At 56.3% G+C, this 57671-nt stretch carries 49 protein-coding genes (2 of these 49 cut by a window edge); 29 read left to right on the top strand and 20 right to left on the bottom strand.

Annotated features, from left to right (window positions below; translation table 11 throughout):
• The 5 genes from LG300_RS13315 to LG300_RS13295 form a co-directional block, all read left to right on the top strand.
• On the top strand, positions 1 to 478 hold the final stretch of the coding sequence (locus LG300_RS13315; RefSeq protein WP_404375797.1) for an FIST signal transduction protein. Its footprint begins 674 nt before the window's first position; only the last 478 of its 1152 coding nucleotides appear in the window; its start codon lies beyond the left edge, outside the window; it ends in the stop codon at positions 476 to 478.
• Between the two features lie 4 nt (positions 479 to 482).
• The gene (locus tag LG300_RS13310) at positions 483 to 3056 is read left to right on the top strand and encodes a response regulator (protein WP_404375796.1); all 2574 of its coding nucleotides are present in this window, start codon (positions 483 to 485) and stop codon (positions 3054 to 3056) included.
• 327 nt (positions 3057 to 3383) lie between these two features.
• Positions 3384 to 3908, top strand: a complete 525-nt coding sequence (locus LG300_RS13305) for a molybdopterin-dependent oxidoreductase (protein ID WP_404375795.1) — start codon at positions 3384 to 3386, stop codon at positions 3906 to 3908.
• A gap of 29 nt (positions 3909 to 3937) precedes the next feature.
• Positions 3938 to 5740, top strand: coding sequence for a response regulator (locus LG300_RS13300; RefSeq protein WP_404375794.1), 1803 nt, complete (start codon positions 3938 to 3940; stop codon positions 5738 to 5740).
• A gap of 84 nt (positions 5741 to 5824) precedes the next feature.
• A complete protein-coding gene (locus LG300_RS13295; protein ID WP_404375793.1) occupies positions 5825 to 7051 on the top strand; it encodes an EAL and HDOD domain-containing protein in 1227 nt (408 codons plus the stop codon).
• A 201-nt stretch (positions 7052 to 7252) separates the two neighbouring features.
• Here LG300_RS13295 and LG300_RS13290 read toward each other — a convergent pair whose 3' ends face one another.
• Entirely contained in the window at positions 7253 to 8995 is a 1743-nt protein-coding gene (locus LG300_RS13290) for a methyl-accepting chemotaxis protein (RefSeq protein ID WP_404375792.1), read from the bottom strand.
• A 516-nt stretch (positions 8996 to 9511) separates the two neighbouring features.
• On the opposite strand from LG300_RS13290, the gene LG300_RS13285 reads away from it, so the two are divergent.
• The 5 genes from LG300_RS13285 to LG300_RS13265 all read left to right on the top strand — a co-directional run bounded on the left by LG300_RS13285 (position 9512) and on the right by LG300_RS13265 (position 13422).
• Entirely contained in the window at positions 9512 to 11119 is a 1608-nt protein-coding gene (locus LG300_RS13285; protein ID WP_404375791.1) for a methyl-accepting chemotaxis protein, read from the top strand.
• A 326-nt stretch (positions 11120 to 11445) separates the two neighbouring features.
• The gene (locus LG300_RS13280) at positions 11446 to 11667 is read left to right on the top strand and encodes a general stress protein (protein WP_404375790.1); all 222 of its coding nucleotides are present in this window, start codon (positions 11446 to 11448) and stop codon (positions 11665 to 11667) included.
• Between the two features lie 76 nt (positions 11668 to 11743).
• Complete coding sequence (locus LG300_RS13275; protein WP_404375789.1) at positions 11744 to 11947, top strand: hypothetical protein; 204 nt, start codon at positions 11744 to 11746, stop codon at positions 11945 to 11947.
• A 50-nt stretch (positions 11948 to 11997) separates the two neighbouring features.
• Positions 11998 to 12834 carry a manganese catalase family protein gene (locus LG300_RS13270; RefSeq protein WP_404375788.1) on the top strand — a complete coding sequence of 279 codons (837 nt, stop codon included), beginning with the start codon at positions 11998 to 12000 and terminating at the stop codon, positions 12832 to 12834.
• 84 nt (positions 12835 to 12918) lie between these two features.
• On the top strand, positions 12919 to 13422 hold the full coding sequence (locus LG300_RS13265; protein ID WP_404375787.1) for a ferritin-like domain-containing protein: 504 nt from the start codon (positions 12919 to 12921) through the stop codon (positions 13420 to 13422).
• 204 nt (positions 13423 to 13626) lie between these two features.
• On the opposite strand, the gene LG300_RS13260 is transcribed toward LG300_RS13265, so the two are convergent.
• Both LG300_RS13260 and LG300_RS13255 read right to left on the bottom strand, forming a co-directional pair.
• On the bottom strand, positions 13627 to 15651 hold the full coding sequence (locus LG300_RS13260; RefSeq protein ID WP_404375786.1) for a CocE/NonD family hydrolase: 2025 nt from the start codon (positions 15649 to 15651) through the stop codon (positions 13627 to 13629).
• A gap of 10 nt (positions 15652 to 15661) precedes the next feature.
• Positions 15662 to 16972, bottom strand: coding sequence for an acetyl-CoA carboxylase biotin carboxylase subunit family protein (locus LG300_RS13255; RefSeq protein WP_404375785.1), 1311 nt, complete (start codon positions 16970 to 16972; stop codon positions 15662 to 15664).
• A gap of 422 nt (positions 16973 to 17394) precedes the next feature.
• Here LG300_RS13255 and LG300_RS13250 point away from each other — a divergent pair, with 422 nt between their 5' ends.
• The 3 genes from LG300_RS13250 (at position 17395) to LG300_RS13240 (ending at position 20310) form a co-directional block, all read left to right on the top strand.
• Positions 17395 to 18198: a Crp/Fnr family transcriptional regulator gene (locus LG300_RS13250; RefSeq protein ID WP_404375784.1), complete on the top strand. Its 804-nt coding sequence runs from the start codon at positions 17395 to 17397 to the stop codon at positions 18196 to 18198.
• A 319-nt stretch (positions 18199 to 18517) separates the two neighbouring features.
• Positions 18518 to 19516 carry an ectoine hydroxylase gene (gene thpD / locus LG300_RS13245; RefSeq protein WP_404375783.1) on the top strand — a complete coding sequence of 333 codons (999 nt, stop codon included), beginning with the start codon at positions 18518 to 18520 and terminating at the stop codon, positions 19514 to 19516.
• A 128-nt stretch (positions 19517 to 19644) separates the two neighbouring features.
• Entirely contained in the window at positions 19645 to 20310 is a 666-nt protein-coding gene (locus LG300_RS13240) for a fumarylacetoacetate hydrolase family protein (RefSeq protein WP_399846456.1), read from the top strand.
• A gap of 88 nt (positions 20311 to 20398) precedes the next feature.
• On the opposite strand, the gene speA is transcribed toward LG300_RS13240, so the two are convergent.
• Both speA and LG300_RS13230 read right to left on the bottom strand, forming a co-directional pair.
• Complete coding sequence (gene speA, locus LG300_RS13235) at positions 20399 to 22321, bottom strand: biosynthetic arginine decarboxylase (RefSeq protein ID WP_404375782.1); 1923 nt, start codon at positions 22319 to 22321, stop codon at positions 20399 to 20401.
• Complete coding sequence (locus tag LG300_RS13230; protein ID WP_404375781.1) at positions 22321 to 23277, bottom strand: homoserine kinase; 957 nt, start codon at positions 23275 to 23277, stop codon at positions 22321 to 22323. Before LG300_RS13230 ends, speA begins: the two co-directional genes overlap by 1 nt.
• A gap of 172 nt (positions 23278 to 23449) precedes the next feature.
• Between LG300_RS13230 and polA the strand changes: the two genes are divergently transcribed.
• A complete protein-coding gene (gene polA, locus LG300_RS13225) occupies positions 23450 to 26212 on the top strand; it encodes a DNA polymerase I (RefSeq protein WP_404375780.1) in 2763 nt (920 codons plus the stop codon).
• Positions 26213 to 26323: 111 nt separating this feature from the next.
• On the opposite strand, the gene LG300_RS13220 is transcribed toward polA, so the two are convergent.
• Positions 26324 to 27349 (bottom strand): Fe(3+) ABC transporter substrate-binding protein, encoded by a 1026-nt coding sequence (locus LG300_RS13220; RefSeq protein WP_404375779.1) that lies wholly within the window; start codon positions 27347 to 27349, stop codon positions 26324 to 26326.
• Between the two features lie 221 nt (positions 27350 to 27570).
• On the opposite strand from LG300_RS13220, the gene LG300_RS13215 reads away from it, so the two are divergent.
• Positions 27571 to 28668, top strand: a complete 1098-nt coding sequence (locus LG300_RS13215; protein WP_404375778.1) for an ABC transporter ATP-binding protein — start codon at positions 27571 to 27573, stop codon at positions 28666 to 28668.
• Positions 28669 to 28700: 32 nt separating this feature from the next.
• On the opposite strand, the gene LG300_RS13210 is transcribed toward LG300_RS13215, so the two are convergent.
• The 4 genes from LG300_RS13210 to dctP all read right to left on the bottom strand — a co-directional run bounded on the left by LG300_RS13210 (position 28701) and on the right by dctP (position 33574).
• Entirely contained in the window at positions 28701 to 30401 is a 1701-nt protein-coding gene (locus LG300_RS13210; protein ID WP_404375777.1) for an ABC transporter permease, read from the bottom strand.
• 163 nt (positions 30402 to 30564) lie between these two features.
• The gene (locus LG300_RS13205) at positions 30565 to 31893 is read right to left on the bottom strand and encodes a TRAP transporter large permease subunit (protein WP_404375776.1); all 1329 of its coding nucleotides are present in this window, start codon (positions 31891 to 31893) and stop codon (positions 30565 to 30567) included.
• Positions 31890 to 32393, bottom strand: a complete 504-nt coding sequence (locus LG300_RS13200; RefSeq protein ID WP_404375775.1) for a TRAP transporter small permease subunit — start codon at positions 32391 to 32393, stop codon at positions 31890 to 31892. Before LG300_RS13200 ends, LG300_RS13205 begins: the two co-directional genes overlap by 4 nt.
• A gap of 77 nt (positions 32394 to 32470) precedes the next feature.
• Positions 32471 to 33574: a TRAP transporter substrate-binding protein DctP gene (gene dctP / locus LG300_RS13195; protein WP_404375774.1), complete on the bottom strand. Its 1104-nt coding sequence runs from the start codon at positions 33572 to 33574 to the stop codon at positions 32471 to 32473.
• Between the two features lie 332 nt (positions 33575 to 33906).
• On the opposite strand from dctP, the gene LG300_RS13190 reads away from it, so the two are divergent.
• On the top strand, positions 33907 to 36108 hold the full coding sequence (locus LG300_RS13190) for a tRNA(Met) cytidine acetyltransferase TmcA (protein ID WP_404375773.1): 2202 nt from the start codon (positions 33907 to 33909) through the stop codon (positions 36106 to 36108).
• 32 nt (positions 36109 to 36140) lie between these two features.
• Positions 36141 to 37598: an aminoacyl-histidine dipeptidase gene (locus tag LG300_RS13185; RefSeq protein WP_404375772.1), complete on the top strand. Its 1458-nt coding sequence runs from the start codon at positions 36141 to 36143 to the stop codon at positions 37596 to 37598.
• A gap of 102 nt (positions 37599 to 37700) precedes the next feature.
• Here LG300_RS13185 and LG300_RS13180 read toward each other — a convergent pair whose 3' ends face one another.
• Positions 37701 to 38177, bottom strand: a complete 477-nt coding sequence (locus LG300_RS13180; RefSeq protein ID WP_404375771.1) for a Dps family protein — start codon at positions 38175 to 38177, stop codon at positions 37701 to 37703.
• A gap of 220 nt (positions 38178 to 38397) precedes the next feature.
• On the bottom strand, positions 38398 to 39531 hold the full coding sequence (locus tag LG300_RS13175) for a glycerate kinase (protein WP_404375770.1): 1134 nt from the start codon (positions 39529 to 39531) through the stop codon (positions 38398 to 38400).
• 115 nt (positions 39532 to 39646) lie between these two features.
• Here LG300_RS13175 and LG300_RS13170 point away from each other — a divergent pair, with 115 nt between their 5' ends.
• Genes LG300_RS13170 through LG300_RS13155 form a run of 4 tightly spaced genes read left to right on the top strand, consistent with a single transcriptional unit; the run spans position 39647 to position 42364 of the window.
• Positions 39647 to 40207, top strand: a complete 561-nt coding sequence (locus LG300_RS13170) for a hypothetical protein (RefSeq protein WP_404375769.1) — start codon at positions 39647 to 39649, stop codon at positions 40205 to 40207.
• Complete coding sequence (locus LG300_RS13165; protein WP_404375768.1) at positions 40204 to 40578, top strand: hypothetical protein; 375 nt, start codon at positions 40204 to 40206, stop codon at positions 40576 to 40578. Before LG300_RS13170 ends, LG300_RS13165 begins: the two co-directional genes overlap by 4 nt.
• Before the next feature lie 20 nt (positions 40579 to 40598).
• Positions 40599 to 41252, top strand: a complete 654-nt coding sequence (locus LG300_RS13160; RefSeq protein WP_404375767.1) for a DUF1007 family protein — start codon at positions 40599 to 40601, stop codon at positions 41250 to 41252.
• A 59-nt stretch (positions 41253 to 41311) separates the two neighbouring features.
• The gene (locus tag LG300_RS13155) at positions 41312 to 42364 is read left to right on the top strand and encodes a nickel/cobalt transporter (protein WP_404375766.1); all 1053 of its coding nucleotides are present in this window, start codon (positions 41312 to 41314) and stop codon (positions 42362 to 42364) included.
• A gap of 2 nt (positions 42365 to 42366) precedes the next feature.
• On the opposite strand, the gene LG300_RS13150 is transcribed toward LG300_RS13155, so the two are convergent.
• A complete protein-coding gene (locus tag LG300_RS13150; protein ID WP_404378041.1) occupies positions 42367 to 42822 on the bottom strand; it encodes an HIT domain-containing protein in 456 nt (151 codons plus the stop codon).
• Positions 42823 to 42952: 130 nt separating this feature from the next.
• Here LG300_RS13150 and LG300_RS13145 point away from each other — a divergent pair, with 130 nt between their 5' ends.
• Together LG300_RS13145 and LG300_RS13140 are read left to right on the top strand one after the other, a co-directional pair.
• Positions 42953 to 43084 carry an entericidin A/B family lipoprotein gene (locus LG300_RS13145; protein ID WP_404375765.1) on the top strand — a complete coding sequence of 44 codons (132 nt, stop codon included), beginning with the start codon at positions 42953 to 42955 and terminating at the stop codon, positions 43082 to 43084.
• Positions 43085 to 43180: 96 nt separating this feature from the next.
• A complete protein-coding gene (locus tag LG300_RS13140) occupies positions 43181 to 43540 on the top strand; it encodes an I78 family peptidase inhibitor (RefSeq protein ID WP_404375764.1) in 360 nt (119 codons plus the stop codon).
• Between the two features lie 26 nt (positions 43541 to 43566).
• Here the strand turns inward: LG300_RS13140 and LG300_RS13135 are convergent, their stop codons facing one another.
• The 7 genes from LG300_RS13135 to LG300_RS13105 form a co-directional block, all read right to left on the bottom strand.
• Positions 43567 to 44571, bottom strand: a complete 1005-nt coding sequence (locus LG300_RS13135; protein ID WP_404375763.1) for an ion transporter — start codon at positions 44569 to 44571, stop codon at positions 43567 to 43569.
• A 33-nt stretch (positions 44572 to 44604) separates the two neighbouring features.
• Positions 44605 to 45147, bottom strand: coding sequence for an acyl-CoA thioesterase (locus LG300_RS13130; protein ID WP_404375762.1), 543 nt, complete (start codon positions 45145 to 45147; stop codon positions 44605 to 44607).
• Between the two features lie 79 nt (positions 45148 to 45226).
• Positions 45227 to 46537, bottom strand: a complete 1311-nt coding sequence (locus tag LG300_RS13125) for a short-chain fatty acid transporter (protein WP_404375761.1) — start codon at positions 46535 to 46537, stop codon at positions 45227 to 45229.
• Between the two features lie 163 nt (positions 46538 to 46700).
• Entirely contained in the window at positions 46701 to 48008 is a 1308-nt protein-coding gene (locus tag LG300_RS13120; RefSeq protein WP_404375760.1) for an MATE family efflux transporter, read from the bottom strand.
• 3 nt (positions 48009 to 48011) lie between these two features.
• A complete protein-coding gene (locus LG300_RS13115) occupies positions 48012 to 48260 on the bottom strand; it encodes a YfhL family 4Fe-4S dicluster ferredoxin (protein WP_263066196.1) in 249 nt (82 codons plus the stop codon).
• 71 nt (positions 48261 to 48331) lie between these two features.
• Positions 48332 to 48826 carry a pantetheine-phosphate adenylyltransferase gene (gene coaD, locus LG300_RS13110; protein WP_404375759.1) on the bottom strand — a complete coding sequence of 165 codons (495 nt, stop codon included), beginning with the start codon at positions 48824 to 48826 and terminating at the stop codon, positions 48332 to 48334.
• A complete protein-coding gene (locus LG300_RS13105; protein ID WP_404378040.1) occupies positions 48823 to 50706 on the bottom strand; it encodes a beta-ketoacyl synthase in 1884 nt (627 codons plus the stop codon). Before LG300_RS13105 ends, coaD begins: the two co-directional genes overlap by 4 nt.
• A 220-nt stretch (positions 50707 to 50926) precedes the next feature.
• On the opposite strand from LG300_RS13105, the gene LG300_RS13100 reads away from it, so the two are divergent.
• From LG300_RS13100 to LG300_RS13075, 6 genes are all read left to right on the top strand, one after another.
• A complete protein-coding gene (locus LG300_RS13100) occupies positions 50927 to 51592 on the top strand; it encodes a tRNA (guanine(46)-N(7))-methyltransferase TrmB (RefSeq protein ID WP_404375758.1) in 666 nt (221 codons plus the stop codon).
• Positions 51589 to 51918: a DMT family transporter gene (locus LG300_RS13095; RefSeq protein WP_404375757.1), complete on the top strand. Its 330-nt coding sequence runs from the start codon at positions 51589 to 51591 to the stop codon at positions 51916 to 51918. The genes LG300_RS13100 and LG300_RS13095 overlap by 4 nt, the downstream gene beginning before the upstream one ends.
• 12 nt (positions 51919 to 51930) lie before the next feature.
• Positions 51931 to 53406 (top strand): D-alanyl-D-alanine carboxypeptidase/D-alanyl-D-alanine-endopeptidase, encoded by a 1476-nt coding sequence (gene dacB / locus LG300_RS13090; protein WP_404375756.1) that lies wholly within the window; start codon positions 51931 to 51933, stop codon positions 53404 to 53406.
• Between the two features lie 26 nt (positions 53407 to 53432).
• Entirely contained in the window at positions 53433 to 53804 is a 372-nt protein-coding gene (locus LG300_RS13085) for a diacylglycerol kinase (protein ID WP_404375755.1), read from the top strand.
• Between the two features lie 84 nt (positions 53805 to 53888).
• A complete protein-coding gene (gene glnE, locus LG300_RS13080; protein ID WP_404375753.1) occupies positions 53889 to 56873 on the top strand; it encodes a bifunctional [glutamate--ammonia ligase]-adenylyl-L-tyrosine phosphorylase/[glutamate--ammonia-ligase] adenylyltransferase in 2985 nt (994 codons plus the stop codon).
• Positions 56874 to 57030: 157 nt separating this feature from the next.
• Positions 57031 to 57671, top strand: partial view of an AEC family transporter gene (locus LG300_RS13075; protein WP_404375752.1) — the 5' portion only. Its footprint extends 253 nt past the window's final position; only the first 641 of its 894 coding nucleotides appear in the window; it begins with the start codon at positions 57031 to 57033; the stop codon falls past the right edge of the window.

Below are 57671 nucleotides of genomic sequence, written 5' to 3'. Positions count from 1 at the left end.
CGCTCATAGCGGCGAAAACATCACACATGCTAATTTCTTCTCTATTGCCAAGTCTTACCCTTTGGGGATTGCTAAGTTTGGAGCGGAAATGGTGGTGCGTGATCCGCTAAAAATGACCCAAGATGGAGCAGTTGTGTGCGTAGGGGAGGTGCCGGAAGGGTGTACGGTTAAGCTGTTACATGGAAACCCAGAGTCTCTGATTGCAGCGGCAGGGCAAGCACGAGAGGCCGCGTTTGCGGCTGCGCCAAAAGGCCAGGTATTTCCCGACTGCTTGCTGATTGACTGTATTTCCCGCGTGCTTTTTCTGGAGGACGATATGGCGCGTGAGCTTGAGGCAGTGAGCCAGCAAGGGCAGGTATTTGGAGCCTTCACGCTCGGGGAAATTGCTAATAATGGCAGTGATTACCTGGAGTTTTACAATAAAACAACGGTGCTGGGTCTCCTCGACACCTCACTTAGTGACCTAAAGAAGCGATAAGCACGTGGACACACGGCCCGAAACCGACATCCTTTACGAAATCTCGCTGGCCATTGGGCAGAGCCTTAACCTCAAGCCCATGCTAACGCAGAGTATCGGCACGGCGGTGCGAACACTAAATTGTGTAAGCGCCTGTGTGCTGCAACAGAGCGTGAATGAGCAAGGTACCCAGGTTCATTGGGAGCGAGTTCTTTGTATTCCCCGTGGGCTGTTTAATCAGCCCGAACATGTGGCGTTTGTTGAATCACTGCGCCTGCCCAGTGATGTGCAGGCGCTCGCAGCGCTGCATGAGCAGATGCCAATGCGTGTGCCTTATCCCGAGGGGGAGCGCTACGTGTTCTCGCTCCCGCACTTTGGGCTGCTGCTGTTGCGTCGTAAAGGAGATGGATTTTCCCATCGCTTGTTTATGTCGTTGGCAAAACTGATGGAAAAGTTGGCCAATGCAGCGCGCGCTTGTCTTTATGAGGAGGAGTTGCAGGAGAAAATTCAGCAGGCGCAAGCGGCGAACCTAGCCAAAAGCCGCTTTTTGGCCAATATGAGCCATGAAATCCGTACCCCTATGAATGGGGTCATGGGGATGCTGGACTTAGTGCTGGGTACTTCGCTGACTAAAGAGCAAGAAGAGTACCTCAATTTAGCCCGTATCAGTGCGGATCACTTGTTAGAGATCATCAATCTTTTGCTTGATATCTCTAAAATCGAGGCCAACAAGCTTGACCTACGCCCTGAAAATGCAGACTTCTATCAATTTCTAGGTCAAGTGCTAAAAGCGCAGACCCCAAGAGCGCTGGCTAAGGAAGTGCGCCTTAACTACCGTGTAGACGAGCGCTTACCGCGCTACATTGCCGTAGATACCTTGAGGCTTCAGCAGGTGCTCACGAACCTGTTAGGGAATGCGCTAAAATTTACTGAGATTGGCTCGGTGACACTCGATGTATCGCTGCTAGAACCACCGCCTAGCGAAGCACCAGGTGAACTTGCATGGATTGCATTTAAGGTTAGCGATACGGGTATTGGTATCCCAGAAGATCAAGTTGAGCGCATTTTCGAAGCATTTGAACAGGTTGATACCAAGACAAATCGACGCTTTGAAGGAACGGGGTTAGGACTCGCCATCACCCGACAGCTGGTGGAGCTTATGGGGGGGCGCATTTGGGCTAGTAGTCGCTTACACCATGGTACGTGTATGACGTTCCACCTTCCGGTGCCATTAGCCGCTCCTGTGGAAGATACTGAAGCTGAGCGCTTTGACCCAAGCAAACACCGAGTGCTGTTCGTTGAAGATGAGCAGATCGACCGAGATGTCTTTAGTGCCATGATGAAGGTGCTAAAGGTACCTTTTGAGCTCTGTACCAGCGGACCAGAGGCGCTTTTTCGCTTGCGCCATCCGCCGAATGCGCAGAGCGATTTTGACCTCGTGCTGATTGATGTGCGAATGCCGGGAATGAGTGGCTACACCCTAGCAGAGATGCTCATTGAAGAGCGTTTGGTACAGCCAAGCCAAATTCGCATTGTCACTTCCTCGGCACTCGCGGGCGATACGCAGCGTTGTCAGGCACTAGGTATTCCAGGTTACATCACTAAACCGTTAACGTTAGACGATCTGCAGCAGCTTCTACGTGAACAGCAAACGCCGTCATTGCAGCGTGGTGCCGATAGTGAGCCACAGGTTAGCGCTGAGAAAGCGCACGCGCTCTCAATCTTGTTGGCGGAAGATAACAAGATTAATCAGAAGCTGACGTTGAAACTATTGGATAAGTTTGGCGCTGTTTACGAGGTGGCTGCTAATGGTGAAGAGGCAGTGGCCAAATTCAAAGAGCAGGCGTTTGATGTTGTCTTAATGGATATGATGATGCCGGTAATGGATGGCATTCAGGCAACTTACGCTATCCGCGATTATGAGGCGCAAGCTGCGCTACCTGAAACCCCCATCATTGCCCTAACAGCTAATGCTATGAAAGGGGATCGCGAACGTTATCTGAGTGAAGGTATGCAAGGGTATGTGGCCAAGCCGGTTAATGCTAAGCGGCTTGAAAGTGAAATCATACGGGTCCATGAAGCAGCCGCCACACAGCGAAAGCGTAGTGAAGAGCCTAAGTTATCTACTAACAAGATGCTGCTGGATGATTTCTTAGCCATGGCAGAAGTAGTGACGCCAGAGGTGGATACATCAGAAGAAGATTCGGGTACTGCTAACTCGTGTAGTAATGCTCCGGCAGCCTTTTCCTCTGATAGCCTTTTTGATTGGCAGGCGAGTGTTGAACAGCTTGGTGGAAATGAAAGCGTTGTCGCATCGCTGGTAGGGCTTTTGCTGAATTCACTACCTAAGCATCAGGAGCGTATCCAGCATGCCCTTGCCGTTGCCCCAAGCGCAGATGAAATTGCCCGCTATGCACATGCATTGCAAGAGGATTTACGTCCTTTTAGCGTACCGACTGTTGAGTGGTACGCTGCTAATTTACAACAGGCTGCAGAAAAAGAGAGCTCGCCCCTTATGCTGCAACGCCTACTGCGTGAACTCTCTTATATGCTTGTAGCGCTAGAAAAAGAGCTGCACGCTCTGTATGGGCTGAAATAATGGGCAACAACCAGGCCGCTTACACTGCAAAGGCTACGCGAGGATATACGGTTCACGGCTATCCGCCGGCAGCGCAAGGCGTAAAGCTGTCGGCATGCCCGAACGAGCCGCCGCCAGGTTTTGCAATTGTTTTCAATCTAACCAGCCAAGGTGCGTTATTTTGTTGGCATCAATGTTGCAGCAGATATTAAACAACACTGTGCTTGAAACATTGAGCGTGAAACATTGTGCTTGAAATATCGTGCTCGAAACATTGCACTTAAAAACTGTGCTTATAAGCATATATTTCGGTGTCTACTGCGAATAAAAGGTTATTTAACGATGGCAATGACAAAAACATTATCAAAAGCGTGGATAACAGCAGGCAAAACAGCACTGCTGGCGGTTGGCCTATTCAGCGCGTCAGTAAGTTTTGGTCTTGATACCCCTGAGGGGCGCGTGATCCTGACTGTTAGTGGAAACATTAGCGAAACCAACGCGGATGATACCGCGGTGTTTGACTATGCCATGCTGGAAGCGTTGGAAAGCCATACGACTGTGACCAGTACACCTTGGCATGATCAGCAAATGACATTTAAGGGGCCTTTAGCACGCGTGCTGCTGGATACCTTAGGGGCGGAAGGAGACACCGTGCGTGCTATTGCGCTCAATGATTACGAAGTGAGCATACCGGTTGAGGACCTCCTTGAGTACGACGTTATCCTGGCCACCCATGCCAATGGCAACCCGATGAGCGTTCGCGAGCATGGCCCAATCTTTGTGATCTACCCCTATGATGAGCATCCTGAGTTAAACCGGGAAACCATTTATGCGCGCTCAGCGTGGCAAGTAAATCGTTTAATTATTGACTGAGCTGCTGCTGGGGTCACAAAGGTACTGAAATGCCCAATGCGTTCTATCGCGAGCTACCCGGTTTTATTCGCAGAAACCTGCTATCGGTTGTTGGCATTAGCGTCTTTTTTATTGCCTCGTTAACGCTTGGCAGCCTCGCGCTATATAAGCACCAGGCACCGAATAAGCGGCTTTTTGAGGATGCTGTTTGGGCCTCTTACCAGCTAGACCGTGAAGTGCGCGATGTTCGTATCACGCTACTAGAAGCAACACCTGACATGCTTGATGAGGTGAGACTGGCCTACGATATTCTTTACAGTCGACTAAAAGTCATCGAGCGTGGCCAGGTGGCAGAGCTGATTCGTCGCGTACAGCTGCGTGAGTATGAGGTTGATCAGGTCGTCGCTGATATAAAAGCACTGGATAGCACTTTTATGTCGCTTAGCCCTACTACCTTGGCGCAGCAGCGGGAGGTATTAAACCAAGCTTTAAACGACGTGCAGCATGCCACTGGGCAGATTGCGACCGAGGTGAATCACTACTTTTCACGGCAGCGACAAGCTGACAGGAGAAGCCTGGATACGCTAATTCGTGCCACCTTGATTTTAGTCTCTCTCACGATGCTGGCTGGTCTATTGCTACTGATTCAGCTCAGACACCAGCGCAAAGCCTTGGAGTTGCGTCAGCAAAAATTAAAAATTGCGAATGAACAGCTTGAGAGCGCTCGGCATAAAGCGGAAGAAGCAAGCCAAGCTAAGTCAGATTTTATGGCGGTTATGAGCCATGAAATTCGCACGCCTCTTAACGGCATCGTGGGTATAACAGATCTACTCGAAGACGAAGTGGTGACCAGTGCGACGGGACGTGAGTATCTCAGTACGCTGCGTGATAGCACCCATGCGTTATCGACAGTGATTAACGACATTCTCGATTACTCGCGGATTGCGGCGGGAAAGCTATCGCTTTCTCCCCGCCCGTTTCTGCTAGATACGTTTCTCACGACGTTATGCCGGAGTTACCAACTGCGCGCACGGGGTTCTCAAGTAGCGTTTCACTGCAAGCACTTAGATTCGCTTGGAGTGGTGTTAGCAGATCCTGACCGATTGCGTCAAGTGTTAATGAACTTGCTGAACAACGCGTTTAAGTTTACTGATCAAGGCAGCGTTGTATTAGAGGTGTCACCAGAGCGCCAGGATGAAGGAACATTACTACTCACCTTCCTCGTATCTGACACTGGCTGTGGGATGAGTGCAGAGCAGCAAGAAAAGCTGTTCCAGCCCTTTTCACAGGTGGATACGTCGCTTTCGCGTCAGCGTGAAGGGACAGGGTTGGGGCTAGTGATATGCCAGCAATTAGTCAAAGCCATGGGCGGCGATATTCAGCTGACGAGTACGCCTAATGAAGGTAGCTGCTTCTATTTCACGCTTTCCTTACCACGTGCTGAACTGCCGAGCGCTGAGCCTTTGTCCAGTGATACTGCCGCTAAGCAGGCGAATATTTTGGTGGTAGAAGATAATGCAATTAACCAGATGCTAATTCGTAAGCAGTTGTCGAAGCTTGGCCATCGGGTAGAAATTGCCGAGGATGGTCAGCAAGGCGTTGATAAAGCGGCTGAAAAACACTTCGATATTATTTTGATGGATATGCAAATGCCCGTTATGGATGGGCTAGAAGCGACACAAACCCTGCGAGCGCGTGGCAATACCACGCCGATCCTAGCCATGACCGCTAATGCAATGCCGGAAGATCGCAAGCGCTGCTTAGATGCGGGTATGCAAGAGGTAATCACCAAACCAGTACATGCTACTACGTTGCAACGGCGCCTGAATGCTTATCTCAATGCGGAGAGCTGAAATGCGTAGTAGGGTTTAGGCGCGGTTGGAGTGTCCAATGGCGAGCCTGCGTAATTCAAAACTGAAGTTAAAAAAGAGGTTGTGGTGACCGAAAAAACGGCGTTATCCAATTATGGGGTCGCACTCCAGCCGATTTGTAATGCGCGCTTTGTCCATGTCGCTGATGAGTTACTGTATAGAGCGAAGCCGGGTGCTGACTTTGCGCAAATTGACGATCCTTTGCTTGCTACCGCGCGTGCTTGTACGACTGCTTTTTACGAAGTGGGGTTACAAGCATTAGTTGGTGAGCGGCGCCTGTTTTTTAACGCTACAGCTGAGTGGGTAAATAACCCAGATATTATGCCGCTGCCGAATAGCCAGCTGGTAGCGGAAGTTCCTACGTCGTTGCTGACTGAGCCAGATGTCTTAGAGCAGCTGACACAGCTGCGCCAACAGGGTTATTTAATTTGTGTCGACGATACTACGCTAGAGATTCATCAAGATGCTGTACTCGATAGTGCCGATTTTTTAAAAGTCGATGTGCGGCGAAAAGATGCCTGGGAATGGCCGTCACGCTATCAGCGGGAGTCGCTAACGCTGATAGCCACCTTTGTAGAGAACCGTGAGCAGCTGGAAAAGGCAAAGCAGGCGGGGTTTCAGCTATTCCAAGGATTTGTTTTTGCCCCTCCTAATCATATTCAAACACCAAACAAAAAGCGTTCTAGTAACCCAGCGGTAGAGATGCAGCTGCTTGCTGAGTTAGCGCTGAATGACTTGGATCTGGAACCCTTGGAGAAGCTGCTGGTGCAGCACCCGCATTTGTGCCAATTGATTTTTAAACAGCTAAACTCAGCGGCACATGCCAACCTAGTGCGCACCGTGAGTAGCCTGCGTGAAGCAGTCCAGCTGTTAGGCGCTCGACGTCTAAGGGCGTTAGCTGCGGCGCTTTCGCTTTCACGCAACGACCCCGTTCAGGCGGTGCAGCTTCGAGAAGTGGTGATACGGGCAGCGCTTTGTCGAAATATAGCCAGCCATCTGCAAGATGTAGAGGAGGGCACCGCCTTTACTTTAGGGCTGCTTTCGTTAATCGGGCAGATTGAGGGTGAACCAATGGAGTCATTACTGGCTTCAGTTCCGCTGGACGATACGGTTAAAAAAGCGTTACTTAACCGAGAAGGAGGGCTTGGGCGGCTACTTAACTTGGTAGAGCGCTTCGAGCAAGGGTCACTGAATCAAGTCAGCGGAAATGTGTTGAGCCTTCTGAACGATGATTATTTGAAGGCGGTTGCCTGGGCGGATTCATTAATTAACCACTCGTTAAATGAGGCGTAAGGCTCAGAGGGCAGCGACATACGCCACGTTGTTTTGAATCTACGCTGCTGCCACCCATGGCTGAGACCGAGGAGTTGGTCGTGAGCAGGGCAAGAGTAAATCTGATTCAAATGTAGGTCAGGCTAGTTTGAGTATTGATATTAATATACAGAAAAGCGCTGGCACCATTGCCAGCGCTTTTCTGCTTATATATGAAGCTCTTTACATCTGCTCTAGTTTCTCATCTTCAAGTGCTGTTTGACCTAAGCGGTAAGAGGTGGGCTGGAAGCTCTGAGTGGGTTCGCCTTTATACACTAGCTCAGGTGGTTGTAAGTGCGGTGCTTGCTTTTTAGAACCAGATATTGCTTGAAGGGCAGCGCGCTGCTCGCTCTCACTAAGGAATGCCATGGTACTGTGAGATAAAGAGCGCATCTGTTCGACAAGGTGTATGGTTGCCTCTTTATATGCAGCCATGCTGGAAGAGCTGGACTGCGTGCTGTGATCAATATCGTTAATGGCGCGACTAATTTGGCTGACACCTTTGCTTTGCTCACGCGTTGCCGCTGTAATCTCCTCCATAAGGTCGTTCACTTGGTGGCTAGCCTCGCGAATGTCTTTTATTGCATTCGTAGCTTCATGTGTTTGCGCCTGACCACTATGAATGCTTTGACGTGCTTGTTCGATGAGACTTTGCACTTGCTTGGCTGCTTCGGCAGATTGATGTGCAAGTTTGCGGACTTCTTCTGCGACAACTGCAAACCCGCGCCCGTGTTCGCCTGCGCGAGCAGCCTCCACTGACGCGTTTAACGCTAGAATGTTAGTTTGAAAAGCAATGGTATCAATAGTGTGAACAATGCTGGACATATTCTCTGCGTGCTGGGTAATCTCTTCCATAGCTTCTGCGAGTTGCCCCATAATATTACTGGTATGGTCTACCGCATTCACATTACCTACCGAAGCATGGCTAGCTTGTTGCGCGTTATGAGCGCTTTGTTGCACTGTGGAAGAAATTTCTTCAGTACTAGCTGCAGTTTGTTGAACTGCTGAAGCCTGCTGTTCAAGCCGTGCTGCCATCGTTTCATTACTCCCTGAAATACTTTCTACCGCAGGGCGTACAACGGCAACACGCTCGTTAATATCGCCTATTAACCTTTCGAGTGAACGGCGCATAAAATCCATGGTGCGCAGCGTATTGTCCATCTCACTTTTGCCAACCTGTGGAATAGCCGCTGCTAAATTGCCAGCGGCAAGTTGTAAAGCGAAATCGTTAGTTTTATACATAAAACGGCGGCTGCGTAAGCCATTAAACCATTGCCAAAGACCCATGCCTAAGCCGCCTATAATGCCAGCTGCAAGGAAAATGAGGTTCATATTGCTTTCTGGTGCTGTGTGTGACAGGGCAATAGAAGCACTGATGCCTAAACCACTAAATAATGACAATCCTACAAGACTAGATAGAGCCGTTTTAACACGCATGCTTTGAAAGTTAATAGGCAAAAGGCGATGACGTAGAGTGCATCGGTAAGCGGTGCCGTGCCTGACCCTATAACGCCCTCGCTGCTCGCGGATATCTTTATAAACCTTTTCAGCATGTGTGACTTCTGAACGGCTGGGTTTGACGCGAACAGAACAGAAGCCTGTTACCTGATTGCCTTCACGGATGGGAACTACGTTAGCTCGCACCCAGTAGTACTCGCCATTCTTGCGGCGATTTTTAACCAACCCTGACCAGTATTTACCCGCTGTCAAATCGTCCCACATATCTTTGAAAACCACTTCTGGCATATCCGGGTGGCGAACAATATTGTGCGGTGAACTGATTAGCTCTTCGTAGCTATAGCCGCTTACATCGATAAAGGCTTGATTAGCATACAATATACGGCTTTGTTTATCTGTTTTTGAGATCAGTACGTCACCGTCTTCAAGGGTGTACTCACTCTGAATTACTGGGCCATTATCACGCATCTTGGTTCATCCTTAAGTTATTCATGAACCGTCAGGGTGTTATTTTTTTATTTTCATATAGTTAAATTACAATTTGTTATTTGTCGTTTTTATAGGTGTGGCGAGTGTTTGTAGCGAAAGCCGCGCAGGAAAAATTTTGTGTAAGTGTACAATATAAAATATGGGTACTAACTATATTGTCCAATTGATCGCCTTCCTTACGATAGAGGTGAGTCTGTTATGTTGACAACTTCTAAGGCATTGATGCTAACAAAATGAATTAAAAAATACATTGTTTTGTGACAATCTTTTACTTTCTGAAACCTCTCTGTCCGTTTTGCAGCCCAATGGCCACCTCACACCTCACACCTCACACCTCACACCTCACACCTCACAGGCTGATGTGTGGCCATTACTCTGAACCAAGCACCACATGGCTGTCCAGGCGTTGTATAGGCAAGTGCTGTAAAATCTATGTACAAATTGTGTATAATAAATTAGGATTAATCAAAAATTGGATAAGACAGGAACGCCCATATGCTGAATTTTGCACGTTTCAAAGTTCGTCACCGCCTGATGACAGGGTTTAGTGCGCTTTTGGTGATTTTAAGTGTGCTCACTGTGGTAGGGATCGACCGCGTTAACACAATTGATGAGCGGCTTCACTCAATCAATGACATCAATGGTCGGCTGATGCGCCATGCCATTAACTTTCGTGGCAGCGTGCATGACCGGGCCATTGCACTGCGTGATATCACGTTGGTGAGCGAAGCATCTGACGTCAATGAACTAGTCGACCTTTATGAGCGTCTAGCAAACAACTATCGGGAAGCTGAGGAGAGCCTGCAGGCGATGTTTGCCAACTACCCAGAAATTATTTCAGAGCGTGAGAAAGCGTTGTTTGCTGATATCGACCGTGTTGCTCAGCGCGGCCGTGACTATGCGCAAGCGATCATAAGCGAGCGCCGTGAAGGAGACTTTATTACCGCCCGCGAAATTGCCGTTGGGGAAGGGGGAGACACCTTTGCCGAGTGGCTTGACGCTATCAATGTTTTTATAGATTACCAAGAAGCGCAAAGTGCTGATGACACAGTGGTTGCTCGCAGCGTGGCTGAAGGTTTTGGTCAGCTGATGGTTACCTTAACTGCGCTTGCTATATTGCTGGGTATCGGTATTGCCGTATTTATTTCTCGTCAGCTGATAAAAGAGCTTGGTGCAGAACCACATGAGGTACGGGCCTTTGCACAGGCGGTTGGTCAAGGTGACCTTACCGTCAAGCCGCATCTCGCCCCGGGTGATGACCACAGCATTATGTCAGCTCTCGCGAATATGGTTGACCAGCTACGTGATCTTGTTGCTCAAGTCCAGCGCTCAGCTGAGACCGTGGCGAGTAATAGCCAACAAATCGCTGAAAGCAACAATGATTTAGCTTCTAGTATGGAGCAGCAGGCGAGCGCGCTAGCCCAAACGTCGACCGCGATGGATGAGCTGCACGGTACTGTGGAGCAGAATGCAGATAACTCCCAGCAGGCAAGCGAGGAAGCAAACGGTGCCGCCAATACGGCTAAGCGCGGGGGGGAATCTGTTTTCCAGGTGACAGAAACTATGAAAGCTCTAAGTGAGAGCTCCCAAGAAATTGCAGGGATCATTTCGACAATCGACTCGATTGCATTTCAAACCAATATCCTCGCACTCAACGCATCCGTTGAAGCTGCTCGTGCGGGGGAGCATGGGCGTGGTTTTGCTGTGGTTGCTCAAGAGGTACGCAAGCTTGCCCAACGTAGTGCCGAAGCTGCAAGTGAAATTACTGCTCGGATTACCGGCAACTTAGAGCGCGTGAAGCATGGGGACAGCCAGGCAGAAGAAGCGAGCAAAGCAACTGAAGAGATTGTCGCTGCTATTGAGCGTGTAACCAGTATCATGCACAAGATCAGCCATGCTAGCTTAGAGCAAAGCAAAGGTGTCGGAGAAGTGAATGCTGCTGTTACCGATATGGATCGCGTCACGCAGCGTAATGCACTCAATATTCAAGAGGGTGCTCAGTCTGCTACGCAATTACAAGAGCATGCGAATGAGCTGCTGAGTGCTGTAGAGGTATTTAAGTTACCCGAGTACAACCAGGCGCTTGCACTGTCTGATCGATAACCCTTTTGGTTAGCTATTACTGTTAACATAGGTTGTGAAACGCCCCTTGCCTGATATATGGCAAGGGGCGTTTTTTATTCGACTTTAGCCCTCGGTGGGGGTGTTAAACACGCTAAAACTAGCTACTTGTTTGAATTTGTTAGTGCTTTAGCGGTAATTGATTTAATGAATATAGGCAGTGTTTTCTATAAAGGTTAAACGTTGTCTTGTGGCCGTGTGCCTGCTTGATAAGAGTGTGAGGTTAGCTACTCTCAAATAACTCGAACGACACATCGAGTACCAGTAGATGAGTTGGTTTTGCCGAATTCATGAAAAGGAGATTTATCATGGCGAATAACCGCAACGATAAGGGAATGAGCCGCGAAGAGGCAGGACAGAAGGGTGGTGAAAAGACCGCTAAAATCCACGATAAAGAGTTTTACGAAGATATCGGCCAAAAAGGCGGCGAAAAAAGCGGTGGTAACTTTGCCAACGACCCTGAGCGCGCCTCGGAAGCCGGTAAAAAAGGTGGCGAAAATAGCCACAGCGGTGGTGGTAACAACCGTTAATTAGCACGCTTTTAACTGTTTTTACACGTTCAAGGGTGCCTTTAGCCGTTCAGGCTAAAGGCACAAGGAGCCAAGGATGAATAGTCCTGTGAACGATAAGAACTTTGATATGGTGAGCACACTATATCATGCCTCTCAAGGTGTTCAGCTAAGCTCGCAATTTTCTCAAGATGCTAAAAAGAAGTCCGATCAAGAAGCCCAAGCGTTTTTTGATCGTGTGGCAAAGCATTACGAAGAAATCGCTGACGAAGCACGGAAGCTGCTAAAGCAGAAGCTTTAAGTTTGTTGCCAGGGGCGTGCCCCTGGCAATTACGTTAGGAGAATAGCGCCATGTTCCACCACTCTGGAAAGTTACAGTATCCCGTTAAGGTTGATAAGCCCAACCCGGAGTTTGCCATGCTGCTGCAGCAGGCCATTGGCGGCATTGAAGGTGAAATCCGGGTTGCGATGCAGTACTTCTTTCAGGCCATGGGCGCACGGGGCGATGACCGTATCCGCGATATGCTGATGTCTACCGCCACGGAAGAGCTTTCCCATATCGAAATGCTGGGCCACGCGGTTGCCCTTAACCTGGAGGGGGCGCCGGTCTCCTATCAAGAGGCCACCGCCAAAGACCCAGTCATGAATGCCATTCTGGGCGGAGCCAACCCGCGTCATCTGCTCTCATCCGGCCTTTCGGCCATGCCGGTGAACTCTAACGGCGTGCCCTTTGATATGAGCCATGTGTACGCCACGGGCAATATCGCCGCGGATATGCTGGCTAACGCCACGGCGGAAGCCGGTGGCCGAGTCTTGGCATCGCGCCTGTATAACTGGACCGATGACCACGGTATGAAAGATTTCCTCTCTTTCTTAATTGCCCGCGACACTTACCACCAGCAGCAGTGGTTAGCGGTGATTGAGGAGTTGGGTGGCTTTGAGAAACAGCTGCCAATTCCCAACGCCACGCCGGAAGATAACGAGGCGATGCAGCACTCTTACTACTACCTCAACACACTGTTGGATAAAGAAGCACCGAAAGGCCGCTGGTCGGAAGGCCCTTCGCTGGATGGCCGCAGCCATTACAGCGTGCGTAACCAGCCCGCGCCCGAAGGCCAGGAGCCGAGCCTGGGCAGTGCAAAAGAGAAGTCGGGTGCCCAGAAAGAGCAGATCGACCCCAACAAGTAAGCGTTGTTGGAAATGTTTTTGTTAACTATTTTTTGTTAACTGTTGCTTGTTAACCATGCCGCTAATGAACAAGGAGAGCGCACGATGGAAGCCAAATATTTGGAAAATTGGTTACGCGATGCCCATGCTATGGAGAAGCAAGCGGAAGAGATGTTGAAAGCGCAGGCGAAGCGGATCGAACACTATCCGGCCCTGCGCGCACGGATTGATCAGCACCTGCATGAAACCGAACACCAAGCTGAAAAGCTGGAGCGGGTGATGACCGAATTGGGGATTGATACCTCCGCCATGAAAGATATGGGCGGTAAGCTGTCTGCCTTTGGACAGGCGTTAGGCGGCATGATGGCTGGCGATGAAGTAGTGAAAGGCGGTATCGCCAGCTATGCCTTTGAATGTTTTGAAATTGCCAACTATAAGGCCCTGATTGCCGCTGCCGAGCAGGCCAACCAGCCTGAGGTTGTGAGGGTTTGTCAGGAGATTTTAAAGGAAGAGCAAGCCATGGCCGATTGGCTGGACCAACACCTGGATGAAACGACACGAACCTTCCTTACCCGCGCCAATGACAACGATGTACAGGCTAAGAAGTAGCGTAGCGCGGGATAGCTAGCCACGCCCTTTCCCCGGTAGTCCAGGCCGGGGTTTTTTGTGTCGTCTATTTCTATTTGTATTTCTATTTGTGCCACTAAAAAACTTCTCCAGGCGGTTGCACAGGATAGGAACAGGATAGGAAAAACCGCCCCGTGCGGTTGCATTGGTACGGGGCAGCGATGGGGCAACGCGTGTACGTTGTTGTTATAGATGATCCCGAGGGATCTTGGAGGCCCAGTTCTTGGAAAACACCCGATAGGCTTTTTCGTAGGCGTCTAACTGGGCGTGCACGATAAAGTGGCTGTTGGTGCAGGTCAGCACCGTGCGGGTATACACCTCGGTATCCCAGTCATCGCGTTTAAAGTGGCTCTCGGTGATGGTCTCACCACGGGCAGAAGTGAAGTCATCCGTTACAGTGCTGTAGTACTCCCGCGCGCTGCGGTGAATTTCCGTGCCCGTTTCGTTGATACGAAAGCACCCTTGGTCGTTAATCACTTCCAAGGTGGATTTCTTGGTAGCCAGGTCGCGGTGCAGCAGCCAGTTATGCTGGCTAGGGACTAGCGTGGTTACCGCTAACGGCGGGGCCGCTTCGGGTGGCTCAAAGGCAAAGGTACTATCATCATCGGCTGCCGTGCGCACGGGTAGGTGCAGCTTGCAGTTATCCAGGGTGATGTTCACTTGGGCAGGGGCTGGCGACAGCCACGCCAGCGGCCAATAAGACGTAGAAAGAGAGATACGCAGCTGATGCCCTTTCGGAAAACGTTGGGCAATGCCGTTCATGGGGATTTGCACACAGTACTGCTTACCTGGTTCCAGCAGGCTTGGCTCTGCATCGCTTTCCCGATGGGTGAGATTCAGCAGCCCATACGTTACGCGGGTGGCTTTGCCATCGGGGGCTACATCGGAGAGGCGAACCGCCAGCATGGCCTGGGGCTGGTCGCTGGAGAGGGTCAGCGTCAAGATGGGCATGCCGAAAATATCCAGCGGTACGTCTAAGGGTAGGCTACTAAACACCAGCGAGCCGCCATCCTCCTCCCGCTGGTCGCCGGGGAGGTCGGGTGTCGCGGCGTAGGAGCACCACTTACCCGCCGACATTCCCACGCTGATGGGCGACTGTAGGCCCAGCGTAGGCGGTGTGTGTGTCTCCGGCAGCGGCTCAACCGTTAAGCGATTAGGCTGTAGGTAGTAGCACTGCTCGCTAATTTGCGGCGAGGGCCACTGGGGTTCGCTCAGCCAGCGCCCTGGCCGGTCGGCGTAACTATTATCCGGCGGTACGCTATCCTGCTGCCAGGCCCGCAGCATCGGCTCATCCATGATGCCGTTATCTTTATCTTTCAACCAATAGTCCCACCAGCGCAACGCCTCCTGTAAAAAACCAATGGCAGGGCCTGGGATGCCCTGGTGGGGGTATTTATGCCCCCACGGGCCAATCAGCCCCTTGCGCGGCACCTCTAAATGCTCCATTAGCCTCAGGACGGTGTTGGTAAACCCATCGGCCCAGCCGCCAATTGCATAAACGGGGCACTGAATTGCGGCGTAGTTTTCCCCCACCGAACTGGTTGACCAGTAAGCATCCCGACGCTGGTGACGCAGCCACTGGTCAATCCATAGCCCGCTGTGCTCCATACGCTCAAACCACATCTCCCGCCAGCGCTCGCCCACCATCGCGGGATCGGGGGGCAGGGCGTTAAACGCAAACATCACCGTCGCTTCCGAGAGGTTATCCCCCAGCAGGCAGCCGCCCATGTAGTGCATATTGTCGGCGTAAAGGTCGTCGCTGGAGCACAGGCTGATAATCGCTTTCAGGGCAGGCGGCTGCTTAGCCGCCACCTGCAGGCTATTAAAGCCACCCCAGGAAATACCCATCATACCGACGTTGCCGTTGCACCAGGGCTGTTCGGCTAGCCAGGCGATGGCATCCACGGCGTCTTGCTGCTCCTGCTGGGTGTATTCATCGGTAAGCACACCGTCGGAGTCGCCGCTGCCGCGCATATCGACCCGCACACAGGCGTAGCCGTGGCCCGCCAGATAAGGATGATTGCCGGCATCACGGCCCCGTGTTACATCACGCTTACGGTAGGGAATGTACTCCATAATGGCGGGAAACGGCGTGGCATCAGGCGTGTCAGGCAGCCATACCCGAGCGGCTAACCGCTTGCCATCGCGCATAGGGATAAACAGGTTTTCGATCTCGCGGATAGGGTAGGGGAAGTCGTGAACGATCTCCATGCAGGCCTCCTTAAGAATCGATAGGCTCAATAGCATCGATAGGCGCAATGTCGAAATTCAGGTACTCCAGGCAGTACTGGTAGTTCTGCTCTATCTCCTCGTGGGTGTTGCCGGTCACGTAGAGCGTGCCCAAGCGGTAGCAAAAGCTATCCTGGTGTACTAGGTGGCTAAGCTGCTGGCCTGGCTCTACATCAATCACCACATTGGTATGGGGCAGCCGCTGCTTTAGTGCCTCAATCTCCTCCGGGCTGGGAATGCGCTTCACGACACCATCCTGGTGGGCAAAGGGAATAAAGCACTTAGCGGCAATAGGCGCGACGCCTTGGCGGTTAAGCAGCGACGGGCGCTGGCCGAGGGCGATATCAATGGCGATCTCATGGTTCGACATGCCATCCACCATGACGAAAATTTCGCTATGGGATTGGGAAATACGCGTATTGACCTCGATCAGCCAGAGCTTTTCCCGCGCCTCGTCCCACATGAATTCAGCGTTAAAACAGCCGTTGTTAAAGCCAATATGGGTAAGAAAGGCTTTGGCGGTTTCCACCATTTTATGGTGGACGTGTTCAGGCAGGTTGCTGGGGTACTCCAGGCGGTCAAACAGCGAGATAGAGTTCTCTGCTTTGGGTTGGGAAATAATGCCGTGAACATTAAACTCACCATTAAATACCGAGCCTTCTGGCGCGCCTTGTACACCACTAATAATTTCTTCGGCAATGCAGGCGTTACCGTCTAAGTGAGCAATCTCATCGGGCACCTTTATATAGGCAAGCGCTTCATTAAAGGCATCACCTAGTTGGCGAATACCTGCCCGTATCTCCTCAATGGCTTGCTCAAATTGTGCAGGGGTTTCGACTTTAAAACCTAAGTGTGAGGAGAAAGCTTTCACCGGTTTCAACCAAAACGGATAGTCAAGCGTTACTTGCGAGAGTGGGTCGTCGGCAAAGGGGTCAATGCCGCAAAAATTGGGTACTACGTCAGGCACCACCTTTCGCTGTTCAAGACGGCTCCAATATTTATGCTCGCACTTTAAAATACTCGTAATAGAGGGGGACGGAATTTGGTACTGCTGACAAAGAATAGGGACGATCACACTGGTAGGAAAGTCCCATTGGGCAATAATGGCATCAACCGTGCCCGGATAATGGCTGAGCTGCTCCTTGGCTAATGAAAGCAGCTGATTAAATGACACTTTATCGGCTTCCACTGCCGTGGCGACGTCTAACAAACCATGAATCTCTAAGTCTTTTTGCTCTCTTAGTGTCTGCATGGCTAGTTTCTGCTTATCTTCCAGTGCGATAACAAAAACATTCCGTTTCATGCGCTACTCCATTAGTAAGTGATTAGGCTATTTTTCCCTATAACCCCATCACAGCGTATGAAAAGCGTGTTTATCTTGCCAGTGCTAATGGTATACAAGAGGAAAGAATTAATTTTTGTCGCTTTATTAGCAGGTTAGATGCGAATGTGAATGTTTCAGTAGGTTTTTTTGTTTTGGTTTTTGTTGTGGGTGCTATGTTTAAATGATTGTGCGTGTATGAGCTATTTTCTTTCTGGCTGGTGATTTTAATAAATGTTAATAATCTAGTTTTTTTGATTTTTGATAGCGCTGGTTATGAAAGAATCTTGTTTAGTTATTTATATTTGTCTATATTTTTGGGCGCGTTACTTTTATTTATATATTGGTGTTATAAATAGTTCTTGGCGAGTATAGTATTTGTCTAACTGCAAAGGAGTGTAGAGATGAATAGGGTCACTGTAGAAGAGTGTGATAAAGTGAAAAATAAGGATCGCGAAAGTGTACCCAGCAAACTAAGCGACGATAGCTCTTGTATAACTATTGATGAGGTACTGAATCTCTATGGAAGGCTGGGAGCTGATTCTCGTGAAGCGCTGGCTAGCATTCGTAAGAAGCCGGTAGAGCTAAAGAGAAATCAAAAAGTATTTTCGCTATGTGACGGGCGTGCCGATATATTTGTAGTTAAAGAAGGGTGGGCGAGCCTTTCCCATGCTACTAGTACAAGAGGTCAGGATATATGTAACCTATTTATGACAGGTGATATTATTGGTATGCGGGAAAGCTTCTTTGAGAGCCATGATGTTGTTATCCTTTCGTTAACTAACTGCAAGCTGGAAAAAGTCTCCGTTGATGACCTGCATGAACTGTTTAAAACGAATGAAGAAATAAGAAAAGCCATTACCTCTTATGTGATGGTGAATGATAATATCACGATTGAGCGTTTACGAAGCTGTACCCATCATCGTTCTGAAGAGCGTGTTGCCCACTTCTTGTTAGAAGTTTATGCGCGTTTTAATTTTAAAGGGCTGCTAGCAAGCAATGTTTTCTCTTTTCCTGTGACACAGGATGTTGTTGGTGAGCTATTAGGCATGACAAGCGTTCACGTGAGCCGTTGTATGACAGCGCTTGAGCAGAAAAAGTTGATACGCAAAACTCGCAGTAGTATTAAATTGTTACAGCCGGATGTGATGGCGCGTAATACAGGATTTGATAGCAATTTTATTTATGGCCACCTCTGTCTTGGTTAGCGCTAGGATTAGCTAAAATAACCAGGATGGCGCTTAAAAAAGGCTGTTCTGGTTTTTTAGTTTGGCGGAGTTACTTATAAAGCGTTATGTAAATGCATCAAACGTTAAAGTTATAAGTAATAACGATAATTTATAAGTGATTTTTGCCAAGGCTGATTTGGCGTTGTAATATGGCGGTTGAATAAATATCATAACCCACGTTATGAAAGGAGACATCCTAGCTTGCAAGCGCAAGGGTATTGTCTACCCTATCTACTGCGCTGTGCCTCTAAGTGAGGTACGACTTAACTGAAATTTAATCATACAAGGAGTGGATTAGATGACAGTCAGCAATACACCTCTTAATAATGTAACGGCTCATAAGCAGTATAGCGAGATGGCTGATCTGCCCTCGACGGGTAGCGCGGAGAAGGTAGCGAAGAAGGTAGCGGATGCCTACCCGACACGCCTTGCCCAAGCGCCCAAGTCGCTTACCCAGCCCCGCCTTGATGGGGTAGTCAAAGGGCGTGAACTGCCGGGGCCGCTTACCCAAGCGCAATTGGATGAATTCGAGCGCAACGGGTATCTATTTATCCCCAACCTGATCAGTGGCGAAGAGCTGGAAATGCTACGCCAAGAGATGAGCGCGTTAATGAACAACGACGCCTATCGCCATCAGGAATTTAGCGTCACTGAGCCAGAAAGCCACGAAATCCGCTCGCTGTTCGCAGTGCATAAGCTCTCTGAACGCTTGGGAGCACTCGCCAGCGACGAGCGTGTGGCTGGCGCCGCACGACAAATCATTGGTGACGACCCTTATGTGCATCAGTCGCGCATCAATTACAAGCCTGGCTTCGCTGGTAAAGGCTTTAACTGGCACTCGGATTTTGAGACCTGGCACGCCGAAGATGGTATGCCTAACATGCATGCGGTGAGTGCATCGCTGATTTTGACCGATAACCACGAGTTTAATGGCCCGCTAATGTTGATCCCCGGCTCGCACATGGAATTTGTGCCCTGCCTGGGGGAAACGCCAGAAGACAACCATAAAAGCTCGTTGAAAGCCCAGGAGATTGGCGTACCAAGCCCAGAGGCGCTGACCTATTTGGTAAATAAGTACGGCATTGAGGCACCGAAAGGCAAAGCGGGCGGCCTGCTGCTATTTGATTGCAACACGCTGCACGCTTCCAACGCTAACCTTTCGCCGGACCCGCGCAGTAACGTATTTTTTGTGTTTAACCGGCCCGATAACCGCTGTGTGGAGCCATTTGCGGCACCTAAGCAGCGTCCTGCATTCTTGGCCCACGGCCCTGATGACCGTTGGAATCCTAGCGTTTAAGGCAGCGCTTTATCACGAGTGGGGTAGAAAAGCGGCGGTGAGACTGTGGAACATACCCATGGCTGGGGTAGACTGTTGCGTCTGTCGTTGCAAATGCGGCACGCATAATGAGAAGGAGAATACCCGCCATGCGCTTTGTTCCACAGTTTACCGATGGCCAGGAGTTTCCCCACGCGCTGGGCAAAGTTGTGTGCGTCGGCCGCAACTACGCCGACCACGCCAAGGAGCTGGATAATCCGGTTCCCAGTGAGCCGCTGCTGTTTATCAAACCTGCCACTAGCGTGGTGGATCTGACCAAGCCTCTCGACCCGCCGTTTTCACGGGGCGATGTCCACTACGAGGTTGAGTTGGCGCTACTGGTGGGGGAGACCCTCACCCACGCCACGCAAGATGAAGCCGAGCGTGCCATTGCAGGCATTGGCCTTGCGATGGATTTAACCCTGCGCGATGTGCAAACCAAGTTAAAAGAGAAAGGCCACCCTTGGGAAATCGCCAAGGCCTTTGATGGCGCCTGCCCGCTGTCGCCTTTCTTGCCGCTGAGCCGCGTGCCTAACTGGAACGCGCTGACCTTCACCCTAGAAATCGACGGTGAAGAGCGCCAGCACGGCGAAGGCGCGGATATGATTTTTGCTATTCCCACGCTGGTGGCAGAAATGAGCCGTCACTTCACCCTGGAGCCAGGCGATGTGATTTTGACCGGCACGCCTGCCGGAGTCGGCGAGCTACCCCGCGGCGCGGCGCTACGCTTAACGCTGACTGGCGGCCTGGAGATTTCGACCAGCGTCGTTGAGTAACGACCCGCTCACGGGTTCAGCACGCAAAACAAAGGCCACCGATGCGCTCGGTGGCCTTTTTTGTGAAACGCGTTAAGCCGGTGAAGGGTTACTCCAGGTAGGTGTAGCCCTCTAGGCCTTCGGTTAGGCTGGCGGCAAAGTGGGCTTGCTCCTCGGCAGAGAAGCCACTGGTCACCAGCTGCTCGGTGAGTTTTTGCTTCAAAACTCGAGCGTCGAAGTTCACGTAGGCCAATACATTGGCCACCGAATCCCCCGCCTGCGGGTTAGAGAGCACCCACTCGCCATCTTCACCTAGCGCTGCATCCACCGAGTCGGTATCGCCGAACAGGTTGTGCAGGTCGCCAAGAATCTCCTGATACGCCCCCACTAGGAAGAAGCCCAGCCAGCGCTCGTCGTCGTTGGCCCATTCGGGCAGCGGCAGGGTGGTTTCTACCCCTTGGCCATCCACATAGCTATCAATACGGCCATCGGAGTCGCAGGTGATATCTTGAATCACCGCGCGGCGAGTGGGCGCTTTATCCAGCCCGGTGAGCGGCAGCACGGGGAAAATCTGCTCAATGCCCCACACGTCTGGCACTGACTGGAACAGCGAGAAGTTAACGAACAGCTTGTCGGCCAATTTTTCGGCCAGCTCGTCCATGATTTCCCGGTGAGCGCGGTTGCGGGTATCCAGCTGACCGCGTAGGCGCGTGCAGGCGGCCATGTAGAGCCGTTCGCCCTCGGCGCGGGCATTGATGCTACTTAGCCCCAGTACAAAGCGGTCGTGTAGCTCGCTCACCGCTTGCAGCAGGTCGTGCCATGCTTCCACCAGCACCCGTGGCTCTTGGGTGTTGGCAAGCTGGTCAAACACCCGCCACAGCTCTTCCACCTGGGGGTCTTGCTCCAGGGTGGTGCGCTCCGGCGGCGTGTCGTTGACGCGCTCTTCACCAATGACATTAGTGATTAGCACCGCATGGTGGGCGGTGAGCGAACGGCCGGATTCACTGATTAGGTGCGGCTGGGGCAGGTCGGCTTCCTGGCAGAGCTGGGAGAACGCGCTCACCACGTTGCGAGCATACTCCTGCATGGAGTAGTTGGCCGAGCAGTAGCTGCGCGAGCGGGTGCCTTCGTAGTCGATCCCCAGGCCGCCACCCACATCGACGGTGTCGATGGGGGCGCCCAGGTTCATCAGGTTTTGGTAGAAGCGCGCACACTCCCGCAGGCCGCGCTGAATATCGCGGATGTTGGCGATTTGCGAACCCAGGTGGAAGTGCACCAGCTGCAGGCTGGTCAGGGCATCCTGGGCGCGCAGGGTATCTACCACCTCAAGAATCTGGCTGGCGGTAAGGCCAAACTTCGACTTCTCGCCGCCGGTGTTCTGCCACTTGCCTTTACCCACCGAGGCCAGCCGTGCCCGCAGGCCAATGCGCGGGGTTACGTCCAGCTCGCGGGCCTCTTCTAAAATCAGCGCCAGCTCGGAGAGCTTCTCCACCACCAGATACACTTTGTGGCCGAGCTTCTCGCCCAGAAGCGCAAGGCGCACGTATTCACGGTCTTTGTAGCCATTGCACACGATCAGCGAGGAGCCGCCATCCGACAGCGCCAGCACCGCCAGCAGTTCGGGTTTGCTGCCCGCTTCCAGTCCTACGCGGCCATTGCCCCGCTCAGAGGTCGCCAGAATCTCCTCCACCACGCGGCGCTGCTGGTTCACCTTGATTGGGTAAACCGCGGTATAGCCGCCCTGGTAATCCACGTCCTGCATGGCGGCATCAAAGGCGCCGCAGAGCTGCTCGACGCGATCGTGAAGAATATCGCTAAAGCGCACCAGCACCGGCAGGCGTAACCCTGCCGCCTGCAGCTGGCGGACTAATGCGCTGATAGGCAGCGCTGGGCCTTCCGCATCGCTGCCTAGCGGGCGTACCAAGGCTTGGCCATGGTCATCCACGTCAAAGTAGCCGCTACCCCACTGGTCCATGTTCCAAGTACGGCGGGCACGCACGGCGGGACTGCTGGTCGTTGCCATCTCACTCATCAAGAAGCCTCTGGAATCGGAAGTGCGCCAAACGCAATGCGTGCTTTAAGAATCACGCGGAAGCGTTCGGGGTCATGGGGGGTTAAGTCGTGGGCCGGCGGGTCGACATATACCACCAGCAAACGCGACAGCCAGTAGCGCAGTGCGGTCATGCGTAGCATGGTTGGCCACAGAGTGCGCTCGGTGTTGGTCAGCGGGCGGCGCGCTTGGTAGGCGCTTAAAATGGCGTTGTAGCGCTCAGCGTTGAGGGTGCCATCCTCGTTGGAGGCCCAGTCGTTAATCACAATGGCGAGATCGAACAGCAGGTCGCCGGTGCAGCCGTTGTAGAAATCGATAATGCCGCCCAGGGTGTCGCCTTCAAACAGCGTGTTATCGCGGAACAGATCGCCATGCACTGCCCCTTGGGGGAGTTCACCGTGCTGACCAAACTCGCCTTCAAAATCATCCACTTCGTTTTTCATCAGCGTTTGATCTTCAGGGCTGATGTAGGTCAGTACTTTATGGTGAACTGCCCTTAACCAGTGGAGGTCGCGAGGGTTAGGACGGTGGCCTGGAAAATGTTGCGATACCACATGCATCCGCCCCAGCGTGCTGCCCAGCGCTTGGCACTGGGCAAGGTTGGGGGCGCTGGGGTGCTTGCCCGGTAGGCGCGGGAACAGCAGCGCAGGCTTGCCCGCCAGACTGTGTAGCGCCACGCCTTCGCGGTCATGAACGGTACCGGGCACCGGTAGGCGGTGCTCGTCCAGGTAGTCGAGTAGCTCAACGAAGAACGGTAGCTCTTCATGTTCGCCCTGCTCAAACAGGGTCAGCACCAGCTCGCGGCGGTCGGTCGTCACGAAAAACGTTGAGTTTTCCGTACCGCCTGCCACACCCTGAAGCGCGACAAAGCTACCTACATCAAATTTTTCTAAAAACGCGGCGACCTGTGCGTCGCTAAGCGGGGTGAATACAGCCATGAGAATCTCGCCCAGGTTGCTAAGCCGATTATTGTAGCGGCTTGCTGCGCTAGTTGGCAGCGTTGTGTGGTGAAGAGACGCTTGTTTAGGGCACTTTTCTGCAGGCCAGGCGTTGAACGCGTATCATAGAGGGCAGATGTTCTTACCGTTTTGCTGACTATGGAATTTGGTTATGGCCCGTGCCCCAATCGTGCTTGTCGATGGCTCTTCGTACCTCTACCGCGCGTTTCATGCGCTGCCGCCACTCACGACCTCTAACGGTCAGCCGACCGGGGCCGTGAAGGGCGTCCTGAACATGCTCAAACGGCTCATCAAAGACTACCCCGATAGCCCCATGGCGGTAGTGTTCGATGCGCCGGGCAAAACCTTTCGCGATGAGATGTATAGCGAGTACAAGTCTCACCGCCCTCCCATGCCGGATGACCTACGCAGCCAGATCGAGCCGCTGCACGCCTGTGTTAAAGCGCTGGGCTTGCCGCTGCTGTGCGTTGAAGGCGTTGAGGCAGACGACGTGATTGGCACCCTGGCCCACCACGCCACCCAAGCAGGCCGCGATGCGGTGATCTCCACCGGCGATAAGGATATGGCTCAGCTGGTAAATGGTCACATCACGCTGGTAAATACCATGAAAGACGAGACCCTCGATGAAGCGGGAGTCGAGGAGAAATTCGGCCTGCCGCCGGCGCTGATTATCGATTACCTTGCCCTAATGGGCGACAAGGTGGATAACATCCCCGGCGTGCCCGGTGTGGGCGAAAAAACCGCCATTGGCCTACTGCAGGGTATGGGCGGCGGTTTAGACACGATTTATGGCGATTTAGAGCGCGTCACCACTCTTGGCTTTCGCGGTGCTAAAACACTGCCCAAAAAGCTGGAGGAGCACCGCGAACAGGCGTTTCTCTCTTATCAGTTAGCCACCATCAAAACCGACTGCGACCTGCCGGTAGGGCTGGACGATTTAGACATTGCCCACCCGAACCGCGAAGCGCTGATGGAACTCTATAAAAAGTTGGAATTTAAACAGTGGCTGGCGGAGCTACTGGAAGGCAACGACGAAGGCGTGGACGATGTGAAAGGCGGCGAGCCGGCCCCTGCCAGCGCTGGAGACGCGCCCGCTGCGCCTACTCAGCGCCGTGACCATGTGATTTTGGAGCAGGCTGAGTTGGATGACTGGCTGGAGCGATTGTATAACGCTGAGCGCTTCTGCTTTGACCTGGAAACCACCAGCCTGAATTATATGGATGCCGATATCGTTGGCGTGGGGATTGCTCTAAAGGCGGGAGATGCCGCCTATATCCCCCTTGCCCATGACTATCTGGATGCCCCAGCACAGCTAGACCGCTACGCGGTACTGCAGGCTCTAAAACCGCTGTTGGAAGACCCAGCCAAAACTAAGATAGGTCAAAACCTCAAATACGATATTTCCGTACTGGCTAACTACGACATTTTTGTCGTCGGCCCGTTTGCCGACACCATGCTGGCGTCGTATGTGCTCAACTCCACCGCCACGCGCCACGATATGGATTCGCTGGCGCTGAAGTACCTGGGCGAGAAAACCATTTCGTTTGAAGAGATCGCGGGCAAAGGCGCCAAGCAGCTCACCTTTAATCAGATTGCCCTAGAGCAAGCGGCTCCCTACGCCTGCGAGGATGTAAATATCACCCTGCGCCTACAGGACACGCTGCGCCCCCAAGTGGAGCGGGAAGGGCGCCTGGCCGAGGTGCTCGATCACCTTGAGCTGCCGCTCATCAGCGTGCTGTCGCGCATAGAGCGCAACGGCGTGGCCGTGGATGCCGAGCGCCTGCACGAGCAGAGCCAGCAGCTCGAACAGCGCATCCGCGAGTTAGAGAGTGAAGCTTTCGAGCTGGCGGGCCGTGAGTTCAATTTGGGCTCACCCAAGCAGTTGGGGCAGATTCTGTTTGAAGAGCAGAAAATCCCGGTAATCAAGAAAACCCCCAAAGGCGCGCCCTCCACGGCAGAGGCGGTGCTGGAGGAGCTAGCGCTGGACTACCCGCTGCCCAAGGTGATTATGCAGCACCGTGGGCTGGCCAAGCTGAAATCCACCTACACCGATAAGCTGCCGCGCCTGCTCAATAAAACCACCGGGCGGGTTCACACCAGCTATCATCAGGCGGTCACGGCGACCGGGCGACTCTCGTCGTCGGACCCCAACCTGCAGAATATTCCTATCCGTACCGAGGAGGGGCGCAAAATCCGCCAGGCGTTCGTGGCGCGCCCTGGCTACCGTATTGTGGCGGCGGACTACTCGCAGATCGAGCTGCGTATTATGGCGCACCTGTCGGAAGATAAAGGGCTGCTGGAGGCGTTTGCCGAAGGGCGCGATATCCATACCGCCACGGCGGCGGAGGTATTCGGAACCTCACTGGAAAAAGTCACTGCCGACCAGCGGCGTAGCGCCAAGGCGATCAACTTTGGCTTGATTTACGGCATGAGCGCCTGGGGGCTGTCCCGCCAGCTGCGTATTGATCGCAATCAAGCGCAAATCTACATCGACCGTTACTTTGACCGCTATCCAGGCGTAGCCCGCTATATGGATCGCATTCGTACCCAGGCGGCGGAAGATGGTTTTGTCGAAACCGTGATGGGGCGGCGGCTCTACCTGCCGGAGATTCACTCGCAAAACCGTAACCGCCGCCAAGGCGCAGAGCGCACGGCGATTAACGCGCCGATGCAGGGTACAGCAGCAGATATTATCAAGCAGGCGATGATTGATGTGGATGCGTGGCTAGCGGAAGGAGAGTTCGACGCGCTGATGGTTATGCAGGTGCATGATGAACTGGTGTTTGAAGTGGTTGATCAGCAGGTGGATAGCTTCATTGAACAGGTGCAGGTGCGAATGCAGGCGGCGGCATCGCTCAACGTGCCGCTGATTGTGGAAGCACAAAGCGGTGCCAACTGGGATGAAGCCCACTAACGTTTCAGTACCCACCAACAGACATCCCCCGCAGCGCTGGCTGCGGGGGATGTTCTTGGCGGGTAACGTGAACCGCTTAGCTGTTATAAGCCTTACGTGTTCTCGCTGTGCTTAACGCCAGCCAGCGCGGTCGAAGATACGCACCGCTTCCGGGTTGTTCTCACCTAGGATGCTGATGTTGATATCATCCTTGGCAAAATTACCCCAGGATTCCAGCACCGGGTTTTTCTTCACGCCTTCTACCACCGGGAACTCGTAGTTACGCTCGGCTAGCACTTCCTGCGCTTGGTCAGAAGCCAGGAACTCCAGGAAGCGAATGCCGTTTTCCGGGTTCTGCGCGTTGGCCACTAAGCCAGCACCGCCAACGTTCACATGGGTACCGCGGCCATCCTGGTTCGGGAAGATAACGCCGACTTTACGAGCTGCTTCACGATCAGCCACGTCGTCGGAGTGCAGCAGACGCACGTAGTAGTAGTGGTTACCAACCGCTAGGTTGCACTCGCCGCTGGCGACGCCAAGAATCTGGTCGGTGTCACCGCCTTCTGGGTCACGAGCCATGTTATTCACAACGCCTTGAGCCCACTCTTGGGCACCCTCTGCGCCGTGGTGCTCAATCAGAGACGCCAGCAGCGACTGGTTGTAAATGTTGTTGGAAGAGCGAATGCATACTTGGCCTTCAAACTGCGGGTCGGCAAGATCTTCGTAAGTAGAGATCTGGCTCGGGTCGAAGTTTTCGCGGTTGTAGTAGATCACACGGGCACGCTGGCTAAAGCCAAACCACATGCCTTCTGGATGACGCATGGATTCAGGCAGACGCTCGTTAAGTACATCAGAGTCTACGCTTTGAAAAATGCCGTCTTGCTCAGCGCGCCACAGATTGCCTGCATCGACGGTCAGCATGACGTCAGCGGGACTAGCCACGCCCTCACGCTGCATACGCTCCATTAGTTGGTTAGCGTCGCCTTCCAGTACATTCACTTCAATGCCAGTCTCATCGGTGAACGCTTGGTAGAGCATTTCGTCAGAGTCATAGTGGCGAGCGGAGTAGATGTTGACTTCATTAGCGAGTGCGCTGCTGGCAAACGCAGAGCCAGCCATAATGGCTGCTACGGAAGCCGTGAGACGTGCTTGTTTCATAACAAATACCCTGAATGTTTATGATAATAAGTTGCATTAACAGCGTGTGCTATTGAAACGCCTTGTTCGGCTGGCGTCAAGCGAAATGGTAATGACACGCATCACACTTTTCATGCATAGGCGTGCATCTCACGCCAATAGAAAATAGAATGCAAATAACTTTCAACCGTGTTCGCAATGGTGGAGCCATTCCAACCAGCGAACAAACCATGGGTGAACGAATGACGGCAACTGTGTCCCTTTCTGATGTGGCAGCGCCTGTGTCGGCGCTGTCGCTGCGCGGTGTTCAGCATACGTTTGCGGCTAATAAGGTGGTCAAAGGTATCGATCTCGATATCGCCCAGGGCGAAGTGGTTTGCCTGCTTGGTCCCTCCGGCTGTGGTAAAACCACGCTGTTGCGCATTGCGGCAGGGCTGGAAGTCGTGCAAGAAGGCACCGTCAGTCTGGAAGGGCAGAGCATCGCCGCGCCCGGCAAGCGCCATGTGCCACCGGAAAAGCGCAACGTCGGTTTGGCGTTTCAAGACTCGGCGCTATTCCCCCACCTGAGCGTGCTGGAAAATGTCACCTTTGGCTTAAAGCATCTTCCTTCCAGCCAGCGTCGCGAGCGGGCGCTTGAGCTGCTAACGCAGCTGGGGATGGCCGACTACGCCGAGACTTACCCGCATATGCTCTCTGGTGGCCAGCAGCAGCGCGTGGCGCTGGCGCGCGCGCTAGCGCCGACACCTAAGCTGATGCTGCTGGACGAACCTTTCTCTAGCCTGGATGCCCGCCTGCGCGACCGTATTCGCGACGATACGCTGCACGTATTGAAAAAGCTGGGGTCGGCCACGCTGCTGGTCACCCACGACCCGGAAGAGGCGATGTTTATGGCCGACCGCATTGCGCTGATGCGGGACGGAAAAATCGTCCAGACGGGCACACCGAGGGAGCTGTACTGCGCTCCTGTCGACCCGTTTGTGGTGACCTTCTTTGGGGAAGTGAACGAGCTTGAGGGTGTGGTGAAAGGCGGCGTGGTACAAACATCAGTAGGCGAAATAAATGCCAGCTGGCTGCCAGAAGGGAGTCAGGTTCAAGTGATGATCCGCCCTGAGGCGCTGCGTATCAAAGAGCGCGAGGTGCCTGCAGAAGCTCACAGCCATAGCCATGTGATCATGGCGAAACTACTGGGCCGTACCAGCTTGATCCACCTCTGCGCCCACGGTGTCGACGGCCAAGAAGCGCACCTGCACGCCCGGGTGCCGGGGGTGTTTCTACCCCAGGAGGGGCAGCCGATTGATATCGATTTAGACCACTCCCAGGTATTTATCTTTCCGCGTTAAGAGCCTGACTGTTCAAGACGCCTAACGCCTACTTACTCAGCTTGGCTGCCTGGGCGCGCCCGGCGCATTGCCAGGCTGAGGAGTATCACCGGCAAGATCCCCACCACCACAATGGTCAACGAGGCGGTCGAGGCTTCCGCTAAACGCTCGTCGGAGGCCAAGCTGTGGGCACGCACCGCCAACGTATCAAAGTTAAACGGCCGCAAAATAATCGTGGCGGGCAGCTCCTTCATCACATCCACAAACACCAAAATGCCCGCCGCTAACAGGCTGCTACGCATCATCGGCGTGTGAATGCGGCGCAGCGTGCCTCCGGCGGTTTGCCCCAGAGTCCGCGAGGCGGCATCCATGCTCGGGGTGACCTTGCCCAGGCTTGCCTCTACTGCGTTGAATGAAACCGCTAGAAAGCGCACCACGTAGGCGTAAATCAGTATGAACGCCGTTCCGCTAAACACTAACCCGATGATCTTATCGTAATGGGTGTGTAGCCAAGTGTTCAGCGCGTTATCCAGCCAGGCAAACGGAATTAAAATACCCACAGCCACTACCGAGCCAGGAATGGCATAGCCCATCGCCGCAATGCGGGTAAATAGGCGTGCGCTGGGGGAGTTGTGTAGGCGCACACCGTAGCTAAGCAGCACTGCCAAGCCAACCGCAATTAGCGCCGCCACGCTGGCTAGGCTGAGGCTGTTCATGGCGAAACCGATAAAGCGAGTGCCAAATAGGCTATCGCCAGTGGTAATGGCCATGTTAAGCAGAATACCGCTGGGCAGCAGAAAGCCAATGGCGACGGGGAGCAGGCAAGCTAGGGTAGCTCCCGCCGCGTGCCAGCCGTGCAGGCGATACTCGGGCAGCTGCTGATAGCGGTTGGTAGTATGGAAGTAGCGGCGCTTACCCCGCGACCAGCGCTCCAACAGCACAAAAGCAATCACAAACGTGAGCAGGCAGGCAGCGAGCTGAGCAGCGGCAATCGGCTCGCCCAAACCAAACCAGGTGCGGTAAATGCCCGTGGTAAAGGTATCCACGCCAAAGAACTGCACCGCGCCAAACTCATTGAGCGTTTCCATCAGTACCAGCGAAACGCCACCCACTAGCGCCGGACGTGCCAGCGGCAGCGCCACGCTAGCAAACAACTGCCAGGGGCCGCGCCCTAGTGTACGACCAACATCCAGCACGCATACCGATTGCTCTAAAAAAGAGGCGCGGGCCAGCAGGTACACATAGGGGTAAAGCACGAAGGTAATTAGCGTCGCCGCGCCCTCTAAAGAGCGCACGTTGGGAAAGTAGTAGTCGCCTACCTGCCAGTGAAACCACTCCCGCAACATGCTTTGTAGCGGCCCCGCCACCTGAAGAAAATCGGTATAGGCATAGGCAATGACATAAGTAGGCACTGCGAGTGGCAGCAGCAGCGCCCACTCAAACAGGCGCTTGCCGGGGAATCGGCACATCACCACCAACCAGGCGGTTCCGGTACCAATCACCAGTGTGCCTAACCCTACCCATAGCACCAGCCAGAAGGTGTTGGATAAGTAGCGGGGCAGCACCGTGCTGGCCAGGTGCTGCCAAACGCCTTCGGTGGGCATCACGATATGGCCAAGCACGACTAAAATAGGCAGTGCCACAATCAGGGCAATCAAAAACAGCGCTATTGACCAAGGGTTTAGCGACAGCGTGAAGCGTGAAGCAAAACCTGAAAGCAGAGCCGATGGTGACCGGCGAGCAGGCGTAGGCACGTCGTTGTCTCCTTGGACGAGGGGTAGCGTGGCTCGTCAATGCGAAAAAATAGCGGCTGCAAATAGTATCATCTGTGCTAGAAGGGTGCAGCCAACAATGAGACGTGCAAAAAAATCCCCCCGCAAAGCGGAGGGATTCAGTGTTGGCGGTAGGGCTTGCGCCTTAGTAGCCTACCATCATGCTAGGTAGTCCAGTAATCAGGCCAGGGAAAATTGCCATCAAGATACAGGCTACGATGATAATGGCTACAAATGGCACCACCGCTTTGTAGAGATCAACGATCTCAACCCCAGGCGGCGCCACCCCTTTGAGGTAGAACAGCGCATAGCCAAACGGTGGCGTGAGGAAGGAGGTCTGCAGCACCACAGCGACCATCACTACGAACCACAGCACGTCTACGCCCATTTGGGAGATAATCGGCAGCATGATCGGGAAGCTCAGCAGCACGATACCGGTCCAATCCAGGAACATGCCCAGAATAAAGACCAGGAACAGCATTAGCAGCAGTGCGCCAAAGGTGCCGCCCGGCATGGCCAGTACGAAGTCGCTGATGACCGTCATACCGCCGCCAATAGAAAATACGCCGGTAAAGGCCGTCGCGCCCACCAGTACCAGCATTACCATGGTAGTGGTTTTGCCCGCTTCAATTAGCGTGTTGTAGCAGGTGGAGAGCTTGCGGTCACCAAAGATCAAGAACAGCAGGAAGGCGATAAATACGCCAATCGCCGATGCTTCCGTGGCGGTGGCGACCCCTGTGAAGAGTGCGCCCAGTACGCCTAAGATCAGCGACATCGGCGGCACAACGTACTTGCCTAGCATAATGAGCAGTTCTTTGGTGCTGACTTCGGCGCGCTCCTCTTTAGGCACTTTGGGGCCGTAGCTGGGTTTCAGCCAGCAGATCAGCACCACGTAAAGTGCATACATCACACCCAACATTAAGCCTGGAACCAGCGCACCAGCAAATAGCGCACCCACTGAGACGGGGGAGTAGCTGGCCATCAGAATCAGCATAATGCTGGGTGGAATCAGAATGCCCAGGCAGCCGCTAGCCATGATGACACCCGCGCTTAGCTCTTTGTTGTAGCCATACTTGAGCATCGGCACCAGGGCGATCATGCCCATCACCGCAATGGACGCTCCTACAATGCCGGTGGTGGCTGCCAGCAACACCGACACCACCACCACCGTCAAAGCGAGACCGCCACGCACGTTCGCGAGCAGCAGGCGCATAGCGTCAAACATCTTCTCTGTCACGCCGGAGTCGTTCAGAAAGCGCGCCATCAAAATGAATAGCGGAATGGCGACCAGCACATAGTTATCCATGGCGTTGCCATAGACGTTGTTAATAATAATACCCAGGGTATTAATGCCGGGGCCTAAATACGCGCCGATCACCGCCATACCGCCTAGAACAAAGGCCAGTGGATGACCCATAAATAGCCCAACCAGCAGCCCGCCAAACATCACCAGCGTCAGTAGTTCTGCATTCATGCGGACTTCTCCTCACGCAGCTGCATAATGGCGCGCAGCACAATGGCAACCGCTTGTAGCAAAATGAGTGCGGCGGCCACCACGATCACCCCTTTCACCGGATAAACAGGGATCGAGACCATGCCATAGGTGGTTTCGCCACGGCTAAAGGAGCGCTCAAAGAAGCGCCAGCCGTAGGTCAGCAGCAGCCAAATAAACGGGACGAAGAAAACTAAGTAGCCAATTAGCTCTAATACAGCCTGCTTTTTACGCGTTAGTAGGCGTTTCACCACGTCAACTTCAACGTGAGCGTGATGGCGCAACCCGTACGCTGCCATCAGCATAAAATGGGCGCCGAACAGCATCTTTGTTACATCGAACGCCCAGTCGCTTGGGCGGCCAAAAAAGAAGCGCGACACAATGTCGTAAAGCACTATCAGGGTAATGATGGCAATCAACGGTGCGATAATGCGGCCAAACACCTCGTTGATCGCATCGATCGCCTTAGCAATCGCATTCATGGAGGATCTCCGCAACTGAGCTAAAGCCGCCCCGGCAGGTGCTGGGGCGGCCGTGTTACGCTTTCATAGTAAGTGCCTTACAGGCAGGCTTCGATCTCTTCCAGTGAGGGCAGGTTATCCATGGTGCGGCTCATGTTGAACGGCGCGGTGACGTCACGCCACGCGGCGTACTCCTGCAGGTAGGTGATCATGGAGTGGTAAACTTTGGCGTGATCCGAGTTTTCACAGGCGCCACGTACAATCACTTCGTTAGTGACTTCCTGGATACGCGCCAGGTCTTCTTCGGAGAACTGGTTGATGGTTACGCCCGCGTCGATAAACTTCTGGGTCGCTTCAGTAGATTCATGCTCAGACCAAGAGAGTGACCAAGCCATAGTCGCTTCGGCAGCGATACGCAGTTTGGCTTGCGTCTCTTCTGAGAGCGCATCCCACGCCTCTTTATTGATCATAACGCCGAAAACGCTTGCTGACTGGTGCCAGCCTGGGGTCGCCCAGTAGTCCGCCACTTCAGCAAAGCCGGCATTGAAGTCAACACCTGGGGTGGAGAACTCACCGGCGTCGATCACGCCACGCTCAATGGCTTGGTACACTTCGCCGCCTGCTAGGGTGACCTGTGAACCGCCTAGCTCTTCAAGCACGCGGCCCTGGTCGCGGCCAGAAAGGCGCAGACGCTTGCCTTCCAGGTCAGCGATGCTCTCAATCGGCGTGCGGCCCATAAAGCCGGATTCGTTGTTGGTGATGCCGTAGGGCAGGTAGACCATGTTGTACTGGCCATAGATCTCTTGGTAGAGCTCAAAACCGCCCCACTGCTGAATCCAGTTCAGATAGTCCACGCCGTTAAACAGGCTGGTGGTCGTGGCCAGCGGCGAGAATGCCGGGTTGAGGCCTGCCCAGTAGCCGGGCCAGTCGCCAGCGGCTTGAATCGCGCCGGTTTCAGTGGCATCGAAGACTTCCGTGCCGGGCATCAGCGTGCCGCCTGCGCGGAAGTTAATTTGGAGTTCGTCGCCGGCCAGCTGGTTAACTAGTTCTGCCCAGTGCTGGTCAATCTTGATGAGATCCAGGTTCTCCGGCCAAGTGGTGGTCATGGTCCACTGCTCTTGTGCTTGGGCAGTCGAGGTGAGAGCGGCAAAGGCAACACCGGCGGCAAGGCTGGTGAGGGCAAATTTTGTGGTCTTCTTCATTGTATGTTTCCTGGTACTTTGGCGGTTGACGTTATTAGTGTTAATTACCTGACAGCAGGAAAGTACTGCGGTTAGGCATGACGTTTACGTAAAGTAAAACATCCTGCGCTGCATCGCTAAGCTAGCACACTCCCCCAGCTGCAGTGCAATATCAGTAATACAAGAAACTTAACGTAGTTTCTGAGCTTATTTTCTTATATAAGACTTTGTAAAACAATTGTTTATGCATTTTATGCAGTCTTATGTGGCACCGTGATGACAGCAGAAAGCGTTGAAAATCATGCGATAGTTAAACCAAAGTTGTAAGAGAACTGCCGTTTTAAGGAGCTGCTGTGGGCAGACAAAATTATGTCAAGCGCTGGCCCGTGGATAGCAACGGAGTAAGTAAGCAGGTGACGGCTTTAGCCAGCCATGCCCGCCGTTTAAAGCAGCGCGGCTGGCGCGGGCTGGTATGGATTGATGGCACGCCGGAGCAGGCACGCCAGCAGGCGCTGGCGCTCTGGCAGGCGCATAGCTGGCATGCCCCGCTGTGGGTAGGCGCTGCCCAGCAAGCGCCGGTAGCGCCAAGCTTACCCAGCCGCAAAGCGCGCACTCGGCTGGGGGCAGAGCATCAGCTAGTCATCTTGGACGCCAGCGGCCAGCAGGGGCTGGACCCGGACGCCCTAGGCGCACTGGCAGGCACAATCAGCGCTGGCGGTCTGTTGGTACTGATCACGCCAGCGGCCTGGGGGAGCCAGCCCGACCCCGACTACGCCCGTTTTGCCGATCACCCTTGGTCCTGGGAGGCACTCAGCGCCCGCTACCTAGCGCGGCTGGCCCGCCAGTTGGTCGAGTCGGAATCAGTGATCCGCTGGCCGGCGGGGGGGACGTTACGGCTACCCATGCTTAGCAAACGGCAGGCAACGCTCGCACATTGGGACGACGCCGACTGCCTCACCGCAGACCAGGCCCGCGCTGTGAGAGCGCTGGTCAAGCTGAAACGCCGCCGCCCGTTGGTGCTCACTGCCGACCGTGGCCGAGGCAAAAGTGCCGCCCTGGGCATTGCTTGTGCGCGGCTGCTGCAGCAAAACGAGGCGCGGCTTGTAGTGACCGCCCCTCGGCTTAGCGCGGTAGAGAGCGTCTTTACCCGAGTGGCGGCGCTGTGCCCGGAAGCTCAGCGCCAAAGCCCCGCCGAGATAGTACTTCCCAACGGCAGCTGGCTCCGTTTCTTACCGCCGGATGTACTGACGGAGCAGGTAGAGCAAGGCATGTTAGGGGGCAGCGGTAGCACACTGCTGGTGGATGAGGCCGCTGCCATCCCGGCGTCGCTACTGGCCCGCTGGCTGGCCGCTTTTCCGCGCATTGCCTTTGCTACCACGGTGCATGGCTACGAAGGTTCGGGGCGTGGCTTTGCCCTGCGCTTTCGTGACGTGCTGGATCGGCAAGCGCCCCAGTGGCGTGAGCTAACGCTGCAAACGCCGATACGCTGGTCAGCCGGTGATCCGCTGGAAGCCCTCACCCAGCGTTTGCTGCTGCTAGACGCGCCGTTGCCTAGCGCAGCGCTAAACAAGGGCGAACGGCCGCCCAGTGTGGTGCTTAGCCAAGCGCAGCTAGCGGAGCAGGAGCCACTGCTCAAGAAGCTGTTTGGCCTGTTGGTACAGTCCCACTACCGCACCACGCCGAGCGATTTACGCCAGCTGCTGGATGGCCCCGGCACGGCTCTGCGAATGGTGGTAGGCAGCGATGGGGCTGACCCCCAGGCTGTACTGGTCACTCGGGAGGAGGGCGGTTTTTCAGCCGAGCTTGCCGAGCAGGTGGCGCGGGGGGAGCGCAGGCCCCAGGGGCACTTATTGGCCCAGTCGTTGGCGGCCCACTGCGGCTGCCGTGAGGCGCTGACCGCCCGCTGGCGGCGGGTCGCGCGCATTGCCACTCACCCCCTGCGTAGAAGGGAGGGGCTGGGGCGACAGCTGTTGGAAGAGGATATCGCTAGTGCTACCCAGCAGGATACTGCGCTGTATGGGGCCACCTTTGGGGCAGAAGCGTCGCTGCTGCGCTTTTGGTTAGCGCTGGGATTCGTGCCGGTGCGCTTAGGGGTAACCCGCGAAGCCGCCACCGGTGAATACGCCGTCATGGTTGCCAAAGCGCTCAACCAAGAGGGCCAGATAGTGCTGGATGGGTTAAGCACAGGCTTTGCCGCTTCGCTGCCCGGCCTGTTGGCGTTTGAGCTGGCGGCACTGCCCGCCCCTGTGGTGGCGCTGCTACTCGCCGCGCTCCCCAGCCAGCCGCTTAGCGCGGCAGAGCGCCAAGCCATTGGCGATGTGGCTTATGCACGGCGCGACCCCGCTCTGGCCCGACCGGCGCTGCAGGCGCTGGCGCGGCAGGCCAGCCGCCAGCCGCTAGACGAGGCGCAGCAGGCGCATCAACTGCTGGCCGCCTGGGCCTACCAAAACCAACCGCTGGCCAGCGCTCATAGGGAGGCCGTGGAGCGCTTGCGTCAGGTGGTGCGGCAGGTGATCGCCGCGTGCGCGCTTTTCCCCAGTGAGCCAGAGCGGTAAAGTAAGTGGGTTATCGATAATGAAGAGTTTCCATGAACGCACATTTAGCAGCGCTCGAGCCACGCCTTGTATGGCAGCACTTTCGTACCCTGTGTAACACGCCGCGTCCTTCCGGCCATGAAGCCGCCTTGGTGGCGACGTTAGAAGCCTGGGCCGACGACCAAGGGCTCGCCCATGACCGGGATGACTTCGGCAACCTGCGTATCCGCAAGCCCGCCACGCCCGGCTGTGAAGGCGCACCGGGGATCGTGCTGCAGGGCCACCTGGATATGGTGGCCCAGGCCAACGCAGGGCATGAGCACGACTTTACCCGCGACCCCATTCGCACCGTCGTCAAAGAGGGCTGGCTGCACGCCGAGGGAACCACCCTGGGCGCGGATAATGGCATGGGCGTAGCGGCTATTCTCGCCGTGCTGGAAGACCCCGAACTCACCCATGGCCCGCTGGAAGCGTTGTTCACCCTGGAGGAAGAGACCTCCATGGGTGGTGCGCTGAACCTTGCCGAGAACTGGCTGGAAGGCTCGCTGTTGCTGAACTTGGATAGCGAAGACCGTGGCGAGGTGTATATCGGCTGCGCGGGCGGCGCGGATGTGGTGGTCGATGCCCAGCTACCCAGCGCCGCGCTGCAGGAGGATGAGTGGCTGCTCTCCCTCTCGCTCACCGGGTTGAAAGGCGGCCATTCGGGTATGGATATCCATCAGCCCCTGGGCAACGCTAACCGCCTGCTGGTGCGCGTTCTATGGGCATTGGAGGCCTTCGATGCTCGCCTGGTGAGCTACCAGGGCGGCACGCTGCGTAACGCCATCCCCCGCGAAGCTTTTGCCCAGGTAGCGCTGCCCGCCGACGATATGAACGCCGCTCTGGCAACCGTCGAGAAGCTGGCCGCCACCCTCAAAACCGAGCTGGGCAGTGGCGACAGCGGCCTGGTATTGACCGCGGCGCGTGCCGAGCAGGCCGACGGAGAACCGCTGACGCTGGACGCCAGCGCTATGCTGCTAGCTGCACTGCATGCGGCCCCGTGCGGTGTTGAACGCATGAGCGCGGACGTGCCCGGCGTGGTTGAGACTTCCAATAACCTGGGCGTGCTGAGCGTCGAGAAAGGGCGCTTTCACCTCTGTGCCTTGGTACGTTCGCTGCACGATAGCGCTGCTGAAGCAATGACTGGCCGCTTCCAGGCGCTGTTTGGGCTAATGGGCGCACGGGTGAAAGTCGAGAACAGCTATCCTGGCTGGGCACCTAATCCAGAAAGCCCGCTGCTGGCCACCTTCAAAGCGCGCCACGCAGCGCTGATGGGCCATGAACCCGAGGTAAAAGTGATTCACGCAGGGCTTGAGTGCGGCATTTTGGGCAGCAAGTACCCCCACCTGGATATGATCTCCTTCGGCCCGCTGATTCGCGGCGCCCACTCTCCGGATGAGCGGGTGGAAATCGCCTCCGTGGCGGAGTTCTGGGCCATGCTGCGCGATCTGGTGGAAACACTGGCGAAGTAGCGCCGCGCTCAATCAGCAAAAAAGCAATCAAAACGGCACCTTCGCGGTGCCGTTTTTATAGGTATCTGCAGCCCCAGGCTTAACCGAGGCTGTTTAGCTCGCTTATTTGCCCAGATAGGCGTTGAGCATCCAGACGGTTTTTTCCTGCTCGCGGATGTAGTCGCCCGCCTGTGCTGCGGTGCCTTCATCGTCGGCATCGGAGGCCAGTGCCAGCAGCTCGCGCTGCAGCTCGATCAGCGTTTGATAACCGGTGAGCACGCCTTTCACGCAGGTCTTGCCATCGTGAACGTCTTTATCTTCCTGGATGCGCGACAGCTCGATGTAGTCGCTATAAGCGTGTACCGGCTTATGCCCCAAGGTGAGAATACGCTCGGCCACTTCGTCCACTTTGGTCAGCAGGTCGGTGTAGAACTCTTCAAACTTGGCGTGCAGTTCAAAGAAGTCGTTGCCCTTCACGTTCCAGTGGTAGCCACGCACGTTCATGTAAAAAATCTGATAGTTGGCCAGCAGTTGGTTCAGCTTTTCGGCCAGTTGGCTGGCGCTGCCTTCGTGTAGGCCAATGCTGTTCATATTATCCATTTGTGCTCCTCCGTGGTTGGAGCCGCGCTGAAAAGTACGGCCATCAAATCGTTTGATCTAGCTTAAGGCGCTCTGTTTGGGATGCAAAACAGGTTTTTTGCATCGCAGCCATAGCGCCCTACCATAAGAGCGGTGAGCTGGCGACGGCTGACTCATCGCTGATGATTTAAGAGATGCAGGCGCAGGCGCGTTATTTCAAGGGGCTTACGCTGCGGCAGGCTCAGCGGCTGGCCAGCCAAAGCCGTGCGATGCTCTCACAGCGGTCGGCCAGCAGCTCTGCGGTACGCGGCAGCGCCTGTTCTAACGCCATTAGCCCATCGGCTAGGGCAAAGGCGGCGGTAACGCCTTCCTCTGTGCAAGCCTGCCAGCCATCGCCCAGGCTGCCTGCGAGCACGATCACCGGCTTGTTCTGTTGTTTAGCAGCGCGGGCGACGCCAATCGGCGTTTTGCCCGCCAGGCTCTGGCCGTCCAAGCGGCCCTCACCGGTTATCACCAAATCCGCATCGTTCAGCAGGCGGGCAACGTTCGCCTGCTGCATAATCATCTCGATGCCTGGCGTCAGCGTCGCGTTCAAAAAGCAGTGGGCGGCAAACCCCATGCCGCCTGCCGCTCCCGCTCCTGGCAGCTCTCGGTCGTCTCGGCCCAGCGCCTTGGCGGTGAGGTCGGCAAAGTGGCCAAGGGCGCGGTCGAGCGTGGCAACGTCGGCTTCCGTGGCGCCTTTTTGCGGGCCAAACACCGCACTGGCGCCACGCTCGCCCAGCAGTGGGTTATCCACATCCACCGCGGCCTCTACGCGTAATTCGGCAAGGCGAGGGTCGAGGGTGGAAAGGTCAAGGGTTGCGAGCTGCTCAAGCGCTGCGCCGCCAGGGGGCAGCGGCTGGCCCTGGGCGTCCAGTAGCGTGGCCCCCAGCGCTTGGAGCATTCCGGCACCGGCATCATTGGTGGCACTACCGCCCAACAGCAACAGGGCATGGGTGGCGCCGGCCTCCAGCGCGGCGAGAAATAGCTCGCCCACGCCGTAGGTGGTGGTATGCAGGGCGTTGCGCTCCTGGCGTGTGAGATGCTGCAAGCCACTGGCTTCTGCTAGCTCGATAAACGCGGTACGCTGCTCGCTAAGCCAACCCCAGGCGGCTTGGCGTGGCCGCCCAAGGGCATCTTGTACGGTGAGCGTGCGGCGCTCGGCCTGGGTGGCGGCAATTAAAGCGTCCAGGCTCCCCTCGCCGCCATCGGCCAGAGGGCAAAGCTGTGTGATGGCACTGGGCATTGCCCGTTTAACCCCTTCGGCCATGGCTTTGGCGGCCTGTTCAGCACTCAGGGCATCCTTAAAACTGTCCGGGCAAAGCAGTACATTCATCGCACAACCTCCTTAAAACGTTGTCTTAGCGTATTGTCGCTTTTGTATGTCTGCTGGCGAGCTTAGCGCGCTGCTGGGCGACACACCAGCCACGAAGGTAGCAAGAGGATCTATCATGAAGGCCATACCCATTAGCATCACCTGCCTCTTGGCGCTGGCGGGCTGCCAGACGGTTCCCGACCGGCTGCCCCAAGCGGAGCCTGCGCCATCGGCAGCCTGCTACTTTCCCATCGGCCAGACCGCACCAGGCGATACGCTCGGCGTATTGACCGACAGCATCGATGTGCTGGAAGCCTGGGGCTTTTCGCTGGAGACGACCGACACGGCGCTTGGGCTCGTAAGCGCCTCCCGCGAGCGCGAGCTGATTGGTTATTATGATCATTATGATTACGACGACTATGGCAGCGGCTTCCGTCTGTTTGGTGGGTTTGGCATTGGCCGACATGTGGGGATTGGCGTAGGGGGCGGGTACGGCCCAGGGTTTGGTCAGCAGCCGGTGGAAGTAGAGCGGGTGTCGCTACTTGCCGACGGCGGCTATTTGCGTATCTCCCGCGATATTCGCCGTTTTGACCACCTGGGTGACCTGCGGGAGTCTTATAGCGCCAGCAACGATGATTTTTGCCGCCGTTTCCAAGAAGCGTTTCAGCAAACGGCCGTGACTCAGGGGGCATTATGAAATCAAATCGCCGCGCCTTTTTTATGACGGCTACGCTGTTAGCCGCGTTATGGCTGGCAGGCTGTGCCACCACACAGCCCCTTGAACCCCGCGAGCTGCGTTACAGTGCCCCGGTGGAACAGACCTTCCGCGAGGCGATAGCGCTGATGATGGAGCAGGGCTATGTGATACGCCACGCCGACTTAACGCTAGGCCGCGCCGAGGCAAGCCTGGCGCGCTGGCCAGAGTACCGAATTCAGCTTCAAGTGAGCGAGGCCCAGGGGGGGAGCCTAGTAAGCGTATCGGCGCTGCGCGGCAGCCAGCCGATTCCGCCTTATGTACTGGACCCCTGGCTGGTGGAGTTGCAGCGTAAACTGGGAGAACTGCCGTGATAGGAGCATGGCCACGGCCAATGTGTCGACGCGCCTGCCAGGCGCTTGTATTGGGGGGTAGCCTGTTTGCTAGCCAGTGGGCGCTGGCCCACCCCCATGGCTGGATTGATATAAGCGTTCGAATCATTACCAATGAAGAGGGCGTTGCCACCGGGCTTCACCAAACGTGGCGGATGGACCCTTTCTACAGCTTGGTGATACTTGAAGAGTTGCAACAAGTGCCAGGTGCGAGCCTGGAGCAGGGGTTGGATCAGCTGGGTGGTGAAATCCGCGATAATTTAGCGGCACAGCACTATTTTACCGAGGTGCGGATAGGCGACGAGCTGCAGGCATTGGGTGATGTGACCGAGTACACCGCGCTGGAGCGAGATGGGCGTCTCACCTTTATGTTCATTCTGCCGCTGACCACGCCCCAGCCGCTTAGCGGGCAGGTGCTGGAGTATCAAGTCTTCGACCCAACCTACTATATCGAGATGGTGCATGAAGAGGAGGGAGGTACGCCCTCTCCGCAGGCGTTGATTCTCAACGGCGAACCCGATTGCACGCTAAGCGTGCTACCCGCCGACCCCGATCCGGAGAAGGTGTTGCAGGCGTCACTACTAGACGCGGACGAGGAGGGCGAACCGGGATTAGGCCGCCACTTTGCGGAAACAGGGCGGGTGGATTGCCGCTAGCGGCCTGCCTGGCTGGTCATGTATAAAGTGTTACTTTATATCTTTCTTGCGGAGGAAGAATGCCGTTAACGCGACGACGACTGACCTCGGTAGCGCTGATACTGCTTGGCGTGGCGCTTTTGGCCTGGGCGTTACAGGCGAATTTACAAGGCGCTAGCCTGCACCTGCTCGCCTGGCAGCGGGAGCTACACCGCAGCCTTACCCTAGCCATTACTGAGCTGTCACGCACGCCTTCCCCTGGCACTTGGCTAATGCTGCTTGGCGTTAGTTTTGCCTATGGCGTGTTCCATGCCGCAGGCCCAGGGCACGGTAAAGCGGTGCTGGCCACCTATTTGGCTTCCCACGGCGGCGCTGCCCGCCGAGCGCTGGGGCTATCGTTTGCCGCATCGCTGCTACAAGGCATAACCGCCATTGCAATGGTGGCAGTGTTGGTACACGGGCTGGGCTGGGTGACGCGTCAAGCCATGGGCAGCGTGGTATGGGTCGAGCAGGCCAGTTTTCTACTAGTAGCGCTGCTAGGGGCTTGGCTCTGCTGGCGGGCGGTGAAGCAGCTGCGCCACGCCTATGCAGTTCGGCATGAGCCAGCCGTCATGCACGCTCATGGTGCTCACCATCACCATCACCATCACCATCACCATCACCATCGCCATCACCACGATCAAGACCAAGACCAAGACCAAGACCACACCCACTGCTGTGGCGGTGCCCACCACATTGAACCCGAGCAGGCGCTGGATTGGCGCACGGCACTGATGACCGTGGCGGCCATCGGCATGCGACCCTGTAGTGGGGCGATCTTGATGCTGGGGGCGGCGAGCCTCTTGGGCCAGTTTTATGTGGGCGTTGCGTCGGTGGTGGCGATGTCGCTGGGCACGGGCATCACCGTGTCGGTACTGGCGCTGGCCAGTATCGTAGCCCGAGGGTGGGCCACTCGGCGGCTGAATCAGCAGAGCCATCAGCGGGTCGGGAAAGCCGCCGGTTGGGCTGCATTTGCCGGTGGCGTGGTGATTATTGCCCTGGGTATTTCTTTAGCGCTGGCCGGTGCGGCGCAGCCCGCCAGCGGCCCGTTACTTAACGAGCCGCCCGCGCGTGGCGCGCTGCTCGGTGGTTAAGCCTAAAGCGTCAGCCCCTCTATTTGTGCCAGCAGCTGTTCCCGGCGCTCTCCCTGTTGGGCGAGCTCGTAAGGCTTGGCAGCGCCATTGCCCCATACCGGCGCGGGCCAGCTGGCATCGTCGGTATAGCGCACCACTAGGTGGATATGCAGCTGGCTGACCACATTGCCCAGCGTGGCGATATTGAGTTTATCGCCGTGGAAGGCCTCTTTCATGGCCGCGCCCAGCTGGGTGGCTTCCCGCCAGAGCTGTGCTTGCTCCTCTTGGCCGAGTTCAAACACCTCGCTGACCGATGCCATCCTGGGCACTAGCACTACCCAGGGGTAGCGTGAATCGTTCATGAGTAGCGCTCGGCAGAGCGGAAGGTCAGCCAAGGGTAAGGTTTCTGCTTCTAAGCGCGGGTCGAGTTCAAAGGTTGCCAAGTGGAGTTCTCCTAAGCCAAACGGTATGGCAAGCATCATAGCAGGGGCCGGATATACCTGGGAAAACAGGCGAAATTATTAAAATCTGTTACGCTGAAAACACTCCCAGGCGGTAAGGCTGCCGCCGGAGCTTCCCGATGTTGACTGACTTGTTAAGGAGAACACGATGAAAAAATTACTGGCGACGAGCTTTATTCTGCTCATCACTGCGGGTGCTCTAGCGGGCTGCAATACCATTGCTGGGGCAGGCCAAGATGTCGAAGAGGGCGGCCAGGCCGTGCAGGACGCTGCCAATTAAGGCTAGCCCAACAGCTTATTATGCAACGTGCGGGTTAGGCAGCAGTGTCTAACCCGCACTGCTGTTTGGGAGGTACACAGTGAGGGAGGAACACAAATGATGCCAGGAAACCGCTTGAGGGCAGCCACACGACGCTATGCAACCATGCTAGGTGGCATATTTGCTGTGACGCTGCTGGCGGGGTGTAGCAGTGCGCCGGATAGCACCGCTGCGCCTAAGCCGCCCACGGTGGATCAAACCACACCGGTCAGCCAAGCATGCGATGCCAATGCTGTGCAGTATGCCATTGGTGCCCCTTTCGATGAGGCCGATGTGGCGACCCTGGAGGAGCAGAGCGGTGCCCGTCAGGTGCGGGTGCTCCGGCCCGGCACCGCCGCCACTATGGATTACCGCGACGATCGGCTCAATATTCACTTGGAAAGCAACGGCATGATTGAGGCGCTGCGCTGCGGCTAACGCTCGCTGGGAGGCCACACCGCCGGTTAGTCGTAACGGTCTTTCCAGCCTTGGTGGCGTACCTGCTCCTTCAGCATTTCTAGCACGTCGTAAAGCACCTGTTCGGTTACTTTGGCGCTGGTGTCGTCCACCGTTAGCCAGCTGTCAAAGCCGCTTTCGGCGGTGCGCTCCACCAGTTGGCGAAAGGCGGGGGAGTGCATTCCCTGAGCTATTTCATCCACCAAACGCTGGGCCACGCCGGTAATGGAAGCCTGCATGGCGCTGGAAGCGGTTTGCCCCATGGGTAAGCGGTGTAGCCGGCGGATTTCTGGGCTCTCCCGCAGCGTGCGGCCGACCAAGTCATCAATGGCTGCCATAATGGCGGTTCGATTTTGCTGGTACGCTTGGCCTGCCGTGGCCTCTAAGCGCTCGGCAATTTCATGGATTAGCTGGGTTTTACGCGGCATGATCACCCGCTCAACCACCCGCTCGGTGAGCGAGTCGCTGGCTACGATCTGCTCCTGGACATTGCCTAGTAGGCGCAGCGCAATGCGGTCAGAGAGTTCTTCCAGCAGAATATCGTAGTACTTGGCGAAAAACCGATAGATCGACCAGCGGGTGACGTTAATCAAGCGTAGCCGGTGCAAACGGTGCAACAGCGCTACCACGCGGAACACGCGCAGCAGGCGGAACCCGCTGAGCGGAATACAGCCCAGCACGTCGTACCAGTGGACAAAGGGGTAGAAGAACCAGCGGTGATAGCGCCGCTCGGCAATCGCCACGGCCCAGCCCAGCAGCACATCGGCAATAAAGAAGCTAACAAAGACCAGATCGATAGCGATAAAGCGGCTATGGATCGCCGTATCGTAAAAACGGTGAAAATCGGGTGCGATAGCGGCAATCGCCCGGTTAATCGGCCCAATCAGAAACAGCGAGTCAAACAGCAGCAGGCTAAGGTTAATAATAACGGCGGCGATGATCAGAAAATCCCAGCCGATATGCGCGTACTCAACGGCCTTGGGCAGGTGGGGGTAGCGCTGCCTGATGGGCATGATGACTCCTTGTCGTCGCGGGTAGGGCAGCGCTTAACGCTGCTGGTGGTGCTGCTGGGTCAGCTCCTCTTCACGCTCCGCCTGCTTACGTAGCTTCTTACGCAGCGCGGCCTTTTCAAAGCGCAGCTTCTGCAGCGGGGTTTCCAGCGCCAAAGGCGGCACCCGGGCAGGCTTGCCATCGGCATCCACCGCCACCATGGTGAGGTAGCAGCTATTGGTATGGCGAATCAGCTTTTGGCGAATATCCTCGGCCACCACCTTGATGCCAATTTCCATGGAGGAGCGCCCAACGTGGTTGACGCTGGCGAGGAACGTGACCAGCTCGCCGACATGGATCGGCTGCTTGAACAGCACCTGATCCACCGAGAGCGTCACGACATAGTGGCCGGAGTAGCGGCTGGCGCAGGCATAGGCCACTTCATCGAGCTTTTTAAGAATAGCACCGCCGTGGACTTTGCCGCTGAAGTTGGCCATGTCTGGTGTCATCAATACCGTCATGGAGAGTTCGTGCTGGCCAGGCAGAGCGCTGTGTTCAGGGCTGTGTTCAGGGCTATGTTCAGAAGAGCTATCTGACATACACATTACCTTAAAAGCTAAAATGCCCGCTCCTGGTCGTGCGGTTGCAGGGGCGGGCGTTGAGGTTGTGCTTAGTGACTTAGAACCACACCAAGCCTACGGAGATAATAATACCGGTAATAAACAGCTGGATTAGGCAGAAGCCCATGATGTCCTTGGCTTTCAAGCCTGCAATCGCCAGTACCGGCAGTGCCCAGAAGGGCTGCAGCAGGTTGGTCCAGGCATCTCCCCAGGCCACTGCCATGGCAACGCGGGCAATATCGGCCCCCAGCGCTTCCGCGGCAGGCAGCATGACCGGTGCTTGTACCGCCCACTGGCCGCCGCCGGAAGGCACGAACAGGTTCACGATACCGGCGCTAATGAACGACCAGAACGGCAGCGAATTGGCGGTCGCAAACGAGACCAACCACTCCGACATGCTTTGCGCAAGGCCTGACTGCACCATGATCGCCATAATGCCCGCATAGAAGGGGAACTGGATAACAATACCCGCGCCGCCTTTAATGGCTTCATTCAAGCTGGTGAGCAGGTTGCGGGGAGTGCGGTGCAGCACAATGGCCAGGAACAGGAACATAAAATTCACTACGTTCAGGTTTAGGCCGCCGTCGCGCAGAAGGAAGTGATCCAACAGGAACAGCAGGCCCGGTACACCCACAAGTAGGGACAGCGGCATACTGTTTTCCAGCTTCTCGGCTGGGCGCGTAATGCGGCCTACGGGTTCTGGCTCATCGTTGAGCAGTTTGCGGTCCACGTACACGCTGTCTTTTTCATCGGGCAACATTAAGCGGTTGACCAGCGGTACAGCGATAAACAGGCAGATAACGATGGCCAGGTTGAAGAAGGCAAAAATGGTCGAACTGGTACTGATTACGCCAATCTGGTCGGCAGAGAAGTGGCCTTCGGTAGCAATGGTGAGCGGAATCGAGCCTGCCAGGCCGCCATGCCATACCACAAAGCCTGAGTAGGCGCTGGCCACCAGCAGGCGGTAGTCTACTTTGATCAGGCGGGCCAGCTCTTTAGCAAACAGGGCGCCGACGACCAAGCCAAAGCCCCAGTTAATCCAGCTAGCGGCCAGCGAGACGAGCGTGACAAGAATAATCGCGCCGCCGGGGGATTTCGCGGTACCGGCAATTTTTTGCAGGATGCGCTTTACCGGCGGGGAGCTTGCCAGCATAAAGCCGGTCACCAGCACCAGCAGCATCTGCATTGAGAAGGTGAGTAGCCCCCAGAAACCGTCGCCCCACATGCGCAGTACGGCCAGGGGTGTTTGGCGCTCTACCGCAATGGCGGCCACCGACGCAATGAGGGTCAGCAATAGAACAAAGATATAGGGATCTGGCAAATAACGTTCTACCAGCTTAACCGCTGGCTTCGATATGAGTTTTAGCATGGAGTGCTCACTTTATTCGTTATTAGGAAATGCGCCGCTAATATACGGTGGAGCGGCACAATTTTCATCCTTCAACGGCCAACGTGCAGAGTGCTTAGCGTTTACGCTTAGCTTTACGTTAGCGTAGTTAGCCAGCCCTGCACGTTATATCGTTCAACGCTGTTTAACAAAGATGAGCAACGGTGCGCCAGCAGGTGAGCCGGTAGTGGCGGTAATAGCCAATGAGTACCGCCGAACGGGTAAGGGTGAAGAGCGTAAACGCTAGCCATAGGCCGTGATTGCCCAGACCTTGGCAGAACCACCAAGTAGGCAGGTAGACGGCCAGCCCCGCGAAAATACTGTTACGCATTTCCCGTACCGCCGTGGTGCCGATAAATACCCCGTCAAACAGGTAGCTCCAGACCGCTATCAGCGGCATAAGCACCATCCAGGGCAGGTAGATGGCGGCGGTGGCGCGCACATCGTCTAGCCCGGTTAGCAGGGCGATCAGGTAATTGCCGCCCACGGCAAATAGCAGCGTGGCCGCAGCGGCTGTCCAGAAAGAGAAGCGGGCCGTGGCGCGCACCGTCGCCGCAAACTCGGTCCAATTCCTGCGCCCGTAAGCGCGCCCCACCAGCGATTCGGCGGCGTGGGCAAAGCCATCCAGGGCGTAGCTAGTGAGCATGATAAATTGCAGCAGCACGGCATTGGCGGCGAGCACCGTATCCCCCTGGCGAGCGCCCTGGGCGGTAAAAAAGGCCATGGCGAACAGCAGCCCAAGCGTACGCACGAACAGATTGGCGTTGACGTTAAATAGCGCCGAGTAGGCCGTTAGCGCCAGCAGCCGCTGACGCTGGAAGTGGCCTTCCAGGTGCCCCAGCTGGCGCAGCACTAAAAAGCCGCCGAAGGCCAGCGCGCTGTAGTCGGCCAGCACGCTGGCCAGCGCTACGCCGTTGCTGGTCATCCCCAGCCCCACCACAAACCACAGGTCAAGCAGGATATTGACGCTGTTGGTCAGCACCAGAATCATCAGCGTGACGCGTGAGTTCTGCTGCCCTAAAAACCATCCTAAAATCGCGTAGTTAGCCAGTACGGCAGGGGCAGACCAGAGGCGAATCTCGGCATACTCGCGGGCCAGCGGCGTGGCCTGTACGCTGCCATCTAGTAGCCACAGGCCAAGCGAGATGAGCGGTGTGCCAAACACGATTAATAGTGTGCCGATGACACCTGCCATGATCAGCGACTGGCCTAGCAAGTTGCGCACGTCACTAGGCGACTCGCGCCCTATAGCCTGGGCCACCAGCCCTGTGGTGCCCATGCGCAAAAAGCCAAAGCCCCAATAAAGGAAGCTAAATAGCGTTGCGCCGAGGGTAACGCCAGCTAAATAGCGGGAGTCGGGCAGGTGCCCGACCACGGCGGTATCCACCAAGCCGAGTAACGGCACGGTGATGTTGGAAAGGATGATGGGCCAAGCGAGGGTCCAAATACGCACGACTTAAGCGGCAGTAATGATGCGGTACTTCTCCATCAACTGCTCTTGGGTCTCGGGGCGTTCCGGGTCGAGGGGAATGCAGTCCACCGGACATACCTGTTGGCACTGGGGCTCGTCGAAATGGCCGACGCACTCGGTGCATAGGTTCGGGTCGATGACGTAGATCTCTTCACCTTGAGAAATAGCGTCGTTGGGGCATTCCGGTTCGCAGACGTCGCAGTTAATGCATTCGTCGGTGATCATTAGGGCCATGGCATACCTCACGAATGGCGTATCACCCGGGTGGTTGGATACCCGAGTGTTTTACTCAACAATATCGATGGCTAGCTAGTGTAGTGCTTACGCAGCGCCTCTGCGACCTGCGGATGCACTAGCAGCGAAATATCGCCGCCCAGCTTGGCGATTTCCCGCACGATGGTCGAGGAGATATAGGAGTTTTCCACCGCCGGGGTGAGAAACACGCTCTCAAGCTCAGGGTTTTGGGCGCGGTTCATATTGGCCAGCTGCAGCTCGTACTCAAAATCCGAGACGGCGCGCAGGCCGCGTAGAATAATCGTTGCGCCCTGCTCGTGCATCATGGTGGTCAGGAGCGTCGAAAAGCCGATCACGCTAACATTGGGCAGCGATGCACATACCGACTGGGCTAACGCAATGCGCGTATCCAGGTCCAGGCTGGGGCGTTTGCCGGGGCTGGCGGCCACGGCAATCACCACTTTGTCGAACATCCGCGCACCGCGCTCGATCAAGTCGAAGTGGCCGTTGGTGATTGGGTCGAACGTGCCCGGGTAGACGGCAATATTCTCGCGGCGGGTACTCATGTTGGCGTCTCCTCGTCCAGCGAACCAAACGGGTTATCGGCGGCCAGCGAAACCGCATGATCGTACCCGGGGATGTGGATGCGGTCTGCGTGAATCTCAAGCTCCGGGCCTTCCAGCACCGCTTCGCCAAACTGGTAGCGGGGGGTGTAATGTCCGCGGTCGGCCTCAGCGAGATAGGCAGCGGCATTAGCACGCACCGCTTCGCGGCGACCTTTCCAGGCGTCTATCGCGGCGCTGCCGTGACGCTTGGTAAGTAGACGCTCGGTCACCTCTGGCGAGAGCACCACGCCGGTGGCGTTATTACCGCCAAAGCCTTTGGCGTTGATAAAGGCAGCATCGGCGGTAAATGCTTGAGGCGTCGTGAAAAAGCGCAGCCGCTTGGCATACACGTCATCGGCCACCGCATCCAGCGTGGGGATGCCGGGCAGTAGGCCGTGGGCGAAGCTACCCAGGGCGCTGGCCAGTTGGTCGCCCGCTGCCGAGCCTTGGGAGTGGCCGATAAAGGCTTTAATCGCCACCACCGGCCACTGCTCGATGCCGTTAGCGCGGGCGATTTCATCGAATACGTGGGATTCGGTGGTGCGGTTTTTCGGCGTGCTGGTGCCGTGGGCATGAAGGAAGGTGCGCTCTTTCAGCGCGGTCTCTCCCAGCATGTCTTTGACCAGCGCGGCGGCTTTACCCAGGGTGATGTAGTTGCCAATGCCCGGCGCGGAGATAGAGCGCTTATAGCCGTCGGCATTGACAAACACATCGGGCACCGCGCCAAGAATATCGGCGCCTAGCTCCAGGGCGAGGCTGTCGTCCATCAGCAGCAGGAATTGGCTGGCTTCCGCCATGGTGAACCCACAGTTACGGGCAAACGGGCGGCAGGCGCGCTGGTAGTCGGCGTCGGTGAGCAGCTCCAGGGCATCCAGCGCTTTCAGACTGGCGTCATCGGCCAGCGCACCCATGGCACGGAAGCCCTCGATGATTTCCGGGGTAATCGGCGCATCGGCGGTACCCACCATGACCACGCGGCGGCGGCCCGAGCGTATATCATCAATCCCCAGGCGCAGGTTGTAGAGGAAGCTGGCACAGGCACCCAACGCGGCGCCAGTGCCGCCTACGCTGCCGAGTACGTAGGCATTGAGGAAGTCTGCGGGCATTTGCCCGTAGCCTAGCGGCATCTGCTTGGAGGTGGCGCGCTGGCCGGTCACCAAGCTTTTCAGCAGGCCACCCCAGCCCTGGTCATCCAACTGGCCAATCGAGTTGCCTGCGTAGACGGCGATATGGTCCGGGCTTAACTGCTGGCGCAGGGTTTCCCAGGAGAGGCCGCTGGCGCCCAGGCAGTCGCTGGCACCAAACACCGCCATGGAGAGCCCTCTCGGGTGGTGCACGCTGCGGTAAAGGCTGGCGGGATCAAAGCCACTGGGTAGCTGCGCGGCGGCCCGCACCTTGGGTTCCTGTGCATCTGGCAGCAGTACGTCGAAGGTGCCCGCTGGGATGGTCACCTCGACTTCACGGGCGTTGATATCGCACACCTGCCACCCTTCGGGCAGCTGGTCGGGCAGCTGGCGGCGGCGCAGCGTTACGCGCAGCGGCTCGGCCAAGGCCATATCGGCTCGTCGGTTCGCCGGCAGGCCGGGGGCGAGAAAGCGCGGGTCTTCATTGCGGCGAATCAGCGTGTGGTTAAGCACTTGATCGCGCAGCATGTGGGCAGGGGCGTCAATGGGCTGCCCTGCGCTGTCGTGCCACCCGTTCTCGGAGTGCTTAGCAAGGCGCATAAGCGCTGCTAAGCCTTCCAGGGTTTGGCGCTGCTGGTCAGCAGGAAGAGCATCAAGCACGGTACGGCGGAAGGCCTGATGGCCCGAGGTTCTGCCGGCGGGGTTGATGCCGCCCATGCCGACAATCACCGGTAAATGTGACAAGCCGGGTTCCTCGTGGTGCGGTGGTTTTTAATAACGGTTATTGTCAGACCGTGGCGGAAATTGTCATCGATCTGAGCTTAATAGTGAGCTTATAAAAAGCCTCGGGCATGATCATAGCACCGGGTATGCAACGGCGTCATGCCGAGCGCGCGGGAGACTGATAGAATCACGCTTTTTTAATCCAGGGGATGGCATGCAGCACACCTCACGGCCAGTGACTTCCAATCAGCCAGGTCCGCATCACGATGTCGCACGGCGCGTGGAGCGCGCCTTAGCTCACCCGCTGCGTAAGCCCATCGCCGACCACACGCGCCGCGCGTTTGAGCAGGCCGAGGCATGGCGACGGCAGCGCTCGGCGCCCTTGATCCTCGATGCTGGCTGCGGGGTAGGGCTATCGACCCGGCGGCTCGCTATGCAGTTTCCCGGGCATAGCGTGATTGGCGTTGACCGCAGCGAGGATCGGCTGGGGCGCGAGCACGGCGAGCTGCCGGAAAACGCCCTGCTGGTGCGCGCTGATCTAGTCGATTTTTGGCGGCTTGCGCTGGAAGCGGGCTGGACGCCCGAGCACCACTACCTGCTGTATCCCAACCCCTATCCCAAATCAGCGCACTTGAAAATGCGCTGGCATGGCCATCCGGTTTTCCCCACACTGTTGGCCCTCGGCGGGCGGCTTGAGCTGCGCTCGAACTGGCGGCTCTATGTGGAGGAGTTTGCCCAGGCTGTCATGATAGCAACCGGCCAGCAGGCCAGTATTGCGCCGCTGCACCCCAACGGTGACTATTTAACGCCGTTTGAAGCCAAATATGACCAAAGCGGCCAAACGCTGTGGCGTTTGTGCATCGACCTGGAGCGCCCATGACGTTTGTCTACTTAATCCTCGCGATCGTGGCGGAAGTGGTTGCCACGAGTGCGTTAAAAGCCTCAGTAGGTTTTACTCGGCCACTGCCGAGCCTCCTGGTGGTAGGTGGCTATGGCTTGGCATTTTATTTATTGAGCCTGGTGCTACGCACTCTGCCGGTGGGCATTGCCTATGCCATCTGGGCGGGCCTGGGCATTGTGCTGGTCACCCTGGTGGGCATCGTGGTGTTTGGTGAAAAGCCTGATCTGCCTGCGGTACTTGGCATTAGTCTGATTGTGGCCGGGGTGATCATCCTACAGGTCTTCTCCAAGATGAACGTGCATTGAGGGAGTTTTGGCGTGACGTGTTTTTTTAACTTACCGGGCCGATGGCTGCGTAGCAGCGCAGTGGCAGGCGTGGCGGCCGCTGCGTTATGCGCCAGTTCAGCACTATGGGCAGATTTCAGCCGTTTGAGCCAGTTAGAGGCCAAAGGGTTCTCGATTAGTGCTGAAGCGCGCCTGCTGAGTGCTGACAGCAGCCATCTGACGTTGGGCAGCCTCAACCCGGAGCGCCAGCTCTCGCCCGCCTCGGTCACCAAGGCGTATATGGCGGCGGCGCTGCTGAATCGCTTCGGCCCCCAACATCGCTTTACAAGCCAATTAGTGAGTGTCGGCCAAGTGGTTAACGGTGTGCTGCAGGGTGATTTAGTCTTTGAAGGCGGTGGTGACCCTGGCCTGACAACAGAGGATCTTTGGCGGCTCGTCCAGCGGCTGCAGCTGGCCGGAGTCAGTCGGGTAGAGGGAGCGCTGGTGGTCAGCCAGTGGCGCTTTGGTCCGGTGGAGTGCATTACCACCGACCGCTGCAACGCGCGTACGCGAGTCGCCAACGCCTATAGCGCGCCGTTATCCTCCGCTGGGGTTAACTTCGGTACGTGGTGTGTCAATGTCGCACCGGCGGCCACCCCTGGCGAGCCTGCACGGGTCGGTTTGTGCGATAGCCAGGCGCCGCTGGTGGCTATTGATAATCAGGTGGTAACGCGCCCCCCCAATAGCGGCACGGAAATCAGCGCCGAGCGAATCACCAATGAGCGCGGCGATGTCATACGGTTAAGGGGGCAAATGTCCACCAACGCCATCGCCCGGGATGTATACCGCGGCGCGGGAGACGCCGCTGAAAAAACCGCCCAGCTGTTGCTGAGTATGTTGAACCAGGCGGGGATTAGCGTGCGCGACCCCTGGCGGGTAAGCTCAACCCCGCCGCCAAGCAGCGCCCAGCGCCTGGCGGCGGTGGATAGCCAGCCGCTCCAGGAGCTGCTGCTGCGTACCATGAACTACTCCAATAACTATATGGCCGACGTGCTGGCGCTCAACTTGGTGGAAACGCCCCAGGCGCAGCTGCGCCAGGCTGGGCAGGCTATTGAGGCGTATGTACAGAGCCTGCCGGGACACGGCCCGATTACCCTGCATAGCGGCAGCGGATTAACTACCGATAACCGCACCTCCGCGCACGGGGTTAATGTGATGCTGGAGGATATGTTCCGCCAAGGCGCGCTATTCCCGAGCTTTGTGGCCTCTTTTCAATCCCCGTCCAATGGGGTGATGCGCTTTATCCGCCGCGGCTCGGCCACCTTTCAAAATAACGTCATGCTGAAAACCGGTACGCTCAACCAGCCATTTGCCGTGCGTGCGGCGGCGGGCTACTTCCGCACGGCACAAGGGCGTTGGGGGGTGTTTAGCGTGTTAGTGAACGGTAGCGGCAGCACGCCCTATCTAAGCTGGTCCGAGGTGCTGGACCCCCTATCGCTGGATTTAGATGCGATGATACTGGCTAACTAATTGAACGCTTAGGTGAGGCAACGGGCATGAAGCCACGTCACACAGGGTTAACCCACTTACTGCACTCCACACGCTACTCCTGGAAAGGCCTGAAAGCGGCGTTCCGTAATGAGTCCGCTTTCCGTCAGGAGCTGGCGATTGCCGCTGTGCTGCTGCCTTTTGCCTGGTGGATCGGCGAAGGCCCAATCAGTTGGCTGCTGCTAGTTGGCAGCCTGCTGCTGGTGCTCATCGTGGAGCTACTGAACAGTGCGATTGAGAACGTAGTGGACCGTATCGGCACCGAACATCACGAGCTATCCGGTCGCGCAAAAGATATCGGCTCGGCGGCGGTGATGCTGTCGCTCATCATGGCGGGCCTTACCTGGGGGCTGTTAGGCTGGGAAAAATGGATGGGCTAGCCCGCCCGCTATCTTGTCAATAACCATAACGGGCAGACACTATAATAAGTGCTTGGCAGACAAGTGCTTGGTAGAGAGGTGCTTATGCAAACCAACGATGCGTTATTCCCCACGGCAACGCTGCCCAAAGCGCTGGCACCTGCTGCCGCACAGGCGCACCAGCGTCTCAGCGAGGCGCTTAGCCAGGCGGATAATATCGCCTCAATGACCAAGCAGCCGTTGCCCTCTGGCAGTTGGGAGGCGCTATCCCCCGCTCGCCGTGAAGCGCTGGCCCGAGTGGTTACGATTTCCACCTTTGCCCTTGATACGTTAGTACGTTTTCCCCACTGGCTGGCGGAGCTGGACGCCGCTGGAGAGTTGGATAACGCCCCTGATAAAGAGGCGCTTGCCCAATGGCTGGACGATGCCCTGGAGGGCGCCGAGGACGAAGACGCCCTGCACCGGGCGCTGCGCCGTTTTCGCCGGGCGCGGATGCTGGGCATTATTTGGCGCGACCTAAACCGCCCCGATGGTTCAACCATGTGGAACACCGCCCAGGCGGTCTCCTGGCTGGCGGAAGTGTGCACAGAGGCGGCGCTCGGCTGGCTGGAGCGTTATTATGCCCCCCGCTGGGGAACGCCTGCCGCCCGGAGTGACGGCTCGCCCCAGCGGCTTGTCGTACTGGGCATGGGGAAGCTGGGCGCGGGTGAGCTTAATCTCTCCTCAGACATCGACCTGATTTTTGCCTTCCCTGAAAAGGGCGAGACCGAAGGCGGCCGCAAGCCCCTTGAGCATCAAGAGTACTTCACCAAGCTTGGTCAACGCCTGATCGCCGCGCTGGATGCCATGACGGCGGATGGGTTTGTGTTTCGTGTGGATATGCGCCTGCGCCCGCTGGGCGATGGCGGCCCGCTGGTAGGCAGCTTTTCGATGCTCTCCAGCTACTACCAGGATCAAGGCCGTGAGTGGGAGCGCTACGCCATGCTGAAAGCGCGGCCCGTAGCGGGAGATCTCGACGCCGGCTACGAGCTGCTGGCCAGCTTGCGGCCATTTGTATACCGCCGGTACCTGGACTTCGGGGCCATTGAGTCGCTGCGCGAGCTGAAGGCGATGATTAACCGCGAAGTGAAGCGCAAAGGCATGGAGAGCAATATCAAGCTCGGGCCTGGGGGCATCCGCGAAGTGGAGTTCGTGGTGCAGGCGTTCCAACTGATTCGCGGCGGGCGCGATACCGAGTTGCAGGTCACCTCGCTGCAAACGGCGCTTGAACGTTTGCCGGAGCTTGGGCTGCTGCCCCAAACCGTGGTGGACGAGTTACTACCGGACTACGCCTTCCTGCGTGATGTGGAGCACGCCATTCAGGCGTTGGAAGACCGCCAAACCCAAATGCTGCCCACCGATGACGAGGACCGCGAACGGGTGGCCTTTGCCATGGGGCATGAGGATTGGCCGGGGCTAATCGCCCAGTTAGAGGAAGTACGCGAACGGGTGCGCCAGCACTTTGATGCGGTGATCGCCGACCCCGAAGAAGAGGCCGACGAGGAGCAGAGCGAGTCCAGCCTCGCCCAGTGGCGGCTGCTGTGGCGCGGCGAGCTTGAAGAGGATGAAGCGCTGGCCCTGCTGGGCGGAGCGGGTTTTAGCGAGCCTGAGCGGGCGCTCAAGCGTCTGCAGAGTCTCTACCACTCTCGGGCTGTGCAAAGTATGCAGCGCATTGGCTTTGAGCGCTTGGATGCGTTAATGCCGCTGCTGCTGTGCGCCGTGGCCGAGAGCGAGACACCGGACACCGCGCTGGCGCGCGTGCAACCGCTGATCGAGGCGGTGCTGCGGCGCACCGCTTACCTAGCGCTGCTGCGGGAAAACCCCCAAGCCCTTGAGCACCTGATGCGGCTCTGCTCGGCCAGCCCCTGGATTGCCGAGCAGTTGGCGCGCTACCCCATACTGCTGGACGAGTTGTTAACCCCCGACACCCTCTATACGCCCGCCGACAAGGCCCGTTTGGCCGATGAGTTGCGCCAAACCCTCAACCGGCTGCCCGAGGATGATGAGGAGGCACAGCTAGAAGCCTTGCGGGTCTTCAAACACGCCCAGATGCTGCATGTGGCCGCCTCGGATATTGCCGGTACGCGCCACTTGATGAAAGTGAGCGATTACTTAACCTACATCGCAGAGGTCATTTTGGATGCGGTGCTGGCGATGGCGTGGAAGCACGTTACCCGTAAGCACGGCGCCCCTGCGGGCTGCAACTCCCGAGAGCCGGCGTTTTTGATTATTGGTTACGGCAAGCTAGGCGGCATCGAGCTAGGCTACGGCTCTGACTTGGATCTGGTCTTCCTGCACGACAGCGACGGTAAAGGCAGTACCGATGGCCCCCGCCCCTTGGATACGCCGGTATTTTTCACCCGTTTGGGCCAACGCATTATCCACCTGCTAACCGCGGTGACCCCCGCAGGCAGCCTTTACGAAGTAGACATGCGCCTGCGCCCATCAGGCAATGCGGGGCTGCTGGTTACCTCGCTCGATGCCTTTGCTGAGTACCAGCACCAAAACGCCTGGACTTGGGAGCATCAAGCGCTGGTGCGCGCCAGGGTGGTGGCGGGCAGTGAGCGGCTTGCCAACAAGTTCGACGAGCTACGCGGGGAGATTTTGCGCCGTGAGCGCGACGCGCAAGCCCTGCGTGACGACGTGGTGAATATGCGCCATAAAATGCGCGACCACCTGGGCACCAAAGGGCAGGGGGCAGCTTCCGACGCCGCTGGCGAGGCCAGTGCGGACGCGACCTTCAGCCTGAAGCATGACGCAGGCGGCATGGTGGATATTGAGTTTCTCTGCCAATACGCCGTTCTGGCGCTCTCCCATCAAACGCCTGCGTTGATCACCTATAGCGACAACATTCGCATTCTGGAAACCCTGGCAGAGAGCGGGCATATTACCCAAACGGAGGCCGAGCAGCTCCGTGAAGCGTATCTAGCCTACCGCAGCCGCACCCACCGTGCGGCGCTAACCGGTGAAAAGCCGCTGGGGAACGCTAGCGAGTTTGCTGAGCATCGCCAGGTGGTCACCGCGTTGTGGCAGCGTTTTCTAGAGCCTTGATTTGGCGGGAAGGGGGTTTTTCAGTAGCATGGGTAAAAAGCTAGCCTGGTAACGACTGGCTCTATAATAGCTGCCTTGAAGACTACCTTTATAAAAACAAGGACGAAGGAATGCGCACTCAGGCTCACACGCTGCCACTCATTGAGGCGGCACACCGATGATTGGACAAATTTTAGCCACACTGCTGCCGGTGTTTTTGATTGCCGGTAGCGGTGCCGCCTACGGACGTTTCCGCACTCCCGATATTCGCAGCTTAAACACCCTCAATATGGAGCTGTTTGTTCCGCTGCTGGTATTTGCGGTATTGGCCGACCGCCAAGCGCCGCTTGCGGAGTACGCCTGGCTGGCTAGCGCCGCCGCTGTGGTAGTGCTTGGCTCGGGGTTAGTGCTTTGGCCGGTGGTGAAGTGGCTCTCGCTGGATAGCAAAGTCTTCCTGCCGCCGATGATGTTCAATAATTCCGGCAATATGGGCGTGCCGCTTTTGGTGCTGGCATTCGGGCCGGAAGCGCTGCCGGCGGCGGTGGTGGTGTTTATCGTGGAGATGCTGCTGCATTTCTCGGTGGGGCTCTACATGCTGGACCCGCGCACCTCGCTGTGGCGGATGCTGAAAATGCCAATTGTGGCGGCCAGTTTGGCGGGGTTGTTGGTCAACGTAGGGGGAGTGGCACTACCCAACTGGCTGCTGGAAGCTATGCATATGCTGGGGGGCGTATGTATCCCGCTAATGCTCTTCGCATTGGGAGTACGCCTGCTGGAAATCGACTTTAGCGACTGGCGAACGGGGCTGTTGGGTGCCGT

This window comes from Vreelandella aquamarina (genome assembly GCF_044805175.1).
Classification (GTDB): domain Bacteria; phylum Pseudomonadota; class Gammaproteobacteria; order Pseudomonadales; family Halomonadaceae; genus Vreelandella; species Vreelandella aquamarina_B.
The sequence above is the reverse complement of the archived record's forward strand: the minus strand, read 5'-3'. Positions and strand labels throughout refer to the sequence as shown.

Bases quoted from the DNA above. Each gene is read 5' to 3' on its own strand.
- LG300_RS13300 (WP_404375794.1), top strand. From the start codon at position 3,938: ATGCCCAATGCGTTCTATCGCGAGCTACCCGGTTTTATTCGCAGAAAC.
- LG300_RS13205 (WP_404375776.1), bottom strand. From the start codon at position 31,893: ATGAATGCAGAACTACTGACGCTGGTGATGTTTGGCGGGCTGCTGGTT.
- LG300_RS13220 (WP_404375779.1), bottom strand. From the start codon at position 27,349: ATGAAACAAGCACGTCTCACGGCTTCCGTAGCAGCCATTATGGCTGGC.
- LG300_RS13135 (WP_404375763.1), bottom strand. From the start codon at position 44,571: ATGCCCATCAGGCAGCGCTACCCCCACCTGCCCAAGGCCGTTGAGTAC.
- polA (WP_404375780.1), top strand. From the start codon at position 23,450: ATGGCCCGTGCCCCAATCGTGCTTGTCGATGGCTCTTCGTACCTCTAC.
- LG300_RS13270 (WP_404375788.1), top strand. From the start codon at position 11,998: ATGTTCCACCACTCTGGAAAGTTACAGTATCCCGTTAAGGTTGATAAG.
- LG300_RS13290 (WP_404375792.1), bottom strand. From the start codon at position 8,995: ATGCGTGATAATGGCCCAGTAATTCAGAGTGAGTACACCCTTGAAGAC.
- LG300_RS13140 (WP_404375764.1), top strand. From the start codon at position 43,181: ATGATGCCAGGAAACCGCTTGAGGGCAGCCACACGACGCTATGCAACC.
- LG300_RS13305 (WP_404375795.1), top strand. From the start codon at position 3,384: ATGACAAAAACATTATCAAAAGCGTGGATAACAGCAGGCAAAACAGCA.
- LG300_RS13160 (WP_404375767.1), top strand. From the start codon at position 40,599: ATGTGTCGACGCGCCTGCCAGGCGCTTGTATTGGGGGGTAGCCTGTTT.
- LG300_RS13155 (WP_404375766.1), top strand. From the start codon at position 41,312: ATGCCGTTAACGCGACGACGACTGACCTCGGTAGCGCTGATACTGCTT.
- thpD (WP_404375783.1), top strand. From the start codon at position 18,518: ATGACAGTCAGCAATACACCTCTTAATAATGTAACGGCTCATAAGCAG.
- coaD (WP_404375759.1), bottom strand. From the start codon at position 48,826: ATGAGTACCCGCCGCGAGAATATTGCCGTCTACCCGGGCACGTTCGAC.
- LG300_RS13095 (WP_404375757.1), top strand. From the start codon at position 51,589: ATGACGTTTGTCTACTTAATCCTCGCGATCGTGGCGGAAGTGGTTGCC.
- LG300_RS13215 (WP_404375778.1), top strand. From the start codon at position 27,571: ATGACGGCAACTGTGTCCCTTTCTGATGTGGCAGCGCCTGTGTCGGCG.
- LG300_RS13085 (WP_404375755.1), top strand. From the start codon at position 53,433: ATGAAGCCACGTCACACAGGGTTAACCCACTTACTGCACTCCACACGC.
- LG300_RS13150 (WP_404378041.1), bottom strand. From the start codon at position 42,822: ATGCTTGCCATACCGTTTGGCTTAGGAGAACTCCACTTGGCAACCTTT.
- dctP (WP_404375774.1), bottom strand. From the start codon at position 33,574: ATGAAGAAGACCACAAAATTTGCCCTCACCAGCCTTGCCGCCGGTGTT.
- LG300_RS13265 (WP_404375787.1), top strand. From the start codon at position 12,919: ATGGAAGCCAAATATTTGGAAAATTGGTTACGCGATGCCCATGCTATG.
- LG300_RS13230 (WP_404375781.1), bottom strand. From the start codon at position 23,277: ATGGCTGTATTCACCCCGCTTAGCGACGCACAGGTCGCCGCGTTTTTA.
- LG300_RS13100 (WP_404375758.1), top strand. From the start codon at position 50,927: ATGCAGCACACCTCACGGCCAGTGACTTCCAATCAGCCAGGTCCGCAT.
- LG300_RS13200 (WP_404375775.1), bottom strand. From the start codon at position 32,393: ATGAATGCGATTGCTAAGGCGATCGATGCGATCAACGAGGTGTTTGGC.
- LG300_RS13180 (WP_404375771.1), bottom strand. From the start codon at position 38,177: ATGGATAATATGAACAGCATTGGCCTACACGAAGGCAGCGCCAGCCAA.
- speA (WP_404375782.1), bottom strand. From the start codon at position 22,321: ATGAGTGAGATGGCAACGACCAGCAGTCCCGCCGTGCGTGCCCGCCGT.
- LG300_RS13240 (WP_399846456.1), top strand. From the start codon at position 19,645: ATGCGCTTTGTTCCACAGTTTACCGATGGCCAGGAGTTTCCCCACGCG.
- LG300_RS13280 (WP_404375790.1), top strand. From the start codon at position 11,446: ATGGCGAATAACCGCAACGATAAGGGAATGAGCCGCGAAGAGGCAGGA.
- LG300_RS13185 (WP_404375772.1), top strand. From the start codon at position 36,141: ATGAACGCACATTTAGCAGCGCTCGAGCCACGCCTTGTATGGCAGCAC.
- glnE (WP_404375753.1), top strand. From the start codon at position 53,889: ATGCAAACCAACGATGCGTTATTCCCCACGGCAACGCTGCCCAAAGCG.
- LG300_RS13255 (WP_404375785.1), bottom strand. From the start codon at position 16,972: ATGAAACGGAATGTTTTTGTTATCGCACTGGAAGATAAGCAGAAACTA.
- LG300_RS13260 (WP_404375786.1), bottom strand. From the start codon at position 15,651: ATGGAGATCGTTCACGACTTCCCCTACCCTATCCGCGAGATCGAAAAC.
- LG300_RS13250 (WP_404375784.1), top strand. From the start codon at position 17,395: ATGAATAGGGTCACTGTAGAAGAGTGTGATAAAGTGAAAAATAAGGAT.
- LG300_RS13125 (WP_404375761.1), bottom strand. From the start codon at position 46,537: ATGCTAAAACTCATATCGAAGCCAGCGGTTAAGCTGGTAGAACGTTAT.
- LG300_RS13115 (WP_263066196.1), bottom strand. From the start codon at position 48,260: ATGGCCCTAATGATCACCGACGAATGCATTAACTGCGACGTCTGCGAA.
- LG300_RS13165 (WP_404375768.1), top strand. From the start codon at position 40,204: ATGAAATCAAATCGCCGCGCCTTTTTTATGACGGCTACGCTGTTAGCC.
- LG300_RS13130 (WP_404375762.1), bottom strand. From the start codon at position 45,147: ATGTCAGATAGCTCTTCTGAACATAGCCCTGAACACAGCCCTGAACAC.
- LG300_RS13170 (WP_404375769.1), top strand. From the start codon at position 39,647: ATGAAGGCCATACCCATTAGCATCACCTGCCTCTTGGCGCTGGCGGGC.
- LG300_RS13285 (WP_404375791.1), top strand. From the start codon at position 9,512: ATGCTGAATTTTGCACGTTTCAAAGTTCGTCACCGCCTGATGACAGGG.
- LG300_RS13145 (WP_404375765.1), top strand. From the start codon at position 42,953: ATGAAAAAATTACTGGCGACGAGCTTTATTCTGCTCATCACTGCGGGT.
- LG300_RS13105 (WP_404378040.1), bottom strand. From the start codon at position 50,706: ATGGGCGGCATCAACCCCGCCGGCAGAACCTCGGGCCATCAGGCCTTC.
- LG300_RS13175 (WP_404375770.1), bottom strand. From the start codon at position 39,531: ATGAATGTACTGCTTTGCCCGGACAGTTTTAAGGATGCCCTGAGTGCT.
- LG300_RS13275 (WP_404375789.1), top strand. From the start codon at position 11,744: ATGAATAGTCCTGTGAACGATAAGAACTTTGATATGGTGAGCACACTA.